Here is a 57,373-nt window from a genome sequence, read left to right as displayed (position 1 = left end):
CGGTCAGCACATCACCCTGCTTGCCGGAAGGGTAGTCGCCGGGCGCCAGGTGCACGGCATCGACCGTGCTGTCCGGGAAGGTGCTGGCATAGAAGCGGGCAGCCTCCTCGGCAGCGCCGTGGTACCAGAGGCAGAGGGTGTTCTTGCTTTTCATGGTCGGTCTCCACAGGTGACGGGTGTATGGAGTCTAGACGCCGAGCTGCGCTTCGATAGCCGCCTTGTCGATCACCGACCATACGTGCGCAAACCGGCCGTCGAGCACTTCATAAAACACGTTTTCATCGAATTTCACCTGCCGGCCATTGATCGGTAGCCCGAAGAATTCGCCCCTGGGCGTAACGTTGAAATTCAGCCGGCTGGCCACCGTGGGCGGGTCGGCGACCAGCAGTTGGATGCGAAATACCAGGTCGGGGATTTCACGGAAGTCACGCTCCAGCATCGCGCGGTAACCGTCGAGGCCGACCCGTGTGGCGTTGTAGGTCACGTCCGGGTGGACGAAGTCGCCCAGGCGATCCCAGTCCTGCTGGTTGAGGCAGTCAATGTAGCCTCGGTAAAGGTCGGCGAGTTCGTTGCGGGTCATGCGCAGGCTCCTCGGTCAAAAACGCTCGTCCAGAATCGCCGGCAGGGTGATGTCTTTGACGAAACTGGCGGAAGACAGACTCAGCGCCATGCGCACCACTTGCACCACATCGTGCACGGGAATCGAGTGGCCTTCACCGCGTTGCTCGGCCACCGCACGCGGTGTGCTCAAGGGGTCTTCGGTGTTGAGGTAGCCGAGGTTCAGGCAGGTGACGCCCAGGCGTTGCTGGCGATAGCCTTCACGCAAGGCATCGGCGATACCGCGCAAGGCGAACTTGGAAGCTCCGAAGGCAACCTCAGGCCGGCCACTTTGCGGCAGGCCGGAAGTGGAGCCGGTCAGGATGATGCGGGGATTTTTGCTCTTCAGCAGCACTGGCAACAGCCGCTTGATCAGCAGGATCGTCGAGGTGATGTTGCAATTGACGATGGCTTCCAGCTGGTCATCGTCGTCAGCCAGGAACGCATAAGCCGGGTCAAACGCCAGTGCCTCCCAGATGCCGAGGTTGTAGATCAGCGTGTCCAGGCCGTCATCGGCTATTGCGTCCGCGATGACCTGTGCCGCCTTGGCCGGCTCCGCGAGGTTGGCCTCGACCCAGCGCACCTGCACGCCGGCCCGTTGCTCCAGGTGTCCGGGATGGGAGCGGGACACGCCGATCAGCGTGTCCCCAGGCTCACCAAGCCCCTCGATCAGGGCCTTGCCCAACCCTTTGCTTGCGCCGACCACCATGGTTTTCATTGAGTGTCTCCTTGACTGGGAAATCCGCTGAGGCGAGCAAGCTTACGCCCGACGCGCCATCAACAACACCGTCGCCGCTGCCGACAACAGCCCTGCGCAGCAACGATTGAAGATCCGTTTGCCGCGTGGCTCGGCGAACCAGCGGCGCATATGCAGGCCCATATAGGCGTAGGCGCTGATAGCAATCCATTCGAGCATCAGGAACAACGCACCCAGCAGCGCAAATTGCGGCGTGATCGGCTGCCCCGGCACCACGAACTGCGGGAGGAACGCGGTGAAGATCAAAATTGCCTTCGGATTACCGGCCGCGACCAGAAACTCCTGGCGTGCCAACGCCCACAATCCCACCTTGGCCGCGGTCGATTGCGCCTCTGCCTCGGGATTCGCCCGCCACAGCTGAAACGCCAGGTAGAACAGATACGCCGCGCCCACAATCTTGATCGCGTAGAACAACAACTCCGAGGTTTGCAGCACCACCGCAAGACCGGCGGAGGCGAGGGCGATCATGCCGGCGAAGGCCAGCAAGCGGCCGATTCCCGCGAGGCAGGAGGTGCGGTAGCCGTAGCGGGTAGAGTTGCTCACGGACAGCAGGTTGTTCGGGCCAGGCGCCATGTTCAGGGCGAAGCAGGCAGGGAGGAAAAGGGCGAGGGTGGCGAGGTCCATGGCGGCTCCGGTTCTCGGGTCTGGTGAGAAGGAGGATAACGGCAGTCGGTGCGGTTGAGCCAGCGCAAGGGCAACCGTCGTAGGCACTCACACCTCGGTGTGCGTGGCGAGGTTGCAATATTGTCCTTTGAAATACAGCAATGGCTGCGTGGCAGCGGTCTCTTGCAGGCTTAACGCTTTCACTTCACCGATCACGATCAGGTGGTCACCTGCGGCGTATTCGGCGTGAATTTCGCAATCAAGCCAGTGCAGGCTGCCGCCAAGGAGCGGATTGCCCAGCGGCGATGCCTGCCATTCGACGCCGTGCCATTTGTCTGTGCCGCGGCGAGCGAACTGGTTGGAAATCGTGACTTGCTCACCGGACAGGATATTCACGGCGAACCGACCCGCCTGGCGAATTCTGGGGTAGCTGGCCGAACTCGACATCACGCTGAAAGACACCAGCGGTGGGCTCACCGACACGCTGTAGAACGACTGGCAAGTGAAGCCAATGGGCTCGCCATCCACGTGTGAGGTAATCACCGTGATACCGGATGCGTAGTGCCCGAGGGCTTCGCGAAAGCTCAATGGCTCGATAGCCATGTTGGCGAGTGACATGGTAGGTCCTGGATAAGGGCGGCAGCTTGATCGTGGTGAGAAAAGCCTGGGGGCGACTGGACGTTTGGCAGGATGCAGGCTTCAGGGAGTCTTGTTCAGATCTCCCCGAAACCTTCACCGGCCTGGTTCACCCAGCCTATGGCTGGAGCCGTGAACTCACGCGTTCAAGAGTTCTCGTCGAACGATTTCTGCGCCTGCACTGAGTGCGTTCAGTTTGCCTCTCGCTACGCGACGCGGTAGGGGCGCCATGCCGCAGTTGGTGCACGGATAGAGCTTGTCGGCATCGACAAACTGCAGGGCTTTGCGCAGGGTGTTGGCGACTTCCTCGGGTGTCTCAATGGTGTCGGTTGCCACGTCGATGGCGCCGACCATCACCTTTTTACCTCGGATGAGTTCAATCAACTCCATCGGGACATGAGAGTTGTGACATTCCAGCGAGATGATGTCGATGCTGGATTTTTGCAGCTTGGGGAAGGCCTCTTCATATTGACGCCATTCCGAGCCCAGGGTCTTTTTCCAATCGGTATTGGCCTTGATGCCGTAGCCATAGCAAATATGCACAGCGGTTTCGCACTTGAGGCCTTCGATTGCCCTTTCCAGGGTTGCCACTCCCCAATCGTTGACTTCGTCAAAGAAAACGTTAAAAGCGGGCTCGTCGAATTGGATAATGTCGACGCCAGCCGCTTCCAGTTCCCTGGCTTCCTGATTGAGGATTTTGGCGAACTCCCACGCGAGTTTTTCGCGGCTCTTGTAGTGATTGTCATAAAGCGTATCGATCATGGTCATCGGGCCTGGCAACGCCCACTTGATCGGTTGCTGGGTCTGCTGGCGCAGAAACTTCGCATCTTCAACAAACACCGGCTTTTGGCGGCTCACCGCGCCCACCACAGTCGGCACGCTCGCGTCATAACGATCACGAATCCTGACCGTCTCGCGTTTCTCGAAATCTACGCCGCTGAGGTGCTCGATGAAGGTCGTGACGAAATGTTGGCGCGTTTGTTCACCGTCACTGACGATGTCAATGCCGGCGTGTTGTTGCTCCTGCAGCGCCAAACGCAACGCATCCTGCTTGCCCTCGATCAATGCCTCATCCTGCAGCTTCCAGGGTGACCACAGCGTCTCTGGTTGTGCGAGCCAGGAGGGTTTCGGCAAGCTGCCAGCCGTGGAGGTGGGTAACAATTTTTTCATTCGGGATAACCTTGTATTGGCTGAGTCAAAGCGCGCAGTTGGCGGACCATTGTTCAAGAATGGCGTGGTACGGCTTGATGAAGTTCTCTTCAACAAACTGGCCCTGCTCAATCGCCAGGCGGCTACGTTCCTCACGGTCATAAACAATGCGCGTCAAGGAGTAGTCCTGGTGCTTCAAGCTCGGTTGATAGGACTTTCCGGCAGCAGAGTTCGCGTTGTAGATCTCGGGCCGGTAAATCTTCTGGAACGTGTCCATCGTGCTGATAGTGCTGATAAGTTCAAGGTTGGTGTAATCACCCAGCAGGTCGCCGGAAAAATAAAACGCCAACGGCGCAACACTATTTGACGGCATGAAATAACGGACTTTTAAACCCATCTTCCTGAAATAGTCATCGGTCAAGGAGTGTTCATCTTGCTGGTATTCAACTCCAAGTACCGGGTGCTGGTTTTCGGTTCGATGATAAGTCTTGGTGTTTGAAACGCTCAGGCATATCACCGGCGGTTTGTTGAAGTTGTCCTGGTAGGTGCTGGAGTTCACGAAGTGCTTGAAGAGTTTGCCGTGCAAGTCTCCGAAATTTTCTGGCGTGCCAAAGGTGGGCTGATGCTTGTTGTGATCCAGCAGCACCACGCTGAAATCGTAGTCGCGCACGTAGGAGGAGAAGTTGTTGCCTACGATGCCGTCGATGCGCTCGTTGGTGTTCAGGTCGACGATGGTGGTTTTCAATACTTCAATCAGCGGAATGGCACGGCCACTGTGTTCGACATCAATGCCCATTTCAACCGAGATGATTTCAAGTTCAACGGTGTAACGATCGCCTTTTGGATTGTCCCAGTGGGCCAGGGCATTGAAGCGATTGTCAATCATCCTTAGTGTGTTGCGCAGGTTCTCTTGACGACTCTGGCCCCGGGCCAAGTTGGCGAAATTAGTGGTGATGCGTGTATTTTCCGAGGGGTGATAGTGCTCGTCGAAGCGAAGGCGCTTAAGTGTAAATGTAAACTCGTTGTTCATTTTGATCTGACACCCTGATGCCTGAGATAAAACCCGACGACATGAAATGCACTGATGAGTGCTATTCCGCCGGCCTGTTGGTTTTGGCTCAGTAGTCTTTATATGATCTGTCTTAGAGGTGTAGTTTAGGCCGGGGGTTAGAGTTAGAGATAATGAATTGATTTCACTGAAGCGTTAGCCCTCCTCATGATGGGGTGGGTGGGCTCAGAGTTGATATCTTTAGTGCCTGACAGGGCCTCTTCGCAGCCTCGCTGGGGCTCGACAACTCCCACAGGGGATTGGGGGTGGCTGTGGGGTTGGGGTTGGCTTGATGATGGGGCGGCGCCTGGGATTTTTCTCATGGTGCGCAATAGCCTGCTGATAAAACACGGGCCCCCTGTGGGAGCTGGCTGCCTGCGAAAGCGGTGGGTCAGCCACCGAATGCATCCACTGACACACCGCCTTCGCGGGCAAGCCCGCTACCACAGGGGATTGGGGTTGTTTGTAGGGTTGGGGTTGGCTTAGCGCGAGAGCAGCGGCGCGGGGGCTTTTTCCTGTGGGCCTACATCATGCAGGGAAATCCGCGAGGTCTCCGGCAGTGCCAATCCGCCGGCCAGCGCGAGCAATGCCACGGCAATCAGGTAGAACGCCGGTGACAAGTTGCTGCCGGTGGTGCTGATCAGCCAGGTCGCCATCAACGGCGCGGTACCGCCGAAGATCGTGTACGCCATGTTGTAGGTGATCGCCGAAGCGGTGTAGCGCGTGCGGGTCGGGAAGGTCTCCGAGAGCAAGGCGGCGGTGACCACGCCGCACAGCACGGCGCCGACCGCGAGCAACATCACCCCGACCACCGAAGCTGCGAACGAGCCGGAACTGGCCATCAGGAACGACGGATACACCGCCACGATCAACAGCGCACAGGCGGTCATCACCGTGACCCGGCGCCCCACCCGGTCCGAGTACAGCCCGGCCAGCGGGCAAATCGCCGCGGCGAAAATCAGCGCAATCAGCGACACCAGCAACGCCATCGCCCGACTCAGTCCGCCGGCCACTTGCAGATACGTCGCGAAGTAGGTGGTGAACATATAAAACGACAGCGCCGTGAGTGACACAAAAGCGCCCAGGCAGCAGATCGCCGCACCATGGTTGCGCAAGGTTTCCTTGAGCGGGGAGTGGGCTACCGCATGCTCCTGCTTGACGGCCTGGAAGGCGGGCGTCTCATCCAGCTTCCAGCGCAGGTAAAGCCCGACCAGCCCCAGCGGCGCCGCGATCAGGAACGGCAGGCGCCAGCCCCAACTGCCCATCGCTTCGGCGGACAACGACGCCTCCAGGGCGTAGGCCACCACGGCAGCGGCAGCGAACGCGGAAAACGTCGACACCGGCACGAAGCTGCCGTACCAGGCGCGCTTGTCACTGGGCGCGTGTTCCATCAGATAGGCGCAGGCCCCGGCGTATTCGCCGCCAGCGGAGAAACCCTGGGCGCAGCGGATCAGCGACAGCAGAATCGGCGCTGCAACGCCGATGGCGGCGTAAGTCGGGAGCAGGCCGATCAAGGTGGTGGCACCGGCCATCAGCAGGATCGTCATGGCCAGCGTGCGTTTGCGCCCGATGCGGTCGCCGAGCATGCCAAAGAACACCCCGCCCAGGGGCCGGAAAGCGAACGCCACGGCGAATACCGCGAAGGTCTTGAGCAGCGCGGCGCTGGTGTCGCCGCTGGGGAAGAATTGTTGCGCGATGGTGGTGGCGAGGAAGCCGTAGACGGCGAAGTCGAACCACTCGACGAAGTTACCGATGCCGGCGGCGATGATGACCTTTCGCAGGGTGTGGGGGCTGACCTGTTCGGTGGAGGGGCTCGTCATGGGGGAAGGCCTCGGGATGGGATCGGGGATGCTTGATTATCGGGGGCGGGGCTTGGGCGGCGGGGCTCAAAAGAGTCGTCCGCGTAGTCAACAGCGACGTGTCGACGGAGGAGAAGGCAGGAATTGGGCCAGGTGCAGCGGGGGGACTATCGATGGGCGAGGCTGGATGATGTTGACGCGCAGGCGTGACGAAAAAAACGGCCTGTGTCGATCTGACAACACACGCCGTTCAGGACTGCATCAAGCCTTACGCGGCCTTGGCGACAGGCTGCGCAGACTTGCGATACGTCAGCAGCACAATCCCGGTTACCACGATGACGCCACCGGCGATCTGCCCGGCGCTGAGCATTTGATCGAGCACGATCCAGCCCATCAGCAGCGTCGCCAGTGGCTCGATGTTCATCACCGGCGCGTTTCGCGGCATATCCAGGCGCGGCACCGAAATGAACAACACGATGAAGCCCGTGCCGTAGAGCACGACCAGTGTGGCGAGTGCCAGCCAGCCGGTGCTGGTTGCCGGCAGGTTCAGGCCGTCGGCGAGGGCACCACTGACGCCGGCAAGGTTGACGCTACTGAACACGATGAAGATCGTCAGCAGGCTACGGACGGAACCGCGTACCTGCGACAACTTGTGGTCGGTGATCCACAGGGCGCAGGCAAATACAAAGGCGGCGCAGAATGCCAGGGTGACACCGAGCAGCCATTGCGGGCCGATCTCTGCGCTGGCTGAGAGGCGCCCGGGAACGTCCAGCACGAACACCAGGCCCACCAGGATCAAACCCATCAGCAGTGCGGTGCGAGCAGTGGGGCGCGGGCCGCCGAATGCCCAGGTGAGCAGCGCGAGCAAAATCGGAAAGACATTCGCCACCAGTAACGCCAGCGCAACCGGCACGCGGGCCACGGCCGAGTACAGGCACAGGCTTTGAGTGGCGATGAGCAGGCCCAGCAGCACTTGCCAGCGCCATGCACCGGACGGCAGGCGCAGGCTTTGGCGTTGCCATAGCACCAGCACGGCGAGTACCAACAAGGTGCCGCCCGAGCGCATCAGAATCGCCAGCAGCACGCCGGCCCCATCATCAAACGCCACGCGAGCGGCAATGTGGTTACCGGCAAAGGCGCAGCCCATACAGAGCAGAATCAACACGGCGATGTGCCGCGAGAACAGGGCAGGCGTGGTTTGAATGGGGGCAGGCGCAGTCATGATGGGGGCTCGAACAGTGGACGCCATCATCGGGGATGGCGATTTATTGTTAGGACGTCGTACAACTTGCTGAGGCTTTGTAACGTGTTTGTCGCGAAGGTGCAAGGATGTCGTTTTATTCAATCAGGGTGGATTTAGGCTATCGTGCGGGCCTCGAAATCGATGTGTCTGCAGGGAGGAAAAATGCGCGTTTACATCACCGGTGCCTCGTGCGCGGGCGTGACCACGCTGGGCCAGAACCTCGCAGCGCGGCTGGGCGTGCTCCATGTCGATGTCGATGATTTTTACTGGATGCCCACGGACCCGCCGTTCACCACCAAGCGTGCCGCGCCTGAGCGCGTGTCATTGATGCAGCAAAGACTCGGCGACGAAGACTGGGTGCTGACGGGCTCGTGTATGAACTGGGGCGACGAATTGATCACCCAGGTCGAGCTGATTGTCTTCGTGGACACTGCAACGCCAGTCCGCCTTCAACGCCTGGCCGCGCGTGAACAGCAACGCTTTGGCGACCGGATCGCACCCGGCGGCGACATGCACGCGATCCATGTGGCCTTTCGCGAATGGGCCTCGCAATACGACGATCCGCACTTTGGCGGCCGCAATCGAGCCTGGCACACGCGATGGTTGGCCAGTCAAACCGCTGCGGTGCTGCAGGTTGACGGGACCCACAGCGCCGACAGCCTGGTGGCGCAAGTCATTGAGGCGTTGTCGCTGCGCCTGGCCCCGGATTAACGCACGATTGAGTTTCCAGCGGCAGCCACCTCAGCCGTGCGGGCCTGGAGCCTTAGTGCATGCCCTTGCTCACCACTTCCCCCGTCGCCGAATCCTCCAGCCAGATCTTCAGCCGATTCAGTCCAATGTACTGCGAGCGCGCGATGATCTTCTGCCCGGGTTTTCCCTCGAATTCCAAGTCCGCAAACATGAAGTACCGCGGCAGCCGGTACTCCAGTTGAATTGTGTAGCTGCCCGGCACCAGCACGGCGCGTTGCGGTGAGTCATTTTTGTAGTAGTAGGTCGAGAACGGAATATTGCCGACCTTTTTATCGTTGACCCGGATGATGTTCAGGTCCGGCTGCAGGTCCAGGAAGCTGCGGTTGGGCCTTCCCGCGTAGGTGTCGGTTTCGACGATGGTGTAGCGAGCCTCATCGCGCGGTTCACTGGAGTCCACATTCGAGTAGGCCGGCATTTCGGCGCAGCCTTGAAGGCACAAGAGGGTCAAAAACGGCAGGGCAATTTTGCGCATGAAAAAACCTGAATCCATGTCAGAAAGTACAATCGATGATCGATGAAGGGACGCGGCAGGCTTACTCGTGTGCCGTCCATACGGCCAGTTCATAGCCGTCGAGGTCGGTGAAGTGGAACCTGCTGCCGCCGGGGAAGGCGAAGGTCTGGCGGGTGATGACCGCGCCGAAGGTGTGCAGCCGCTGTTGTGTCTCAGCGAGGTTATCCGCATACAGGATGATCAAGGGACCACCCGGTCGAACCGGTACGCCGGTGGTGAAGCCACCCGTGAGGCGGCCGTCGGTGAACTCGGTATAGGTGGGGCCGTAGTCGACGAATGTCCAGCCGAATGCGCCACCGTAAAAGGCTTTGCTGCGTGCAATGTCGCCGACGTTGAACTCGATATTGTCGATTTGTCGGTCTTTACCGCGAACGCTCATGGTCGCCTCCCTGGCAGATGTTTAGGGCGGCGAGTGTAACCTATCCGCTGATGCCTGGACCCTATCGATCACGCGGGCAACGCTAGGGTTCATGAGCGCTCGGGCCTCAAGCGTGAAATTTGCGCCCCAGCGCATCCAGCCGCACCGCAATCGGTGGCAACTGCTCGCTGCTGCGCGCCAGGGTTTCCACGTCATTGGCGGTGCTCTGCGCAATGCTCTGCACGGCCTGCAATCGCCCGACAATCTCCAGGTTCGCCGAGGTCTGCTCGCGGGTGGTGCTGACGATGTGGCCGTTGAGCTGGTCGATCTGCGCGATGTCGAGGCCGACCGCCTGCAGCATTTGCACGGCGACCTGGCTGTCTTGTACGCAGCGTTCCACACCCTGACGGCTGTCGTGCATGGCCTCGACGGCTTCGCGGCTGCCTTGCTGCAGGCTTTCGATGATGGTTTTGATCTCTTGGGTGGAGACGGCGGTGCGTTGCGCCAGGCTGCGGACTTCGTCGGCGACCACGGCAAAACCACGGCCTTGCTCGCCCGCGCGGGCTGCCTCGATGGCGGCGTTGAGGGCGAGGAGGTTGGTCTGGTTGGCGATGCTGTTGATCACCTCCAGCACCGTGCCGATCTGCTCGGCTTGCACCGCCAGGCCTTCCACGGTCTGGTTGGCACCGCTGAGGCGCGAGGCCAGTTGGGTGATTTCCTGCTGGGCGCGGCCGACGCTTTCCTGGCCGCGAATGATCTGTTGGCTGGCCTTGCCGGCGTGTTCCACCGCGTGCTCGACGTGCACCGCGATGTGGCCCATGGCGTCTTCCATGCGTTGCATCGAGCCGGTCATCTGGCTGATTTCGGCCAGTTGGTGCCGCGCGCCTGTTTCCAGGGTGCCGCTGGTACTGGCGAGGGCCTGGCCGAGTTGGCCGAGGCCGTGGGAGTCGCGGGCGACGCCGTCGATCAGATGGGTGATCTGCTGCAGGAAGTGGTCGAAACGCTGGGTGAGGGACACGTGCACCTTGCCTTCGCCCTGGGCGGTTGCCACGGTGAATTGGGAGGTGACGGCGAGCATTTTCTCGAGCATTTCCTGGCTTTCGACAGCTTCGGCCTGGCTGTGCACGGCCAGGTAGAGCAGGGCGATGGTTTCCATCACCACATAGAAAGCGTGGACGAACACCATGCCCCAGCCGCCGTGATGCTCCATCACGAACACCGGGAAACCCTGATGCTGCAACGCATGGAAGACCACGTGGTGCACGGCGATGGTCAGCGCCGCGATCAGGATCGGCAGCCAATCGCGGTAAAACGTCAGCACTGCCAACAGCGCGAAGATGCCGAAGTGGGATTCGATCACGCCCTGCGCCTGGTTGATGTGCAGCGCGGCCATCACCATCAGTCCGGCCCCGAGCGCGCAACGCATGACGCGGCGGCCGCCAACGGCGCGATACAGCGCAGTGAGCACCACGCTGGTGCCGCCGCCCACGATCACCGCCTGCAGCAGGGTGTCGTGCCAGAACGCCAGGCCCAGCGAGAACAGGAACATCAGCCAGATCAACGCCAGCATGATGCGGTCGGCCTTGCGGTAGTGCTCCAGGAAACGCGTGCGGACGGGCATTCACTCTTACTCCATGTGGACTGGCCAGGAACAAAGCATGCGGCGTGCCACGTGGGCCCGCAGTTCGAGCAAAGCAGGTATCAGGAATTTTGCAGGATCAGGGATGCCAAGAGTTTATCGGCATCCCTGCGGGGGACTTTAAGCGCGGCGAACAGCGTGACCCACAAGGCCTATTGGGGCACGCCGTGGGCGTCCAGCCTGGATCAGAAGCTGTACTTGGCCGTCATCATCATGTTGCGCGGGGTGCCGTAGGCGTCGCCGCCGTAGCTCACCGAGTTGGCGATGGACGAATAGTAGCGGCGGTCGAAGATGTTGTTGGCGTTGAGCTGCAGGTCCAGGTGCTCGTTGACCTTATAGCCGGCCATCAGGTCGGTGACCGCGTAGGCGCCCTGTTTGAGGCGGTAGTTGCCACCGTCATTGAGCGGGACGTCGTTGTACATGCGGCTCTGCCAGGAAATGTTACCGCCGATCCGGAGTTTTTCCAGCGGGCCCTGGAAGTTGTAGCGGGTGGTCAGTTTGAACAGCTGCTCCGGGGTGTCGGTGTCGAACTGCTTGTTCACCTTCTGCGGGTTGGCGTCATCCTTTATGGTGTGGGTCCGCGCGTAGGTGTAGCCCCCGCCGACCTGCCAGTTCTCGGTCAGGGCGCCTTGCAACTCGACGTCGATACCCTGGCTGCGAATCTCGCCCGAGGCTTCGTAGCACGTGGCCTGTGGGCAGGTTTGCGGGAAGATCTGGACGGCGCGGTTTTCCTGGTCGACGTTGAACAGCGCGAGGCTCGCATTCAGCGCACCGCCGAGGTATTCGCCCTTGATGCCGACTTCATAGTTCTTGCCGACGATCGGCTTGACCGGCGTGCCCGCGGTGTCCTTTTCGCTCTGCGGCGTGAAGATGTCGCTGTAGCTGACATAGACCGAGTGATGGTCGTCCAGTTCGTAGATCAAGCCGGCGTAGCGGGTCAGGTTGCGGGTCACATGGTAGTCGCCGTCGCCATCACGGTTGTTGTAGTCGTACCAGTCCAGGCGCGCGCCGAGGATCAGCTTCAGCGGGTCGGCCAGGCTCAGGCGGGTGGTCACGTAGACGCCGTCCTGGGTGGTGACTTCGTGGTCGTTGTTGGTGTGCACAAAGTCCGGCTTGCCGGCTGTAAGAGGCCAGTTGGTGTCGTACGGGCTGTAGTTGTGGGTGGTCAGGTCGTAGACCCGCTTGCTGGCCCCCACCACCAGTTCGTGGGTGCGCCCGAAGGCCTGGAAGGGCCCGCTGGCAAAGGCGTCGACGCCGGCCTGGTCCTCATCGAAGGCGGCCTGGTAGACCGTCCGGGCCGGTGTGTTGTTAACCCAGCGCGACTGGTAGGAACCGGAGAACAATGCGTTCTGCTGGGCGTAATTGGCGTTGACCTGCAGGTTCCAGTCATTGGCCAGGCGCTGGCGCAGTTCGGCGAAGACCGTGTTGATTTCCTGGTCCTTGTTTTCCCAGTCGGTGCCGGGGTTGTAGGAGCGCGGCAGGTTCAGGTGGTGGCCGTCCTGGCCGATCATCGAGGAACCCCAGAAGTAGTTGGTCTTGTCCTTCTGGTTGGAGAAACCCAGGGTCAGGGTAGTGTCTTCGCTGAGGTCGGCTTCGGTGACGGCATAGAACAGGCCGTGATCTTCCTCGACCTTGTCGATGAAGCTGTTGGCGTCGCGGTAGGAGGTGACGACCCGGCCACGCAGGGTGCCGCTGTCATTCAGTGGGCTGGAGGCGTCAAGTTCGCCACGGTAGTCGTCCCAACTGCCGGCGGCACCGGTGAGGGTGACTTTCTGCTCATCCAGCGGGCGCTTGCGGATCAGGTTGATGGCGGCCGAAGGGTTGCCTGCGCCGGTCACCAGGCCGGTGGCACCGCGCACGACCTCGACGCGATCGAACATCGCCAGGTTCGGCTGGGCACCCACGCTAACGCCGTTGTAGCCACTCGGGATGCCGTCGTACATCAGGTTGTCGATGTCGAAACCGCGTGAGGTGTAGGACTGCCGGCCAGGGCCGCTGGAGTAATTGAGGAACAACCCGGGCGTGGCGTTGACCACGTCGTTGATGCTGGTCATGGCCTGGTCGTCCATGCGCTGGCGGGTGATAACGGTGACGGCCTGTGGCGTTTCACGCATCGTCAATGGCAGCTTGGTCGCGGTTTTCATCGCGCCGGTGGTGTAGGACTGCGTGCCTTCAGTGGTTTCGCCGAGCTGGCTGTCACCGGAGATTTGCGTGGCACCCAGCTCGAGCGTGGCCGCTGGCGCTTCGGTGTCGGCAAAGACCGCTTGGGAGCTGGCCAGGCAGACCGCCAGGGCCATCAGGTTGAATGAAAAACCGTTACCGCCGTGTTGTTGCACAGACATGAAGCTGACTCTCCCCAAGCGCCCTCCATGGCGAATAATAAAGATGATGATAATTATTCGCATCAGTGTGCCAGAAGGTTCTGTCGCAAAAAAGCCATTGGGGAGAATTAGTTAACGAATTTTTCACATCTGCAGCGGATGGCATTTGGCTATGCGCTGCAGGAATCACCCCTGTACCGGGGTGTCAATCGCGTCGCGCAATCGCCACTCGGCTGGTTGCCTTGACTTCCCTCAGCGCCAGGCTCGATTGGATCGACGCAATCCCCAATTGCCGGCGCAAAACGCTTTCGACGAACTCGCTGTAGCTGTCGAGATCCTCGGCCAGCACCTGCAACAGGTAATCGGCGTCGCCGGTGATCTTGTGGCACGACAGCACTTGTGGCAGGTCTCTGACCACCGCCTCGAAGGCGTCCGGCGCATGGTCGGTATGGATCGCGAAGCGCACATGCACAAACGCCAGGATGTCGAGCCCGAGCATCTTGCGGTCGAGGTTGGCCTGGTAGTCCTTGATCACGCCTTCCTCTTCCAGGCGTTTGCGGCGCCGCCAGCAGGGCGTGAGGCTCAGCGACAGGCGCTCACTCAGTTGCGCGTTGGAAATGCTCGCGTCCTCCTGCAAGAGGGCGAGGATGGCGAGATCAGTGTCGTCGAGAGCGACCTGTTTGGTTTTATTTTTCATGATGGGCAGCCGAATAGGTAAAAATTCCCGATAAACCTAACAGCGGCGCAAGTAAAAGCAAAGAAAGCCCGGCTCTGCCAGAACAAAATAGAGCCTGTCTTTTACTGGCGGATACCGACAAATGCTGACTGTTTTTAGTGATGACCACCGTTTGCACCATGGCACCGAACTCAAGGACGGCGTGCTCAAGCCCTCATTCGAACAACCCAGTCGCGCCGACACCGTGCGTGACCGCGTCCGGCATGTCGGGCTGGGCGATATCATCGTGCCGCGCCATTTTGATCGGGCCTGTTACGTCAACGCGCACAGCGAACGCTATGTGGCGTTCCTTGAACATGCCTGGGCCGAATGGACCGCCATCGGCCGCAGCCACGACGCACTGCCGCTGGTATGGCCGGTGCGTGACCTGGCCAATCAACAGGTGCCGGAATTCATTGATGGCAAGCTCGGCTTCTTTGCCATGGACGCCGGCTCACCGATTACCCGTACCACCTGGAACGCGGTGAAAACCAGCGCTGACATCGCACTCACCGGCCTGGCCCTGATCGATGAAGGCCATCACAGCGCCTTCGCCTTGTGCCGTCCGCCGGGACACCACGCCGCCCGCGAGTACATGGGCGGTTATTGCTACCTCAACAACGCCGCGATTGCCGCGCAACAGGCCATCACCCAGGGCGCCCAGCGCGTGGCGGTGCTGGATGTGGACTTCCACCACGGCAACGGCACGCAGAACATTTTCTACTCGCGGCCGGACGTGCTGTTCATCTCGCTGCACGGTGACCCGGCCGTCTCCTACCCGTACTTTTCCGGCGCCAGCAGTGAGCGCGGAGCCGGCGCGGGGGAGGGCTTCAACCTGAACTACCCATTGCCGAAAAACACCACGTGGGCCGACTACCGGGTCGCGTTGCTCGACGCCTGCCGCCAACTGCGCGCCTTCGCCCCCGAGGTGCTGGTGATCTCCCTCGGCGTCGACACATTCAAGGACGACCCGATCAGCCACTTCCTGCTCGACAGCCAGGACTTCGTCGGCATGGGCGAGATCATCGCCAGCGTGGGCGTGCCGACGCTGTTCGTGATGGAGGGTGGCTACATGGTCGATGAGATCGGCATCAACGCCGTCAACGTGCTGCACGGGTTCGAAAGCGCGACCGCCTGATTCCAACAACCCTCGCTGCTCGACTTTTTTCTGCCAAAACTCAAAAACATAACAAGAGGTTTTGTGATGAAAACAACCACGCCCGGGCTGGATGAAAAGCCTGCGTTGCAACGCACCCTGAACAACCGCCATATCCAGCTGATGGCGATGGGCGGTGCGATCGGCACCGGCCTGTTCATGGGCTCCGGCAAGATCATCGCGCTGTCCGGCACCTCGATCATCCTGATCTACATGATCATCGGGCTGTTCGTGTATTTCGTGATGCGCGCCATGGGTGAGCTGCTGCTGTCGAACCTCAACTTCAAGAGCTTCGCCGACTTTGCCGGCGCGTACCTGGGCCCGCGTGCGGCGTTCTTCCTGGGCTGGTCGTACTGGCTGAGCTGGAGCGTGGCGGTGGTCGGGGATGCGGTGGTGGTCGGCGGATTTTTCCAGTACTGGTTCCCGGACGTGCCCGCCTGGATGCCGGCCGTGGGCATGCTGCTGACGCTGTTCGCGCTGAACGTGCTGACGGTCAAGCTGTTTGGCGAAGTGGAGTTCTGGTTCGCGATCATCAAGATCATCGCCGTGGTCACGCTGATCAGCGTCAGCGTGGTGATGATTGCCAGTGCGTTTGTCTCGCCCACCGGTGTGACAGCCTCCCTGGGCCACTTGCTGGATCGACAGGCAGCGTTCCCGAATGGGCTGTTCGGCTTTTTCGCCGGTTTCCAGATGGCAATCTTTTCCTTTGCCGGCACCGAGTTGATCGGCACCGCAGCCGCCGAAACCCGTGCGCCGGAGAAGACCTTGCCGAAGGCGATCAACTCGATTCCGTTGCGCATCATCCTGTTCTACGTGCTGGCTTTGGCGTGCATCATTGCGGTGACGTCCTGGCAGCAGGTATCGCCGAGCAAAAGCCCGTTTGTCGAACTGTTCCTGGTGGCCGGTTTTCCCGCGGCCGCAGGCATCGTGAATTTCGTGGTGCTGACCTCGGCGGCGTCGTCGGCCAACAGCGGGGTGTTTTCCGCCAGTCGCATGCTCTTCGGCCTGGCCGACCTGGGCGATGCACCGGGCATCTTTCGGCGACTGTCGACGCACAGCGTGCCGTTTATCAGCCTGGCGTTCAGCACCGTGTTGATGCTGCTCGGCCTGGTGCTGCTGTTTGTGGTGCCGGAGGTGATGACGGCTTTCACGATTGTGTCGACGGTGTCGGCTATCCTGGTGATTTTTACCTGGTCGACTATCCTCGCGTCCTACATCGCTTACCGCAAAAAGCGCCCGGACCTGCATGCCAAATCCACTTACAAGATGCCCGGTGGTGTGCCGATGGCATGGTTTTCCCTGGGGTTCCTGGGGTTCGTGCTTTGCCTGTTGGCGCTGCGCCCGGACACGCGCCTGGCGCTGTGCGTGATGCCCGCGTGGTTTATCTGGCTGGGGATTGCCTATCAACTGTCGCGTTTTCGTCAGCGCTTCAAGGCACAGGTGAACCGGACTGCGGCGCTATGAGCTTGCCGCGTGCGGTGTTGATCAAGTAAGCGCGGCGCTTGAAGTGCTTGAGCGACTCGGCGTTGATCATGTGCTCGGTTTCCGGGTGCAGCGGACCGTTCAGGGGCACCATATCGCAGGTCTTGGCCAGGCTTTCCAAGGTTTCGTGATCGGTCAGCTTGAGCTCTTTTTCCACGGCGTCCGGCAGGCGGTGACGGTGCCCACATGCATGCCTTCCACGTCGTAGGAACGACCACGCACTCGGTGATGTTCCAGCCACCCTTGAGCACCCACTGGGGTTGATGGCAGGTAGTTGAGCACCAGCGCCAGTACGCTCATCACCAGATGCTCGGCGACGCTGTTGCTCAAGGTATTTGCGCAGGCCCACTTCGCCGCAAGTACTGCCAGGCAACGTGCCGGGCCGAAAGTCTATGGCCTATGGCGTCGGCACGGTCTGGCCGTTGGGGGCGCGTTACAGGTGCGGTAGGTCATCACCCTTCGCGATGTCGTAAAGGCGATAGCGAAAGGTTGCGCCTCACAGGTGGTCCGCATCGATCACCGCCCTGGCAAATGCCTCAGGGGCTTCCTGCGGCAGATTGTGGCCGATCCCACCCTTGACCAGGCGGAACTCATACTTGCCGGTAAAGCGCTTGGCGTAGTCTTCGGGCGCCGGGTGCGGGGCGCCGTTGGCGTCGCCTTCGAGGGTGATGGTCGGCACGCCTATGGCGGGGGCCTGGGCGAGTTGCTGCTCCAGCCCGGCGTATTGGGTTTCGCCCTGCACCAGGCCCAGGCGCCAGCGGTAGTTGAACACGGTGATGGCGACGTGATCGGGGTTGTCCAGGCCTTTGGCGCTGCGTGCGAACGTGGCGTCGTCAAACGCCCATTTCGGCGAGGCCAGTTGCCAGATCAGCTTGGCGAAATCGTGAGTGTTTTTCTGGTAACCGGCGGCGCCGCGCTCGGTGGCGAAGTAGAACTGGTACCACCACTGCAACTCGGCCTTGGGCGGCAGCGGGGTCTGGCCGGCGGCCTGGTTGCCGATCAGGTAGCCGCTCACCGACACCAGCGCCTTGACCCGCTCTGGCCACAAGGCCGAGACGATATCCGCCGAGCGCGCGCCCCAGTCATAGCCACCGAGCACGGCTTGCTGGATGTGCAGGGCGTCCATGAAGTCGATCACATCACGGGCCAAGGCCGCCGGTTCGCCGTTGCGCAGGGTCGTGTCCGCGAGGAAGCGTGTGCCGCCATAACCTCGCGCATAAGGGATCAACACCCGATAGCCCTTGGCGGCGAGCAGCGGGGCAACCTGTGCGTAGCTGTCGATATCGTAGGGCCAGCCGTGCAGCAGGATCACCGCCGGGCCAGTGGCCGGGCCGACTTCAGCGTAGGCCACCTCCAGTTGCCCGGCCTTGATGTGCTTGAGCGCACCCAAGCCTGCCTGAGGGCTCGCAACCGGGGCGCGCGCGAGCGGCTCGGGCATTTCGGCCTGCGCCAGGCCACTGGCACCGAAGGACACCAGGGCCAGGGCCAGGAACAGCGGGTGACGTGTGGGGCGACGGTTCAACTGAGCGTGCATGGCGAGCCTCCTACGGCTTGATGTGTGCCTGATGCTCAGTTGAACGTTGCGCTGTATCTGGGTTGTTTCAGGAAACCCGTCGAATCAAACGCTGTGTATCACTGCCGGTCGCGTACACAGTGCGATACATACCTAGAAGGCCACCTTCACGCCCAAGGTGCCTTGGCGCCCGTTGAACAGGTTGCTGTCGAGGTTGCGGTCACAGCCGACTTCGCCATACAGGTTCACGCCATTGGCCACCTCCAGCGTAGCGCCGGCACTCAGGTCGAGGGTGGTGGACTTCTGCTCGGTGTCGATATCCGTGGCGTCGTTGAAGGTGACGGTGTCAGTCCCGGCGCGTGAGTGCCAGACATTCGCGCGCACATAGGGCTGCAGTGGCAGGCCGCTGACCGTGTACTGGCCGCGCAGCCGCACGCCCAGGCGCGTGGTAATGCGGGTGTCGGCATCGTACGAGACATCGGCGATGCCGTCGTTTTGCTTGTCCAGCCAGGTCTTGCCGACGATCACCTGGGCCTGGGGCTCGACCACCCAATTGTTGACCAGCGCGAACGGCCAGCCGAGTTCGGCGGATGCGCTTACGTTGTGGCCCTGGGTATCCATTTTCACCCCGCGATCCGACGCGTTGTTGCCATCGAAGCGGGTGCCCATCATGACCAGGTCGAGGTAAGCCTGGTTGGCGCCGATCAGCGTCCAATAGAGCCCCAGGCTGTCACCGCGCAAGGTGGTCTTGCCGGCGTCGCGGTCTTCCCAGCCGCCATTGAAGCCTTTGACGTTGCCCCTGAGGGTGCTGTGGCCGACAAAAAAACCGGCGCGCTGGGTCTGGCCGCTGTCGCCGCTGCTGGCGTAGACGTCGCTGCCGACCTGGAAAGCCGTGACCGAACTGTCCAGCGTTGGGCTGACGGTCCCGGCGGAATGCTGGCGACTGCTGCTGCCGTATACCCGTCCCCAACCCGCCGGGAACGTACCGACCGGTTGTGGCTGGTCCTGGTCCCCCATGCGCTGGTGATAGGTGCCCAGCATGCCCCGCACGATCTGGTCGGCAGCCGGAAACAGCGCAGCATAGATCGGCACTTCCTGGCGGTAGATCGGGATCGGGGTCAGCCCGGGGTTGGATGGCAGTGGCGGCTCGCCGGGGCCCGGCACGGGCACGAGGACGGGATCGGCCGGCGTCACGGGGACGGTGGAGCGCAAGTAGTAGTTTTCCGCCGTGCCGGCCGATACGCCGCCCTTGAACAGGCGATAGTCGAACGCCCCGGCGGACACCGGCCCTGCGAGGCTGAACGCGGTGCCGCTGCCGCTGGCGCCGTTGATGGCCTGGACGACCTGGATGCCGTCCTGCAGCGTAGCGCCGCCGGCCCCGCCCAGGTTGCTGACGCTGATCGCGGTAGTGCCGCCGAGGGTGCCCTGGCTGACCACCAGTTTATCGCTGGGGGAACCGTCGGCGCCGAGCACGCTTTGCAGCGCGAGCCCACCGCCGTTGCCGTTGTAGTTGCCATTCACGGTCAGCGTGTCGCTGGCGATGGCGCTGCCGCTGGTCATGTCGATCAGGCCACGGTTGTTCACGGTCACCAGCTGGCCAGCGGTGAACGCACTGATAACCCCGGTATTGACCAGCAGCGTGCTGCTGCCGTTGACCGACATCGTGCCGGTGCCGGTGTCGGCATCGCCCAGCACGAAAGTGCCGCCCAGTGTGAAGCGGGCATTGTTGTCCAGTATCACCTGTTCCCAGTTGGCATAGCGTCCGGGCGTGCTGGCCTGGGTATTGTCGAACGTCAGCGTGTCGGTGCCCGTGCCGCCATCGATCAAAGCGGTGGATGACAGCTGGGTTTCAGTCAGGTTTTGCAGGAGGGCGGTGTCGTTATCGTTGCCCATCAGGATGGGCCCGCGGATTTGCCCGCCGCCGATCCAACTGAACAGGTCATTGCCGGCACTGGCCAGGATCTGCCCGTTGATGGTGCCGCCGGTCACCGTGATGATATCCGCGCCGCCACTGGTGCTGATGTTGCCGCCGATCAGGCTGGTGCCCGAGACCAGGATGGTGTCTTCGCCAAAGCCGGTCACCAGGTTGCCGATGATCGTGCCGCCGCGCATATCGAAAATGTTGTTATCGAGCTTCATGTCCACCCGGCCGATGGTGCCGCCGCTCATCAGTGCCTGGTCGCCGTCCTCGAACGCACCGGTGATCGTGCCACCGCTCATGAAGAACTGATCGCGCCCGTCGCCCTGGGCCAATGAGGCAATGGTGCCGCCGCTCATGGAGAAACTGTCGATGCCTGCACCCTGGATGATCGCGCCGGCCTGCCCGCCGGTGACCTGCGCCACATCATTCCCCGAGCCTTGGGTCACCGAGCCGGTGATGCTGCCCAGGTTGAGGCGGAAGATATTGCTGCCGTCGCCTTGGTTCAAGTTGCCGTCGATCCCGGCGCTCGGGCCTTCCACATCCACCAGGTCATTGCCGGCGCCATAGGTCACCGCCCCGGTGATACGGCCGGTGGCAGAGAGATTCAGGGTGTTGTTGCCGCCAGTGTCGGTAAAGCCCGGCGCGGTGCCGCTGTCACAGGCAGAGGTGTCGTCGCCGGCGGTGTTATTGATGACGCAGGCCCCGTAAGAGCTCAGTGGCGTCGCTGCCAGGGCGACCAGGTAGAGCCAGGCAAAGGTCCGTGTGCGCATGATCCGTCCTCGATTGAGGGGATAATTGCCCCGGCACCTGCAACGGCAGGCGCGGGCCAGACCATGACAACGAAATGCACGATACAGATCAGGAAATACCGGTCACCTGTTCGAAAACACCGGCCAATGCAACAGGTTGGCATGGCTTTCTCGACTGCGCTTCAAGCGGCACAGTCCTGTTGCAGCATAGCCGTGTATGGACAGGGCGCCAGTGTTAGAAATAACAGGTATAGACGAGTCAGAAGGATGGCGGCAGCACGATCTCGTAGGGTTCGCGCATTCGCTCCAACAACACCTGGGCGAGAATCGGCGCCAGGCCGATCTGTGGGTCGCCGGCCAATTGGCTGGCATACGCGTGGGCGGCGTGGAGTTTACGCGCCACGCTCCACGTATCCAGGCGTACCTTGCGCGCGCGCTGCCAGGGGATCACCGCACCTTCGCGGGCGGGCCAGTGCCAGGCCCAGATCGGCACTTCATACAGGTGCGCGCCTACCAGGCTGCAAGCCTTGGCGCTGGCACGGCCGACGGCGTCATGGTCGTCATTGCCGTCGTTGCGCCAGGTGGAAAACACCACGTCACCGGGGTGCAGGTAACGGGCGATGAACTGGCTCAATTGCGGTTCGCGGGCGGCGAGGGCGTTATCGCAAAAGCCACCGCGAATCCACTTGAGGCTGTGCAGCGGCATGCCCAGGCGGCGCAGTGCTTCGGCGCTTTCCTGGGGCCTGACCACGCTCAGGCGGCTGGCCGGCCACACATGCGAGCCGGGGTGGCTGGCGCTGCCATCGGTGATGGAGATCAGTTGCAGCGGGTGTTCCAGGGTGCTGAGCAGTTGCAGCAAGCCGCCGCAGGCCAGCACTTCATCGCCGGGATGGGGGGCGATGATGACCACGCGTGCGCCAGGAGGCACCAGTGAATGAGGGGCGATCGGCGGGATTTGCGCCAGCTGCGGTGCGCTGTTCCAGATTTGGGCGGGGCCACGGCGGCCGTCGCCTAATGAGGCAAGCTTCATGGGTGACAGATCCTTGTCAATTGATGCTGGGTCGTGCTCCGTTGACGGGACGACGCTCTTTTTACCCACCACAGGGTCCGTCGTGGTGGTTGCATGGCAATCCAACCCTGGATTGCCAGCAAGGCGTCCTCAGCATAGCCAAGGTTTGGTCGCTTTTACATTCAGTAATGGCGTTTTTTTCAAGAGGCCAGCATCAGGCTCTTCAAATAATCGCCAAAGCCGCCCTGGGCCCGCGCTTCCAGGCGTGCACTGGTGATCACCTGCGGCGAGTGGCTCCAGGCGATCGAGGCGCCGCAGCGCTCCAGGTTGCGCACCAGTTGCACATCTTCATGACAGGCCAGCGGTTCGAAACCGCCGGCCCGCACATAGGCCCCAGCGCTGATGCCCAGGTTGGCGCCGTGGATATGCCGGTGGCCGTCGCGGGCCTGGTAGGCCTGGTTGTAGCGGATCTGCGCGGCCGGGTCGAACCCTTCGCTCCAGGCGTCCACCGTGACCGTGCCGCACACGGCGTCGGCACCCAAGGCCAACTGTGCGACTAGCCAATCGGGGGCCACGCGGCTGTCGGCGTCGGTGCACGAGATCCAGCGCGCACCCTGGTTGAGCAGATGCCGCGCGCCCACCCCGCGTACGTGGCCGACGTTGCGTGCCTGCACTTCCAGACGCTGCACCTGGAAGGCTTCGGCAATCGCGGCGCTGCTATCGGTGCAACTGTCGAGCACCACCAGCACCTGCACCGCTTCGCCCGCCAGGCCTGGATGGCTGGCCGCGATCAGCGCGGCGTCCAGGCACTCGCCGAGCAGCGCTTCTTCATTGTGTACCGGGATCAGGATACCAATCATCGCAGGCCCTCCAGCGTGGCGACCGAGGTCGCGTCGCGGCTCCACAGGTCGAGGAGAAAGTCGTGTTCGTGATGCCGGGCAGCCAGCGGCATCGCCAGCCGTTCGTGCAGCAACGCATGCACCTGCTCGGCGGTCTGCGGGCAGCCGTCGATGGGCGGGCGCCAATGGCAGGCGAGCACTTGCCCGTTGGGGGCGAGGCTGGTGAGGGCGCGGTCGATCAGGGCGCCGAGGTCATCGGCGTCGAGGTAGTAGCACAGCTCGCTAAGCACGATGAGGTCGAACTGGCCCTGCGGCCATTGCTCGGGCAGGCGGCTCTGTTGCACCTGGGCATGGGCAAAGCCCAGCAGGCGACCACGGGCCAGGGCCACGGCGGCCGAAGCGGTGTCGCAACACAACAGGCGATCGCAGCGCGGTGCCAGTTCGGCGCTGAGTTCACCGTTGGCGCAACCGGGCTCGAAGATCGAGGCATACCGTGGGCGCGTCAGCATCGCCAGGGTCAGCGCGCGCTTGCGGCGCTCATACCAGCGTTGGCGAAAGGCCCAGGGGTCATCGTTGCCAGCGAACAGTTGATCGAAATACGGCGTGGCCACGCTCATACAAACACCACTTCAAAAGGTTGCAACAGCCGCTCGACCACGTACGGCGCCAGTACCGGCGGCAAGCCGATCTGCGGATCGCCTTCCAACTGGCTGGCGAATGCATGGATGGCGTGGCGCTTGCGGGCCACGGCTTCGCAGGTCAGCGGAATCTTGTGGGCGCGGTGCCACGGCACTTGGCTGTCTTCGGGTGACGCCCAGTGCCAGGTCCAGACCGGCAGCTCATACAGCGTGGCGCCCACGGCCTGGGCCGCCTGGGCGCTCGCGCGGCCAACGGCTTCATGGTCGCAATGGCCGTCTTCGCGCCAGGTGGTGAACACCACGTCGGTCGGCTTGAGGTAGCGTTGGATAAACGCAGTCAGCTCGTCTTCGCGTGCTGCCACCTGGCTGTCGCTGAAACCGGCGCGTAGCCATTTCAGGCTGTGCAGTGGCAACCCCAGGCGGTGCAGGGCCTGCGCCGATTCCTGCGGGCGCACCACGCTCAATCGCTCTACCGGCCAGCGCCGGGATCCGGGGTGACTGGCACTGCCATCGGTAACGGAAATCAGCTGCATGGGCCGGCCCAGCGCCGCCAGGCCTTGCAGCAGGCCGCCACAGCCGAGCACTTCATCATCCGGGTGCGGAGCGATGATCACGGCGCGATGGCCCTCGGGCACCAGCTCTTCGACACTGATGTGCGGCAGCTCCGCCATCAGGCTAGAGGCCTGCCAATGTTGCAGCGGCGTGCCCTGGCCGACGATCGGGTTGGGTCTCATAACTGCCACCTCCCTGTGGGTTCGCCGGCAACCAATTCGCCCAGGCCGGCCAGGTCGCGCTCGGCATGGCTCTGGCGCACATACACCGGCAGATCCGTCATCAACTGGGCAAAGTGCGGGTCCTTGCAGTACGGCCCCGCACCCACGGCCCGGCCGACATGGCGCATGACCTGCTCGACAGCCTCTTCGATACACGCGCGGGTCTGCTGGGCCAGTTGCTGGGCGTCAGCCTTGGGGGCGCGGTCGATCTGTTCGGCGCTGGCGCGCAGTACGCAGGCGGCGCCGTTCAAGGCGCTGTCGACGGCGCCGAGGTGGGCGAGGGCATGCGGTTCCGGGCGTTTGCTGCAATGTTCGCGCAGGGCCTCCGCCAGGCGTTGCGCGGCGCCGTACCAGCACGCGGCGATGCCGACGCCGCCCTGCCAGAAACCCGGCCGGGCGAGGTAATCGCCGGGACCACCCACGGCAATCCCGAGGGCCCCGTCAAACAGCACCTCGACACTGCCGGTGGCCGCCATGCCCACGGCATTCCAGCCTTCGTTGGTGACGGTGATGCCCGGTTGATCCATCTGCACCGCCACCAACTGCTGACGGCCCTGTTCATCCCAGGCCGTCAACAAGCCATGGCTGACCACTGCCGCGCCTGAGCACCAGGCTTTGCGCCCGTCCAGGCGCAAGCGATGCCCGTCCTGGCGCACCTGGACCCTGGCGGTCGGCGGTTCGGCCGCCCACATTCCCCATGTGCTGCCCAGAGGCGGCAGTGGGCTGTCGAGTTCGGCAATGATCGCCAATGCATCGGTATGACCTTCGAACAACTTGCACAAGCGCAGGTCGTGGCCTGCCACTTGTGCCAGGCGACTGAATCGCGCCAGGGTCTCGCCGCTGCCAGGCAGCGGCAGTTGGTCGAGGCCTTCTTCCTGAAGTGCCTTCAGCGCTTTGCCCAGGTCTTGCGTGTCCGCGTAGCCCTGGAAGCTCTGGAGGAATCCATGCAGTGCCATGTCACACCTCTTCGTCACGCTGCAGTTCGAACAGTAACAGCGAGCGGCCGGTCACCGCGTACTCGTGATCAAAGTCAAACCGTTCCTGGCCGCGTACCGCCGGCTGGTTGGTGTCGAGCATGCAGGTCCAGAACTCACCTTCAGGCACCGACGGCAGGCGGAAATTGACCATGTCGTGGTGCGCGTTCACCACCAGCAACAAGGTGGCGTCGGCACCGGCACGTCGAATCCCGGTTTCCTGCGCGCGACCATCCATCAGCATGCCGAGGCAGCGGCCATGGCTGTCTTCCCACTGTTCGGTGGTCATCTCGTTGCCGTCCGGCGACAGCCAGGTCACATCCTTGACGCCGATGTCTTCGTTATAGTCGCCCACCAGGAAGCGGCCACGACGCAGGATCGGATAGGCCAGGCGCAGCTTGATCAGGCGTTTGACAAACTTGAGCAGCGCCTTGCCGTCATCGTCCAGCTCCCAGTTGACCCAGCCGATCTCGCTGTCCTGGCAGTAGGCGTTGTTATTGCCGTGCTGGGTGCGGGCGAACTCATCACCGGCGACGATCATCGGCGTGCCCTGGGCCAGCAGCAACGTGGCGAAGAAGTTGCGCATCTGGCGCAGGCGCAGCGCGTTGATTTCCGGGTCTTCGGTCGGGCCTTCGACGCCGTGGTTCCACGACAGGTTGTTGTTGCTGCCGTCCTGGTTGTTCTCGTCGTTGGCTTCGTTGTGCTTGTCGTTGTACGACACCAGGTCATGCAGGGTGAAGCCGTCATGCGCGGTGATGAAGTTCACCGAGCTGTAGGGGCGGCGACCCCGATGGTTGAACATCTCGCCCGAAGCGGTCATGCGCCCGGCGAAGTCCGCCAACTGGCCGTCGTCGCCTTTCCAGAAGGCACGTACGGTGTCGCGGAAACGGTCGTTCCATTCGACCCAGCCCGGCGGGAAGTTGCCCACCTGATAACCGCCGGGGCCGCAGTCCCAGGGTTCGGCGATCATTTTCAACTGGCGCAGTACCGGGTCCTGGCGGCACGCCACGAGGAAGCTGTGGCGCTCGTCAAACCCGTCGCGGTAGCGGCCGAGGATGGTCGCCAGGTCGAAACGGAAACCGTCGACGTGCATCTCGGTGGCCCAGTAGCGCAGGGAGTCTGTGACCATCTGCAGCACGCACGGGTGGCTCAGGTCGAGGGTGTTGCCGGTGCCGGAGTCGTTGATATAGAAGCGCTTGTCATCGGGCATCAGCCGGTAGTAAGAGGCGTTGTCGATGCCGCGCATGGACAGGGTCGGGCCGCGCTCGTTGCCTTCGGCGGTGTGGTTGTAGACCACGTCGAGGATCACTTCCAGCTTCTGCTCGTGCAGGTGCGCAACCATCTCCTTGAACTCGGCGATCTTGCCGCTGGCCAGGTAGCGCGGGTCGGGGGCGAAAAACGCGATGCTGTTGTAGCCCCAATAGTTGGTCATGCCTTTTTCCAGCAGGTGCTGGTCGTTGACAAAGGCGTGTACCGGCAGCAGTTCGACCGACGAGATGCCCAACTGGCGGATGTGCTTGAGCACGTCATCTTCCATCAGGCCGGCGCAGGTGCCGCGCACCGATTCGCCGACCGAAGGGTGGCGCATGCTGATGCCGCGCAAGTGGGTTTCGTAGATGATCGTACGGTCCCACGGCACGCGTACCGGCTGGTCATTGCCCCAGGTGTGCGCGGGGTCGATGACCTTGCACTTGGGCACGAATGGAGCGCTGTCGCGTTCGTCGAAGCTGAGGTCGTCGTCCGGGTGGCCGATGGTGTAGCCGAACAGTGCCTCGGACCATTTGAGTTCGCCCACCAGCTGTTTGGCATAGGGGTCGATCAGCAATTTGTGGTGGTTGAAGCGATGACCGTTGGCCGGGTCATAAGCACCGTACACGCGGTAGCCGTAAATCAGCCCGGGGTGGGCGTCGGGCAAGTAACCGTGGAAGATTTCGTCGGTGTATTCGGGCAGTTCGATGCGTTCCAGCTCAACTTCGCCGGCGTCGTCAAACAGGCACAGCTCCACCTTGGTGGCGTTGGCCGAGAACAGCGCAAAGTTGACGCCCAGTCCATCCCAGGTGGCGCCGAGGGGGAAGGGCAAACCTTCACGAATCCGCGACGGCTCGTTGCCCGGCGTCGAAGGGGTTTTATGGGGTTTGCTCATGGTGTTGCTCCTGCAAGGGTCTTTTTTCGGGCCGAACGCGGCCGTGCTGACGAATATTCAGCTGACAATCGGGGTGGAAAAATCACCGCTTACCGGCAGGGCCGGCAAGCGGTGCGGGGGTCAAGGCTTGGGCTTTTTCGGCGCCGCTGGCTTCTTCGCCGCCGGGGCTGCCGGCTTGCTCGCGGCCGGTGGCGCAGGCTTGGCCTTGGCCGGCGGTTTGGGCGCGGTCTTGGGTTTGGCCGAGGCCTTGGGCTTGCTCGGCGTCAGGGCTTCGGCTTCGGCAAGTTTGCGCGCCATCTCCCAATGACGTGCGTCCTCCCCATGGGGTTTGCCTTCAGATTCCCAGATCTGATGCGCCAGCTCGCGTATGCGTTTGTCTTCAGTACTCATCACAATGCTCCTCACAGAAAATTTTCAGCTTTCTTGATCATCAGGATTGATAAAGACATTGACCGGGAAATCCCCCAGGGCAGCGCTGATCAACAGCTCCTTGTCTGGTGTGACTGCGCCTGTATGAAAAAGTCCCTTCCAGTTTTGAGTTGGCGCGGCGAACGGTAATTTCACCCGTGTATCGCCCCAAACCTGCGCATTGATCTGGGGATGCACACCGTTTTCAAGCAGGTCAAACGGCCAGCGCGGCACCACCACCAACAGGTGGCGGCCCTGGTGTTCGCGGTGGAACGCGACCACCCGCCCGGCGTGTTGGCCGAGCACTTCCAGCGGCGTATAACTGCCTGCGCGGAACAGTCCGGGATCGGCCTTGCGCAAGGCCAGCGCCTGGGCAATCACGGCCTGCTTGATGCGCCCGTCTCGCCAGTTGAACAGCAGTTCGCCGGGGTCCGGTGGGGTATCCAGCGCGCGTTGCCGTGCGTTGAAATCCACCGGGCGACGGTTGTCCGGGTCCACCAGGCTGAAGTCCCAGAACTCGTCGCCCTGGTACAAGTCCGGCACACCCGGCACGGTGATGCGAAGCAAGGATTGCGCCAGGCCATTCACCGCACCGGCGGGGGCGATCACCTGGGCCGCGTTGCCGATTGCCGTGCGCAACGGACGGCCTTCCTCGCTCAGCAGCAGGCGTGACAGGAAAGCTTCGACGCCCTGTTCATAGGCTTCGTTGGGCGCGCTCCAGGCGCTCTGCAGCTTGGCTTCGCGCAAGGCTTTCTGTTGCCATTGCCACAAGCGCTGATGGTAATCCTCGAAGTCATCGGCCTGGTCCAGCGGCCAGCTGCCGAGCAGCACTTGGTAAAGAATCAACTCATCGCCGGCCGACGGCGCACTGGCGTCAGTGCGCAGCGGCGCGGCGAGCCTGCGCCACTGCTCGACCTGCTCGACGTACCACGCTGCGCACTCGCTGAGCACCGCCAGGCGCGCGCGGGTGTCTTCGCCACGTTTGTGGTCGTGTGTCGCCGTGGCCAACAGGTTATCGGGGAAGGTCTGCAGGCGTTGCTGGTTGACCGCATGAAACTCGGCCAGCGGCGCGCTGAATTGCTCGGTGCTGAAACCCACGTCATTGCGCGACAGCAGCACGCCCGAGCGATAGAACGCGGTGTCTTCCACGGCCTTGGCGGCCGCGGGCGACGTCAATTGCTGGAAGCGCACGCAGGCATGCTTGAGCATCTTGCGCTCGCGACCCACCGGGCGATGGCGCCAAGGCTGGCCGCCAAGCCATTTTTCCAGGTGTTCGAGCACCGGCCAGTCGCCTTCGCCGAGGGTGCTGCGGGCACCGTCCATGGCGCGCTGGAAGACTTTGTCGTCAGCCGCGCTGCGGCCCAGCGCGCTGATGTAGGTGCGGTACACCGGGAAGTGCACGATCAGCTCCTGCAAGGCACGGCGAATTGCACCGAGGGTCAGGTCGCGGGTCATCACATCGTCGCGCGCGACTTGCAGCAGCGCCCGCGCCACGCTTTCGAAATCACCCCCGAGGGAGCCATTGAGGATCTGCTGGCGCGCCAGTCGCGCCTCTTCGATAAACGCCGAGGGTCGTTCGCTGTGCTGCGTCCACAACGCGGCCAGCGGCGCAAAGCCCTCCGGGTGGTGTTGCAGCAGCGACAGCTGGTTCATGAATTCGTAGCCGGTGGTGCCGTCCACGCGCCAGTCTTCACGCAGGGTTTCGCCTTCGCCGAGAATCTTTTCGACAAAGATCGGCAGGTGCCGCTCCGGCGACAGCGAATCCACGCGCCGGCGCAGTTTGCGGCAATAGCCGCGAGGATCGGCGAGGCCGTCGATGTGGTCGATGCGCAAACCGTCCACCAGGCCTTCACTGATCAGCTCGAAGATCTTGCCGTGGGTGGCTTCGAACACGGCGCTGCGTTCGACGCGCAGGCCGCCGAGTTCGTTGACGTCGAAGAAGCGCCGCCAGTTGATGTCGTCCGCCGCGGTGCGCCAGCTGGCCAGGCGATAGGTCTGTTGCTCGAGCAGCTGGTGCAGGCGCTTGAAGCCTTCAGGCTGGCGCCCGTCGAACTCGGCCAGCCGGCTTTCGATGGCGGGCATCACTTCGGTGGCGCGCTCGGCCAGCGCCTGCTTGAGCCAGGCGGCTTCGGCGTAGGCGTCGTCCTGGTAGGCGAGGGCGCTGAAGCGGTCGGCCAGCGGTTTGAGCAATGGATCGTTGCCGAGGATCAACGCGTAGTCGCGTGGGCAGATCGGAAAGCGGTGTTGGTAATGCTCGACGTAGAACGCGCCATGGGCTGCATCGAAATGCAGGGTCAGGGTGCCGGTCTGCAAGGCTTCGCCGTAGTCGCTGCCGAGGAACGGCATCAACAATTGGCCCTTGAGCAGCGGGTCGGGGGAGTGCCATTGGATGTCGAAGAATTCGCTGTAGGGGCTCAGGCGCCCCCATTCCAGCAGGTCCAGCCACCAGGGGTTGTCGGCGCCGCCCACGGCCATGTGGTTGGAGACGATATCGAGGATCAGCCCCATACCGTGCTCACGCAAGGCCGCGACCAGACGGCGCAGCGCCGCTTCACCGCCAAGCTCGGGGTTGACGCTGGTCGGGTCGACCACGTCGTAGCCGTGCATGGAACCGGCACGCGCGCTGAGCAGCGGCGAGGCGTACAGGTGGCTGATGCCCAGTTGGGCGAAATACGGCACCAGAGGCACCGCATCATCGAGGGTGAAACCTTTATGGAATTGCAGGCGCTGGGTAGCGCGCAGGGGCAGTGCTTTCATCGGTCACGCTCATAGGCTTGGTTGCGCGCGACGGCCAGCAGTTCGAGGCGGCGGGCGGCGCCGGCATTGTCGAGCAGGCTGGAAGCCTCGCCCGCCAGGCGGCGGCGCCAATTGGGATGGGTATCGGTGGTGCCGGGCAGGTTGGCTTGTTCTTCAATGCCCAGCGCGTCCTCGAGCGGCAGCAGCACCAGCGGCGCACGGGTGTGGCCGAGGTAGCGCACGCTGGCGTCGATCATGTGGTCGGTTTCATTGCGAATTTCTTCGACGAAATTCTGCGGGTCCTGGCTCAAGGCCTGGCGCAGTGCCTGGCGTTCGCGCAGGCGGTGTTCGCTCCATTGCTCCACGGTGGGCGCATCGATCAGGCCGAGCTGGATATTCCAGTCGATATCGCGGCTGTGCCACCAGCCGTTGAGGGTCGGCAGGTCATGGGTGCTGGTGGTGGCCAGGGCGTTGTCCGGCCAGTCGAGGATCGGGTTGAACTGGCCATCGTGGCCTTGTTCGAACAGCAGCACGCGCATGCCGAGGATCGAGCGGCCGCTGAGTTTTTCGCGCAGGCCGTCGGGCACGGTGCCGAGGTCTTCGCCGAGGACGATAGCCTTGTGGCGGTGAGACTCCAGGGCCAGCAGCCGCAACAGGTCATCCACCGGGTAATACAGGTAGGCGCCTTCGCGCGGCGAGGCGTCCATGGGAATCACCCACAGGCGCTGCAGGCCCATCACATGGTCGATGCGCAAGCCGCCGGCGTGGGCGAAGTTGGCGCGCAGCATTTCGATGAATGCACGAAAACCGTTGCGCTTGAGGCCTTCGGGCGAAAACGCGGAAATCCCCCAGCCTTGGCCGGAGCGGTTGAGAATATCCGGCGGCGCGCCCACGGTCAGGTCGGCCAGCAGTTCATCCTGTCGGCTCCAGGCCTGGCTGCCGCCGCCATCAGCGCCAACCGCCAGGTCGGCGATCAGGCCGATGCCCATGCCGCTGCCTCGGGCGGCTTGCTGGGCACGTTCCAGGCAGCGCGCGATCAGCCATTGGGCAAAGGCGTAGTAGCCGATTTCCTCGCGGTTGGCTTCAGCGAACTGTACCAGTGCCGGGCTTTGCGGATTGCGCCATTCCTGCGGCCAGTGACGCCAGTCGAGGTCCTCGCCGGCGGCGGCACGCTGCGCCTGCACGGCTTCAAAGCGGCAGTGGTTCTCCAGCGCTTCGCCACCGGCCTGGCGGAAGCTGAGGAAGTCGGCCTGTTGCGGGTGCTGGCCGTGGCGGAAATCTTCATACAGCGCGCGCAGCAGGCGTTGCTTGGCATTGGCGGCGGCGGGCCAGTCGATCAGCGTGTGTTGCTCCAGCGTGTGCAGTTCATCTTCCAGGCCGAGCGCCTCGATGGCGCCGCGCACTTCGCGTTCGCCGAGGATGCAGGCCGGGGAGGCATACAAGCTGTTGAGGAACAGGCGACTGGAGGGCGAGTACGGGCTGTAGCGGCCGGTGTCGGCGCTGAACATCGCGTGCATCGGGCTGATCGCCAGGGCGTCCGCGCCACGTTCTGCGGCGGAGCGCGCCAGGTGCTCCAGGGCCAGGGTGTCGCCGAAACCACCATCCCCCAGGCGGCGCAGTGCGTACAACTGGGCACTCAGGCCCCAGGCGCGCGCGGGCTGGGTGTCCACCGCTTCGGCCACGCTGTAGCAGTGCGTGGGCGCGACGGCCAGGGTAAAGCTCTGGTCGTTGATATGCACCTGGTGATACCCCAGGGCGATCACGCCGGGCAGAACCGCGTTGCCGTCGAGGCGCAGCTCCAGGCTTTCGCCGCCTTCGAGGTTGACCCGGCACAGGGTATCGGGCTCGAAGTAACGTGCCAGGTCGAGGCCTTCGCCGGTGTCGATGGTCATCAAGGGGGGCAGGTGTTTGTCGTGTTGCACCTGCTCCAGTTCATGCAGGCTGGCGTCGATCTCGGCATCGGTGTCGGCCGGGTGGCCCAGGCCTTTGAGAACGGCGCGCAGGGCGTCGGGTTTCACTCGTTGCGGGCGGCCGTTTGCGTCGATCCAATCGACGGCCAGGCCCGCGCGGCTGGCGAGGATTTCCAGGTTCGCTTCGCTCAAGGGTGCTCTCCAACAGGGGATAGGGTCACGCGTGCGCTGTACGGCGGCAGTTGTGCGCCGTGCTCGGCAGGCGTTTGGAACAGAACGTGGGCGGCCGCCGGGTGATCCACCGCGGTGGTGCTCAGGTTCAGGTCGATCTGTAACAGGCTGCTGTTGCCCAGGCGCCAGCGCGCACTGACGGCGCCGTCGGCCAATACCTGCGCACCCAAGGCCACGGTGCCGGGTAGGTGCGGCACGATATGCGTGTGGCGCAGGTTCAACAGGTGCCGGTAGAGCTCGGCGTGGGGGTGATCGGCCAGCGCCGGGGAGGATTGCTTGAAAGTGGCCAGGGCGTTCGGGTCCGGGATGCGGTCACGACGCTCCGGGTCCTGGAAGGCGGCAAAGTCGGCGAATTCGCCGCGTCGGCCCTCACGCACCGCTTCGGCCAGTTCGCCGTGGTGATCGGTGAAAAACAGGAACGGCTCGCTGGCATTCACTTCGTCGCCCATGAACATCAGCGGGATCATCGGTGACAGCAGCAGCAGGGCGGTCGCCGCGTTGAGCGCCTGGGGCGGGCACAGCTGGTGCAGGCGCTCGCCCATCGCGCGGTTGCCGATCTGGTCGTGGTTCTGCAGGAAGGCTACAAAGGCGGTGGGCGGCAGATCGCCGCTGGGTTCACCGCGCTCATGGCCGTGGCGGGTGGTGTGGCCCTGGTAGACAAAACCCTCGCCCAGGCAACGCGCCAGTTGGGCGGTAGGTTCCTTGGCAAAGTCGCTGTAGTACGCATCGGTTTCGCCGGTCAGCAGTACGTGCAACACGTTATGAAAGTCATCATTCCATTGCGCGTCGAAATCCTGCTTGAGCAGGCTGGCCTGGTTGAGTTCGTTCTCCAGCACCAGCCACACATGCCGCCCGGTGTCGACCTGCTGGCGCACCCGCTGCGCGAGCTCCTGCAGGAAACCTGGGTTGTCGATGGCGTGCACGGCGTCCAGGCGCAGGCCGTCGAAGCGGTATTCCAGCAACCACATCAGCGCGTTGTCGAGGAAGAAATCGCGCACTTCACGGCGGTCGAAATCGATACCGGCGCCCCACGGCGTGTGCACGTCTTCCTGAAAGAACCCGGCCGCGTACTGGCCCAGGTAATTGCCATCGGGACCGAAGTGGTTGTAGACGACATCCAGGATCACCGCGAGGCCATGCTCGTGGGCGCAATCGACCAAGTGCTTGAGCTGTTCGGGGGTGCCGTAGGAGGACTGGGGCGCATACGGCAGCACGCCGTCATAGCCCCAGTTGCGTTCGCCGGGAAATTGCGCCAATGGCATCAACTCAATGGCGGTGACGCCCAGCTCGGCCAGGCGTGGCAGGTGTTTTTCGACCTCGGCATAGCCCCCCATCGCACCCACGTGCAGCTCGTAGATCACCGCTTCGTGCCAGGGGCGGCCTTGCCAGTGGCTGTGACGCCACGGGTAGGCGAGCGGGTCGACGACCACGCTCCAACCATGCACGTCCGCAGCCTGGGCCCTGGACGCGGGGTCGGGTACATCCATTTCTCCATCGATGTTGAAGCGGTAGCGGGTGCCGGCGGGGCACTTCACTTCTGTCTCGAACCATCCCTCTGCCTGCGGCAGCATGGCGATGGATTTGCCGTCTTCCAATTCAACGCTGACATAAAACGCGTCTGGCGCCCACAAGGCAAAACGCGTGTGTTGCGCGTCCAGCATGATTGCGCCGTGGGGCCAGGTTTCCAAAGTCCGTAACGGCATCTATGAAGACCTCCCTTGATTATTTAGTCGATTTCCCCAAGGCCTTGGCCACCAGTTGTTCATACAGTTCGGCGTAGGGTTCTACCGCCTGGCACCAGTTGAAGGGCTGGGTCATGGCGCGGCTGCGCATGGCGTTGAGCAGGCCCTTGTTGGCGAACACGCGGAACGCGCGGCTCAGCGCCTCTTCGTAGCTTTCTACCGTGGATTCATTGAACAGGAACCCGGTGACGCCATTCTCGATGGTGTCCGCCAGCCCGCCGGTGTTGCGTGCCACCGGCAGCGAGCCGAAGCGCTGGGCGTACATCTGGCTCAGGCCGCAGGGTTCGTAGCGTGAAGGCATCAGCAGGAAGTCGCTGCCGGCGAACATGCGGCGGGCGTCGGTTTCGTTGAAGCCGATACGCACGCCGACCTGCCCAGGGAAGCGCAGCGCCAATTCACGCATGGCTTGCTCTTCTTCGGGCTCGCCGCGACCGATGATCGCGATCTGGCCGCCGTTTTCGACGATAAAGCTCGACACGGCCTCGGTCAGGTCCAGGCCTTTCTGGTAGACCAGGCGCGAGACCACGGCGAACAGCGGGCCGGTGGAGTCATGCAGGCCGAACAATTCGCGCACATGGCCGGCGTTGATCGCCTTGCCTTCCCAGTCGCCAATGTTGAAGTTGTGGGTCAGGTGCGTGTCGGTGGAGGTTTCCCAGCTTTCATCAATGCCGTTTGGAATGCCACTGAGCAGGCCTTGCTGGGTCTTGGCGGCAAGGAAACCGTCGAGTCCGCAGCCGAATTCCGGGGTGGTGATTTCCTGGGCGTACGTCGCGCTCACGGTGGTGATATGGCTTGAGTAAGCCATGCCGGCCTTGAGGAACGACATCTTGCCGTAGAACTCCATGCCTTCCTGTTGCAGCGCGTGGGGTGGAATGCCCAGCTCCGGCGTCGAGGCCAGGCTGACCACACCCTGGTAGGCCAGGTTATGGATGGTGAACAGGGTCGGGGTGCGTGACCCACGCCAGTGCATATAGGCCGGGGCCAGGCCAGCGGGCCAGTCATGGGCGTGCACCAGGTCCGGGCACCAGTGGATCTGCGCCAGGTTGGCGGCCATGTCGGCGGCTGCCAGGCCCAGGCGGGCGAAGCGAATGTGGTTGTCGGGCCAGTCTCGGCCGTTATTGGCGCCGTAGGGCGTGCCTTCGCGCTCATAGAGCTCAGGGCAGATCAGTACATAGATAACCAGGCCGTCCTTGAGGTCCATGCGCCCGATCTTGCACGGTGGCAGCGCGGCATGGCCGCCCAGTTCACCAATGATATGGATCGGGTTGTCACTCTCCATTACCTGCGGGTAGCCGGGGATCAGCACGCGCACATCGTGCAGGTGCGCCATGGCACGGGGCAGGGCGGCAGACACGTCGCCCAGGCCGCCGGTCTTGACCAGGTCGGCGAATTCGGAGGTGACGAACAGGACTTTCTTGCGATTGGGATTATGACTCGGGACCGGCCGCACCGTGTTGAGGTCGACTAAAGCTGTCGACCCGCCAACTGGCTGACTAACACGCTCTCCTTGAATACTTGCAGCGGCACTGATCATAGTTCTCTCCACGTGTTGGTCGGCTAGTGGCCCGCTGCCACTAGCTCCGTTGACCGCATCCTGCGGCCAGGCGCACAAGCGCAATGACAAACTGGCAAGGCGTATGCCAGTTGCACGGTTAGCTCAAAAAGAATGGATAGACGGCATCTGGTGTGAACCGCTTGTGCGCGCCTTACCCTAAACCTGACCTATGGCAGAGTTGGAAAGTTTCGATTTTTTCGCGGGGTTTTTGTTTTGAAACGGACCCATCGGTCATCAGTCTAGGACAGATCCTAGAGCCTGTAGGGTTTGTGGGGGATTTTTGTAGGACAAAATACTTGTAACGATATGCAAAGCTGGGAAAACGGGGGTGGGGTTGGTGGGCGGGGTAGGCGGAGGTAGGGTTGCAGGGGGTGTGACGGTGAAGTGCTCCGATGTGGTGCGTGGGGTGCATCAGGTTGGGCGGGGGGGCAGGTTTTGGGGCTGCTGCGCAGCCCAACGCAGGGCAAGCCTGCTCACCACAGGGGAGCGGCTTGCTAAGGGGGAGGGGTTCCCTCATGAAGTGTGCTTGCTAAGGGGGGGACGGCTCCCTGATCAAGTGTGCTTGATAGGGGAGAATTGCTGCTCCCCCTTTCAGTTGAGCAGTCGGAGGGGGGCCTGATTGGCCCAGGCCTGGATGTCCTCGATCATCTGCTGGTAGAACTGCCGGTAGTTCTGCTCGCTGACATACCCCACGTGCGGTGTGGCCAGCACATTGTCCAGTTGGCGAAACGGATGGTCGGCGGGCAGCGGTTCTTCGCTGAACACATCCAGCGCGGCGCCGGCCAGTTGGCCGTTTTGCAGGGCCCGCACCAGTGCCTGCTCATCCACAATCGGACCGCGCGCGGTGTTCACCAGGCGTGCGCTGGGTTTCATCCAACCCAGCGCCTCGGCATCCACCAGGCCGCGGGTGCGGTCGCTGAGCACCAGGTGAATGGTGAGAATGTCGGCCTGTTCAAACAACTCGCGCTTGCTGACCCACGTCACGCCCGAGGCGGCTGCGCGTTCCGGCGTGAGGTTTTCACTCCAGGCAATCACGCGCATGCCGAACACCTGGGCGAACTGCGCGACTTTCTGGCCGATGCTGCCCAGCCCCAGGATCCCCAGGGTCTTGCCATACAGGTCGCCGCCCAGTCCCACCTGCCAGCCGCCCGCTCTCAGCGAGTTGGCTTCGGCCACCAGGTTGCGCGTGGAGGCCATGATCAGTGCCCAGGTCAGTTCCGGCGCGGCCTGCTTGTAGCTGTCGGTGCCACACACCTGGATGCCCAACGCCTTGGCCGCCGGGATGTCGATGGCCGCGTTGCGCATGCCGCCGGTCACCAGCAGTTTGAGTTGGGGCAAGCCCTGCAGCAGGGCCTTGTCGAAAGTGGTGCGCTCGCGCATCACGCAAATCACCTCGAACCCCTGCAGCCGCTCGATCAGGGTGGCGGTGTCCGCCGGGTAGTCATGCAGGAAATGCACCTGGCCTACCGACTCCAGCACCGACCAGTCCACCACGCCCCTGGCTACTTTCTGCCAATCATCAATGACTGCGATCTGTACCGACATTCACGCGTGCCTCGAAAAAGGTTGGATTAAAGGGCGTTCAAGCCCTGCAACAATGCTTTATTGAACTGTGCCGGTTCTTCCATTTGCGGTGCATGGCCCAGGCCCGGGAATTCCACCAGGGTGGAACGCGGGATCAGCTTGGCCACCTGCTTGCCGAGTACCGCGTAATTGCCGAGCTTGGCCTTCACCTCCGGCGGCGCCAGATCCTTGCCGATCGCGGTGTTGTCCGCGGTGCCGATCCACAGCAGGGTCGGCATCTGCAGGTCCTTGAACTCGTAGTAAACCGGCTGGGTGAAGATCATGTCGTAAATCAATGCCGAGTTCCATGCCACCTGGGTATGGCCCGGGCCTTTGTTGAGGCCGGCGAGCATATCCACCCAGCGGTCGTATTCGGGCTTCCAGCGCCCTACATAGTAGGTGTTGAGTTCGTACTTGCGAATGCCTTCGGCGCTGAGTTTAAGCTCGCGCTGGTACCACTGGTCGACGCTGCTGTAGGGCACGCCGAGGGCTTTCCAGTCTTCCAGGCCAATCGGGTTCACCAGCCCAAGCTGCTCGGTCTGGGCCGGATAGAGCAGGGCGTAGCGAGTGGCGAGCATGCCACCGGTGGAGTGGCCGATAATGGTCGCCTGGTGAATGCCGAGCTTTTCCAGGAGTTGATGGGTGTTTTGCGCCAGTTGCTGGAAGCTGTACTGATAGTGATCAGGCTTGCTGGAGGTGCAGAAGCCGATCTGGTCGGGCGCGATCACCCGGTAACCGGCCTCGCTCAAGGCCTTGATCGAGCCTTCCCAGGTAGCGCCGCAGAAGTTCTTGCCGTGCATCAGCACCACGCTGCGCCCGTTGGCCTTGCCGGTGGCGGGGATGTCCATGTAGCCCATCTGCAGGGACTTGCCCTGGGACTGGAAGTTGAAGTGCTCAAGGGGATAGGGGTACGCAAAGCCTTGCAGTTCAGGCCCGTAGGCGGGGCCTTCAGTGGCTGCGAACACCGGGGTGACACTGGCGGTGAGCAGGCCGGCAAGGCAAAAGGTGCGGATCAGAGGCATGGGCGGGGCTCCAGACAAGATGTCTCGGATGCTGTTGGGAGGCGATTAAGTGGGGATTAACACCCACTGCAAGGTCAGGGCTGCCAGCACCCCGTAACGCACGCCCTTGGCCAGGGTCACCAGCAGCAGGAAACGCCACAACGGCTCGCGCATCACCCCGGCGACCAGCGTCAGCGGGTCACCGATGATCGGTACCCAACTGAGCAGCAGTGTCCAGTGCCCCCAACGCTGGTAATGGTGCCGGGCTTTGGACAGTTGCGGGTCGCTGACCGGAAACCAGCGCCAGTGCTTGAAGCGCTCCACCCCGCGCCCGAGCAGCCAGTTCACCACCGACCCCAGCACATTGCCCAGTGTCGCGATCACCAGCAGCCACCACAGGCTGTAATGCCCGCTGAGCAGCAGGCCTACCAGCACGGCTTCGGATTGCAGGGGCAGCAGGGTCGCGGCGCCAAACGCGGCGAGAAACAGCCCCAGGTAACCGGCAAGCATCGGTCAGTGTGCCGGGTACTCGGCCACCACCACATCCTGGCCGTCGCGGGTCAGGCCGATGACCTGATACGCCTCGCTGCGACCTTCGACTTCCATGCCCGGCGAACCCATGGGCATGCCCGGTGCGGCGATTCCCAGCAGGTCGTTGCGCTTGCGCAGCGCCAGGACCTGCTCGGCGGGCACATGGCCTTCGACAAACTTGCCGTCGATCACGGCGGTGTGGCACGAGCCCAGGCGCGGCGCCACGCCAAGACGTTGCTTGACGTCACTCATATTGGCTTCGACATGGTCATTGACCTTGAAGCCGTTGCTTTCCAGGTGGCTGATCCACTTCTTGCAGCAACCGCAGTTGGCGTCGCGGTGTACGTCGATGGGGATCAGGTCGGCGGCCTGGGCCAGGGTGGTGGTGAACAGGGCCGACAGCAGGGCCAGGCGCAGAGTGGTTTTCATCAGGAGGCTCGCAAGCAGGAAGTGGCGATTGGGATGGCGGCGATCATGACGACGTCATCGCAGGCAAGCCAGCGCCCACCGGCGAGCAACCTTCGCGGTAATGTTTCAAAATTATACGAAGGGCGGGTTTTCCAGCCGATGCTTGAGTTGGTCCAGGGCAATCGCGGACAACTCGATCATGCGCTCATGCAGGGTGGCCAGCTGCAATTCGGTCTCATAGGTGAGCACGCGCTTGAACAGCGTGCCGCCGCGAAACGGCTGCAGGAAGTAGTGAATGGAGCCATCGACGGCGAGGGAGGTAAACACGGTCTTGAACTCGCCGGGGCGGCGGGCGATCTGTACGCGGTAACTCATGGGCACGCGCACGCCCAAGAGGTCGATCATTTCGGTAAAGCGCGTGCCGACGGGGAGTGAACCGGTGGTGCCGGTGTCAGCACTCAGGGATGTGGGGTGCCATTCGTGCCAGCGATCCGGCTGGGTCACATAGTCGTAGACGGCATCGATGGGGGCCTCGATAAAGCGTTCCTGACTGATCCGCTCCAAGCGGACTGACTGCTCTGCAGCGCGCATGGCACACCTCCTGTGTGGCTGTGAACTGTCAGAATAGTCCGACTCCCGCGCATTGCACGGGAGTATCCAGGCCATTTATCAGCTCACCTTGAAACGCCCCATCAAGGCAATCACGCGCCCATTGGCGTCCAGCAGCGTCTGCGTATTGGTTTGCGTGGCATGGCCGCTCTCCACCAGTTCCTCGACCATATGTCGGATCTGCACCATGCTGCGGTTGATCTCCTCGGTCACCGCGCTTTGCTGCTCGGCGGCCGTGGCGATCTGCGTGCTGAGGTTGTTGATATGGCTGACCGAGCCTGCCATCTCGTCCAGGCCGGTGTTGACCCGCGCGGTGGCATCCGCCGCCGATTGGCAACTGGCCTGGGTGTTTTCCATGGCCGCCACCGACGAACTCACCCCGGTAGTCAAACGCGCGAGCATTTCGTTGATCTGCGAGGTGCTGGCCTGGGTGCGCGCGGCCAGTGCTCGGACTTCGTCGGCGACCACGGCAAACCCCCGGCCTTGTTCGCCGGCCCGTGCCGCTTCGATTGCGGCGTTGAGCGCCAGCAGGTTGGTCTGGCCCGCAATCGCGCCGATTACGCCCAGGGTTTCGGTGATGCGCGCGGCGTCCTGGCGCATGTTCTCCACGGTGTGGGTGGCGCTGGCCACTTCGCCGATCAGGGCGCTGACACTGCTGGAGGCTTCGCCGACCACCACGCGGGAACGGTCGGCGTGTTCGTTGGCGCGTTGAGTGAACGAGGCGGTTTCTGCGGCGTTCTGCGCAACTGTGTCGGCGGTGGAACTCATCTCGGTGATGGCGGTGACGGTCTGGTCGGTCTCCGAGGCGTGGCGCACCAGGATCTGGTTGGTGTGCGCCGAGGTTTTCTGCAGTTGTTCAAGGCCCGACGACATGGCGCCGGTGGCCTGCGTGACCTCGCCGATCATGTTTTGCAGGTACACGATAAAGCGGTTGACCGAGTGGCCGATGGCGCCCAGTTCGTCTTCAGCGCGGATGGTGATGCGTCGCGTCAGGTCGGCGTCACCGGCGGACAATGCGTCAATATTGGCTTTCAGCGTGTTCATGCGTTGCACCAGTTGGCGGATCGCATAGGCCGCCAGCAGCACCAACAGCAGCACCATGGGGATTTGCACCAGGGCCAGGCTGCCGAGCACGTCGTCGCGCTGGGCGGTGATCAACGAGGTGGGCAGGGCGGTCGCCAGGAACCACGGCGTGCCTTCGATGGGGCGCATATAGAACGTGCTGGCCACGCCCTGGTTGTCGAACTCGCTGCGCTGCAAGGCCTGGTCACGGTGGGCCAGGGCTTTGCTGACCTGGGCGGCAAATGCCGAGGTGCCGGTGAGTTCGCTGATGTTCTTCAACACCACCGGGCCACTGAGGCGCGTGCTGTTGCTGATGATCTTGCCGTCGCCTTCGACGATCAGCATCTGCCCGCCGATGTCTTTTTCCTTGCTGGCCACCAGTGCGTTGAAAAAGCCCAGGGTCACGTCAATGGTGGCGACGCCATACGCCGCACCGTCCCGCTGGATCGCCATGGCGCAGTTGGTGCGCGGCTCCTGGCTGGCGTCGTCCTTGTAGGCGGCAGCCCAGGCACATTGGCCACGCGGCGCGGCGAGGCCGCCCTTGTACCAGCTCTGGTCGTAGTAATTGGGGGCAGGGTCGCTGTTCCAGAACGTGTTCACTACGAGCTTGCCCGACGCATCGCGGTGCCAGAACGTGCTGTGCTTGTTGCGCCCCGGCGTGCGCTGGTTGGGCAGCGGCCAGATGCCGCCGCCGAAGACTTTCAGCTCGCCGTACTGGTCCACCAGGCCGGGCAGGACCTTGTCGATGGCATCGCTGTCGAGCAGCACAATGGTCTGGGTGATGCTGCGTTGCTGGGCCTGGACCTTGTTCAGTTCGCCCTGGATCTGCTCGGCCACTTCACTGATGCGGTTGAGCACCACCTGTTCTTCGGTGTACTGCAGCTTCGGCGCAACCAACTGGCCGATACCCACGACCGTCAAGACCAATAACACCAGGACGAACAGCACCAGAAACAGGGTGTAGCGAGTTTGGATGGAGCGCAGTGGGGGCATGGGATTCGTCCTTACGAAGCGTTTATTGTCGACGCGGCTTTTTGGAGCTTCGTAGGGCTATCGGCTTGGCAGGGACGACCTTTAGGTACGATCGTACAAGAAAAAAGGGGGCGCCCTTTTCGGGCGCTCCACTGTCAGGCGTCAGATATCCAGCATCGCCATTACCGCCTCGGGATAACGCAGGCCGGCGGTGGCATCGGCCGGGAAGATCGCCTCCAGCGCGGTCAGCTCGCGGGTGCTGAGGGTCAGCGAGACGGCGGCGACGTTTTCTTCCAGGTACTTGCGCTGCTTGGTGCCGGGGATCGGCAGGATGAACTCGCCCTGTGCCAACACCCACGCCAGTGCCAGTTGCCCGGCCGTTACGCCTTTTTCGGCAGCGAGTGCCTGGACCTGTTGGACCAGCAGCAGGTTTTTCGCAAAGTTGTCGCCCTGGAAGCGCGGGCTGAAACGGCGGTAATCATCGGCAGCGAAATCATCCGGGCTTTTCAGCGCGCCGGTGAGAAACCCGCGGCCCAGTGGACTGTACGGCACAAAGGCGATGCCCAGGCGTTGGCAGGCAGCCAGGCAGCCGTTGAGTTCCTGATCGCGGCTCCACAGTGAATACTCGCTTTGCAGGGCACTGATGGGGTGCACACGATGAGCGCGCTCCAGTGTGGCGGCGGACGCTTCGCTCAGCCCCAGGTAACGCACCTTGCCCTGTGTGACCAGATCGGCCATGGCGCCGACGGTTTCTTCGATGGCGACGTAGGGGTCGATACGGTGCTGGTAGTACAAATCCAGGGTGTCGATGCCCAGCCGTTGCAGGGTGCCGTCGATAGCATTGCGAATGTATTCGGGCCGGCCATTAACCCCGCGCAATGCCGGATTCGCCGGGTCACGCACGATGCCGAACTTGCTCGCCAGGAACACCTGGTCGCGCTTGCCGGCGATGGCTTTGCCGATCAGTGCCTCATTGGTGTGCGGGCCGTAGATGTCGGCGGTATCGAGGAAGTTGATCCCCAGTTCCAGCGCGCGATGCAACGTGGCGACGGCCTCCTGCGTATCACTGCCGGTGGTGTAGAAATCCGTCATGCCCATGCAGCCGAGGCCGATGGCGGAGACGTGCGGGCCGTTTTTACCGAGTTGACGAGTGTGCATGGGTGCAGCTCCAGGGTGGGGAAGGGCTGCATTGTCATCCTCGACAAAACCTTGATAAACCGGCTAAAAGCACTATCACTATTCGTAATTTCTAAATAATCACCCAGGAGCCGGCCCGTGGACCGTTTTAATGCGATGCGTGTCTTCACCCGGATCGTCGAATTGGGCGGGTTTGCCAAGGCGGCCGACAGCCTGCAATTGCCGCGCGCCTCGGTGACCATCCTGATCAAGCAGCTCGAAGCGCACCTCGGCGTCCAATTGCTGCAACGCACCACGCGCCAGGTCAGCCCGACCCTGGACGGTGCGGCGTACTACCAGCGATGCGTGCAATTGCTTGCCGACCTTGAGGAAACCGAGGCGGTATTTTCCACGCGCCGGCAGAACCCGCGCGGCACCTTGAGCGTTGATATGCCCTCGGGTATCGGCCGGTTGATCGTGATCCCGGCGCTGCCGACGTTCACGGCGCGCTGCCCGCAGATCGAGTTGGAAATCGGCCTCAACGACCGCACGGTGGACCTGATCCGCGAAGGCGTGGATTGCGTGTTGCGCGGTGGCCTGGCCCTGGATGAATCACTGGTCGCCAGGCCACTGGCAATGATGGACCAAATGACCCTGGCCAGCCCCGGTTACCTCGAACGCTTTGGTACACCCGCGACATGGGACGACCTGGCGGGGCACCAGATGGTCGAGTATGTCTCCAGTGCCAGTGGCAAGCGCTTCGGCCTGGAGTTCCAGGTGGGCAGTGAACTGCGCGAGGTCAACCTGCCCAAGGTTGTGGCGGTGAACAGTTCCGATGGCTATTTCGCCGCGTGCGAGGCCGGTTATGGCTTGATCCAGGCGCCGTGCTATCACGCCAGGCGCTCACTGGCCGAAGGTCGGCTGGTGGAGGTGTTGCCGAGGTTTACGCCGCCGCCGATGGCATTGACCGCGCTGTACCCGCCGCATCGGCAATTGTCGCTGCGGGTGCGGGTATTCATTGATTGGCTGGTGGAACTCTGCGCCGGGTCGGGCACTGGGTTGCAGCGTTAAGCCTGGGCCTTGCGGTAAGCGCCGGGCTGCTGCCCGGTGACCTTGTGAAACGCGCGGGTAAACGCCGCCACTGATTGATACCCCACCGCCAGCGCTACATCGGCCACGGTCTGGTCCTGCTTGAACAGTTGGCAGGCATGGCGCACGCGCATCATCAGCAACACTTGCCCCGGCGATTGCCCGCACAGCTCATTGAACCGCTTGAAAAACGCCGAGCGCGACAGCCCGGTGCAGGCGGCCATGCTTTCCAGGCTCCAGGGTTGCTCGGGGTGGGCGATCAATTGCTCGAGCAAATGCGCAAATGTCGGCTGCCGGGCCAGCGCGGCAAGGCCGCCAAGTTCGGTGTTATCCAGCACCTGCTGGCGCAGCACATACAGAAACAGCAGATGGCAGAGGCGTTCCAGCAAGGCCGAAGAGGGCGGAGTGCGTGCGCATTCTTGCAGGATCAGGTCGAACAGGTTGCGCGCCGCCGTGAGTGACGGATCGCCGGCTCGCAGCACGATCCAGGCGGGCAGGGTGTCGACAATCATCGCCGACAGGCCGGACTGGAAATGGAAGAACCCGCAGACCAAGCCCACGCCGTCGGTGGCGCTGCTGTCCAGCGGCTCCATTGGGCGACGCGGGCATTCCTGCGCACCTGCCGCCGTGGCTTCACCCGACAGTCGATACTCAAGGTCACGCAGCAGGAACACCGCGTCGCCGTTGTCCAGCGCCACCGGTTCGGGCTCGCCATCGATGTGCAACCAGCACTGACCCTGCACGATCAGGTGGAAACTGGCCCGGGCCAGGCCGTGGGTACTGGCGTGCCAGTCGCCGCAATAACGCCCGACGTGGAACAGGCTGGTGTTGAGTTCGAGGCTGTCTAATAACCAATCGACAAGTGCACTGGACGAATTCATCTAATGGAAAGACTCAAGAGCAAGTAATCGCTACTTTAGCCTATTGAGGGGTTTTTTTATAACCAACAGACTGGTTACACCACCCACCAGGAGACCACTCCATGTCCCGTGTACCGCTGCTCACCCCCGAAACCGCTCCGGAGGCGGCCAAACCCTTCCTCGAAAACGCGCTGAAAGGCTCGGGTTTTATCCCTAATCTGCTGGCGGTGCTGGCCAATGCTCCGGCGGCGCTGGAAACCTACATCACCGTGTCGGGCCTGAACGCCAAGGCCGAACTGAGCCTGGCTGATCGCGAAGTGGTGCAATTGATTGCCGCGACGACCCATGGCTGCGACTTCTGCGTTGCCGGTCACACCGCCGTGGCGCGCAACAAAGCCAAGCTGCCGGAGGCGGTGATCGAGGCGCTGCGCCAGCGTGGCGAATTACCCAATGCGCGGTATGAGACACTCGCCGCCTTCACCCGTGAAGTGATCGCCACCCGCGGCGATGTCAGCGATGCCGGTTATGACGCGTTCCGTGCGGCGGGCTACTCCGAAGGCCAGGCCCTGGAAGTTATTTTGGGCGTCAGCCTGGCAACCCTGTGCAACTTCGCTAACGTGTTTGCCCGTACCCCGCTGAACCCGGAGCTGGCGCAATACCGTTGGGAAAAACCGGCCAGCTGAAGTGGCGATGGTCCCTCTGCGTTAACAAGGAGAAACATGAATGCTTGACCCTATCTTGAGCCGTTGGCTCGATGTTCAAGCGCAGGCCCTGGATGTGGGCAGTTGCGATCCACAGGAAGTGCTGCCACGGCTGGCAGAAGCCAATGTATTGCGTATCGGTGTGCCCACGGCACTCGGCGGGCTGGGCGGGGATGTGGCCGGCGCCGTCGAGGCCATCGCCAATGTCGCCAGCCATTCGCTGGCGGCGGCTTTCGTGTGCTGGGGCCAGCGTTCGTTTATCGAGTATTTGCTGCAGAGCCCGAATGCGCGGCTGCGCGAGCAACTGCTGCCGGACCTGCTCAGCGGCAAGCTGGCGGGGGCGACCGGATTGTCGAATGCGATGAAGTTTTTGTCGGGCATCGAGACGTTGCAGATCAGCGCCGAACCCAACGACCACGGCTGGACCCTCAACGGTCGTCTGCACTGGGTGACCAACCTGCGCAAGAACGGCTTTGTGGCCGCTGCGGCGATTGAACATGCCGGCGGTGGCGCACCGTTTATCCTGGCGATTCCCGATTCAGTGGCCGGCTTGCAGCGCTCGCGCGACCTGGAGTTGCTCGGCCTGCAATCGAGCAACACCGCGGCGTTGGGCCTGGAAGGCGTGGAGCTGAGCCGCGACTGGTTGCTGCATGACGATGCGCGCAAGTTTCTGCCAGCGGTACGCCCGGCGTTCCTTGGCCTGCAGTGCGGCATGTCGATTGGCCTGGCGCGGCGCTCACTGGCCGAAGTCGCCAACCATCTGGGGGCCAGCCGTACGGTGTTGCGTGAAGAACTCGAGACATTGCGCGTGACCCTCGATCATTTAGTCAGCGAGTTGAAGAGCGACCTGTTGGCCGGGCGCTTTGCCGCCGAGCCTGTGCCGTTGTTCAAGCTGCGTATCGCCTTGGCCGAAACCGCCGCCAGCGCTGTGCAGCTGGAGTTGCAGGCCAGCGGTGGCAAGGCCTATCTCACCGCGCATGGCAGTGGGTTTGCGCGACGCTGGCGTGAGTCGGCTTTCGTGCCCATCGTCACGCCGAGCCTGGTGCAATTGCGCACCGAGTTGCAGCGTCAGGCCAACCTATGAGCCCGGCGGTATTGACGGCCCAGGGGATTTGCCTGGGGTACGCGAGTGGCCCGGTATTGCAGGGATTCGACCTGCAGTTGCAGCCTGGCGAAGTGGTGTCGATCCTGGGTCCCAGTGGTGTCGGCAAGTCCAGCTTGTTGCGTGTGCTGGCCGGTTTGCAAGCGCCTCAAGGCGGCAGCGTACGTGTGCTCGGTGAGCCTTTGAATGGCCCGCATCCACGCGTCGCGGTGGCGTTCCAGGACCCCAGCCTGTTGCCCTGGCTGAGCCTGGAAAAGAACGTCGCCTTTGGCCTGGATTTCGCTCGCCAACCGCACCTCAGCCCTGAAGAGCGCCGCCACCGTGTCGACCACGCCATCGCGGCGGTGGGCCTGGAGCACGCGCGCCAGCAGTTTCCGGCGCAGTTGTCCGGTGGCATGGCGCAGCGCACGGCGTTGGCGCGCTGCCTGGCACGCCAGCCGCAGGTATTGCTGCTGGATGAGCCATTCGGCGCCCTCGACGAGGTCACCCGCGCGGACATGCAGCACCTGTTGCTCAAGGTCAATCGCGAGCAAGGCGCGGCGGCGGTGCTGATCACCCATGACATTGATGAAGCGCTGTTGCTGTCCGACCGCATCCTGCTACTGGGCAACCGCCCGGCGCGGACGCTGGGCGAATGGCTGATCGACCTGCCGCAGCCGCGTGAAGAACAGGTGGAAGCCATCGGCACGCTGCGCATCGAGATTCTCAAAACCCTACGGCAGGCGAGCCGCCCCCAACCCAACCCCCTTGACCTGCCGGAGCCCTGCCATGTGCCTGGATGACCTGACTCACTCGCGCCGTGATTTTCTCAAACTGTCCGCCGTACTCAGCGCCGCCGGCGCGTTGCCACTGTTGAGCAGCCTGCAGGCGCGCGCCGCCAGCGAGCCGGATGCGCCGGTACGCATCGGCTACTTGCCAATCACCGACGCCACGCCGTTGCTGGTGGCCCACAACAATGGCCTGTTCGAAGCCGAAGGCATCAAGGCCGAACGCCCGGTGCTGCTGCGCAGTTGGGCGCAGGTGATCGAGGCGTTTATCTCGGGCCAGGTCAACGTGATCCACCTGCTGTCCCCCATGACCGTGTGGGCGCGCTATGGCAGCAAGGTGCCGGCCAAGGTGGTGGCGTGGAACCACGTCGGCGGTTCGGGCCTGACCGTGTCACCGGGCATTACTGAGGTGAAGCAACTGGGTGGCAAGTCGGTAGCGATTCCGTTCTGGTATTCGATCCATAACGTGGTGGTGCAGCAGCTGTTTCGCGACAACGGCCTGACCCCGGTCGCCCGTGCGGCCGGCAGTGCGATTGCCGCGAACGAGGTCAACCTGATCGTGCTGCCGCCGTCGGACATGCCGCCGGCCCTGGCCAGCAAGCGCATCGATGGCTACATCGTCGCCGAGCCGTTCAACGCCTTGGCGGAGAACCTCAAGGTCGGCCGCGTGCAGCGCTTTACCGGTGACGTGTGGCGCAACCATGCGTGCTGCGTGGTGTTCATGCATGAACACGACCTGACCAACCGCCCGGAATGGTCGCAGAAGGTGGTGAACGCTATCGTCAAGGCCCAGGTCTGGACCCGCGACAACCGCGAGGAGGCGGTGAAACTGCTGTCCAAGGACGGCCCGAACCGCTACACGCCGCATGCCGAACCGGTGCTCAGCAAGGTGCTCGCCCCGGCGGCCGGCGACCGCGCGGCCTACCTGGCCGATGGCGCTATCCAGCACGCCAATTGGGATGAGCACCGCATCGACTTCCAGCCCTATCCGTTCCCCAGCTACACCGAGGAACTGGTGCGGCGCTTGAAAGACACGCTGATCGAGGGCGACAAGAAATTCCTCGCAGACCTCGACCCGGCCTTCGTGGCCAAGGACCTGGTGGACGACCGCTTCGTGCGCAATGCCATCGAAGCGGTGGGCGGCATGAAGACCTTTGGCTTGCCGGACGGCTTTGAGCGGACCGAGGAGATTGGCGTTTGAACAACCGCAGAGTCCCGGGCTGGTTGCTCGGGTTGAGTGGCCTGGCTGGTTTGCTGGTGCTCTGGTGGCTGGGGGTGAAGGTACTGGGCGACGCGGACGGTCTGTCCGCGCGCTTTTCGCTGGCGGCGACGTTCACCAGCCTGTGGGAATTGCTCGGTCGGGGTGAGCTGTATCTGCACATCGCCGTCAGCCTCAAGCGCATTTTTGTCGGGTTGTTCCTGGCCTTGCTGGTAGGGGTGCCACTCGGGCTGCTGGTGGGCAGTTCACGCAACCTGGAGGCGGCGACCACGCCCGCGTTCCAGTTCCTGCGGATGATCTCGCCGTTGTCCTGGATGCCCATCGTGGTGATGCTGATGGGGGTAGGGGACCCGCCGATCTACTTCCTGCTGGCCTTCGCCGCTGTGTGGCCGATCATGCTCAATACCGCAGCCGGTGTGCGTCAGTTGGATCCGCGCTGGTTGCAATTGAGCCAGAGCCTGAGCGCCACGCGCTGGGAAACCTTGCGCCGCGTGGTCATCCCCGGCGTGGTCGGGCATGTGCTGACCGGCGTGCGCCTGGCCATCGGGATCCTGTGGATCGTGCTGGTGCCATGCGAAATGCTCGGGGTCAGTGCGGGGCTGGGGTATTACATCCTGGATACCCGCGATCGGTTGGCTTATTCGGAACTGATGGCGATGGTGCTGTTGATCGGGGTGCTGGGGTTTGCGCTGGACGCGCTTGCACGCGGGTTGCATCAGCGATGGGTGCATGCGGGCTGACAGGCCCTGAAACGAAAGCCCGGCAATTCGCCGGGCTTTCGTGGGTCGGTTCATCGACCCGGCTCACGCCGCCACTGAATTCCGGGGTGGCGCTTTTTCCTGTTTGAAGATGTGCAGGTCACCAGGCAGATCGTCCGGTTTCAAACGCTGGGCTGGATCAGGCACGTGATTGGTTTTCCTGAGCCCGAGGCTTGGCCCCGGATCGGTCCTTTTAAACACCCCGACACCGATGCTGCCCGTCAACTCCGCCACGCCCGGGATACCTTGGCTGGTTTTCATGTGGGCGTTGCCCATCAAGGCAATCCATTTTTCGCCCGCCGAGTTTTGCCGGATGGTCTGCGCGGCGTAGTAGTTGAATTCCTTCAGCCTTGGCACAAAGTCCTCGGCCCTCATCGCTTGCTTGTACAGCTCGCGTTCATCCTTGTGCCGGGTCAAGTAGCAATGGTCCAGCGGCACGACTTCTATGCCTGCATCGGAAAACTTTTTAACCAGTTGATTGAACGAGGGAAACCGTGGGGTTATGCCATCCCCAAGGTAGCCGATGCCGTCGTCGACGAGCTTCATCTGTGCGTCATAAAAAGTGGCCTCCATATACAGCTTCTTCACGCCTTTTTGCTTGAAGGTGTCCACGTTGTCGAACAGGGTCTGGAAGCTCGCCAGGTCTTTGTGAACGTCACCAAAGACCACCCCATCTGCCGCATCCAGCGCTTTTTCGATCAGTTGTGAAGGTGTGACACTTTTGGGGATCTCGGGAATGGTCGGGCGCGCCGGCAGTTCGCCAGCGGCCATGCGTTGGTAGAAGGCGTCCATTTCCCGACCAAACTTTTCGCGGGTTGCGGCTTTTCTGCTGGGGGTGAAATGGGCGTCATTGCGCGCACCGTTGATGCTCGTTACATACTCTGCGTCAGGCAAGTGGTCGGTTTTGGGCGCGGTGGGGACGTGACGGCCCTGCCGGTCGATGGGGTTATACCGATGAGCGCCGGCGTTACCTTGCCGTCCTATGGCGACCTCCATCCTCGGCGAGGGCGGCATCATTCCATCCAGGGGGTTGAAGTCGTCCAACGGGGTGCCGTAAGGCCTCATCTGGACCGGATCGTAGGCATAACGCTGGCCATTCGACAAGATGGTGTCGGCCTCGTAGGTCTGGCCCCCGTACTTGAACGTACCGTATGTCAGCGGCCCATGTTCGCGGCTCACCGCATTGGCCAGGTTCAAGGAGCCTGTCGCGCCCTTGAGCTTGTCCACACCCTTGCCGATCAGCTTGGCGCCCCCTTGCACCAGATCGCCGAGCCCTCCCAGCGGGTTGAGTTCACCGATGACGGTGGTCCCGAGGATTTTCGCGACGCTCAAGGCCTTGCTCGCCATGCTGGCAGCCTTGGCGCCGACCCTGATCACCTTGCCTGCGCCAGCAGTGACCAGCCCGAAAATGTCCATGCCCAGGTCGATTGCGCCGTCCAGGTAGTTACCGTTTTGGAAGTTGACGATCGCCGACCGGAGGGGAATCAGATCGAGAAAGAAATCCGCCAGTTTCCACTCGTTTTCTATTTGCTGGTCGAACGTCGTGGTGCCCTTGGCCTCCTTGACCACGTCGTTGTTATCAATATGCAGGTGTTCGACAAAAGCATCGGCAATCGCCTGGGTTCGCGTGCTTGCAAAGCTGTTGGGAACGGGGCGCGGCTCGCTTGCTTGACCGCCTGGCGCCAGGGCTGCGGCAACGGTATCGGAGGGTTTGAACGGCTCGATCGGGAACACCCGGTTGGCGTCGCGCTCCCGCTCTCTGGTCAGGACACTGTCAGGCACAGCGGTGATCGAGCCCTGTTTAAGATCGATCTCATAGACCTTTTCGCCGTCTACCCCGGTGGTTTTAACCAGTAATGCCTGGTTTTTTTCTGCAAGGGTTCGGCCGGTAAAGCCCATGCCCAACTGGTAGGTATGATTTTGAAAGAACTCGAGCTTGCCGTATTCGAATTGTTCCCTGTCAGGCAGAGGGAGTTGGGCAATCATCTGTTTGACGGCCGTCGTGAGACCTTGTTTGCGCAGGTCGATGGCCTCGGCAAATTGACTGTCGAACTCGGCTTTTACCCCCAGATTGAGGGACTTGCCTCGAGTCCCCTCAACGATCCGATCGTCGCTGGATTCCCACTCGTATTGATGCAGCCCGCTCATGGCGATATCCAGCAGTGAATGTCGGCCGGCCGGCGCACGATTGGGGTCGAAAAGCGGTGGGCTGTACTGTTGTGGGGTGTGCTTGACCGTCAGGAGTTTCTCTTCAAAAGGTACATTCTCGCCAAACCTTTCTTTCAGCTTGGCCAGCGCAATCTCCTTGCGGCTGGGAATCGGGGCCTCGATCTGGCTGCTGGCATCGACGCGAGCGCGGGCCTGCTGATTGAAGGCACTCCTGGCCTTCTCGATGTCGGTGATGTTGTAACGGCCAGCCTCGGTTTCAGAAAGCACGCCGTTGACGACCCCCCAGACCCTCAGCGCAGCGGTCTGTGCCTGCTGGGTCATGGCGAGGTCTTGCAGGCCGGCATTTTCGGCACCCAGCATGACTTGGGCAAAGGTCATGCTGGGGACTCTACCGGGTGTCTGGTGTTCTATCGTCGCCGCCGCGATCGACAGGCTGACCCAGGCAGGGCTGCCATAGGTGACATTGGCGGGGACATCTTTGATCAGCAATTCAGGCGCTGTCCTGGCCAGTAGCAGGTAAGCACCGACCTTGGCCATTCCCGAGGTGGTGTAGCCTTCGGTCTCCAAATGCTTGCTGAGGTTGTCCACTATCGCGCAAGCAGGTTTGCCCCAATGACTTCGCTGGACCAGATCGAAGCCGGCAACCTTGGTTTTATTGGGCTCATCAATCGATTCCGGGTCCAGAAATAGATTCATCGCCGCCAACGTGTAGTCGTTTAGGCTGGCGTCGGTGGCAATACCGTTCAATTGGGTTTGCAAGGCTTGACCCAACCCTGGCGCGCGCGCGGTGCCAAGGAGTGCTTCCAGCGCCTTTGCCGGGTCCCTCATGGCCTCGGCGGACAGTGGCTGGTTGCTGTTCAAGTACTCCAGAACACTCGGGCTTGCTCCCATTCCCGGTGGATTCGGATGCTGGGTCGCATAGAGCCGGGCGGTATCCAGGAGCGAGCGCTGCGCCTGGCTACTCAACGGCACTGGCCAGGACAGCGCGCCGCCAAAGTTGCCCAGCGGGTGTTGCATGGAGCGGTCAAGCACGGCGTCGGCCAGCGCGGTCAGGGCAAAATGGCTGTTGGGCATTTTCAGCCCGTAGTCGCTGATGAAGCCTTCAAGCGTCGATGCGGTGTCTATTTGCGAGGCGTAGGTTGAGGCCGGATGAATATCCATGGGAGCGGTTGTCAGGGCGGCGACGATTGCCTGGGGCGTGGTGTTCACTCCCAAGCGTGTGGCTATTTCGTTGAGTTTTTGCCCCAGGGTCCTGAGGTTCTGTTTGTCCGCCAGGGACCGTTCCAGCCCGGTATGGGTGGCGTCGGTAGGTGAGCGCCGTTGGCGCCCTGTGGGTGTCTGGTCGGCGCCCTCTGAGGGCTGAGGTGTCGGTGCAGGGCTGACGAGTAACCCGGGTGTCGCAGCGGGAGTGGGAAGCGGGAGAGTTTGAGCGCTGGGCTGGTGGGGAGGTGCATAGGCAGATATTGACATGGGTGGGTACCTTTCTGACTTGCCAAGTAAAAGCGCCTGTCATTAGGAGGTTCCCTGTTCCTCAGGCGCCTCTTTGGGTGTGGAAAACACCCGCCGAGGTTCCTCCTGAGGGGACTGCTGTGTGTAAGACCGAGTGTCGGTGAATCAGAGAATTTTCTGATACCGCCCAGGCGTCAGCGGTGGTAGTACCCCGGCCCGCCTTCTGAATAGCGATGGTCGTGCCAGCCGCCTCCGTGCGGGAAAAAGAAGCAGCCGCTCATGCTCAACATGACCAGCAAGGGGATCAGCAGTGCGATACGACGAAGCATGTCCAAGTCCTCCGGGGGCTTACAGGATCAATCAGGCGTCAGACAAGCCAAAGCTTTTCATCGCCTGTAACATAGGACCCTGCCGACCCGCGTCCATCCCCGTTGCCGGGTATGTACTTGGCATGTTCGGCGATACAAAGTGGATACATTTTTCAGGTTCAGGAACCCGTCATGACCCAAAAGCAACGTTTGAAATACTCGATTCTGATCGCCCTGGCGGTACTGGCGACGATGTTTGGCCTGTCCTATCTGCAGAACATCGGGGCGATCAGTGAGAAGACGTTCCAGACCATCGCCATTGCGGTCGCAGTGGTCGTGGTGGTAATCAACGGCATCATGCGCCGCAAGGTCAAGCTCTAGGCCTGCGACGCACCGTCAGGCGCGACCTTCGAGAACCTTCGCAGCCTCTTCATGGAGGCTGTAGCTTTTATCTGCATTGAGGGTGATCACGCCCTCGCTGCACAGGCGCTTGAGCACCTCGCGCACACTCAGAAACGAGAGCGGGATGCCCAGTTCGAGCAAATGGCTGTGCACGCCGCGCACGCCCAGCGTGCGCTGGTTGTCGGCGGCGGTGAGCAGGGCGTCGATGACCTTCAGCCGAATCAGGCTGGTGCGCAAACCGAAACACTTGAGCAAATGGCGAATACGCTGGTTGCCTTGCTGTTCGGGCGCTTTGCCGAACGTCTGTGCGCCGCTGCCGTAGTGGGCGTCGGCTGCCGGTGAATGTCCGTCCGTGGGCACTTGCGGGTTGTACATGCAAAACTCCTTATCAGAGCCTGATCAGGAAAATGATGGCGCTCTTAGTTAATAAGACGTACGAGCGAGCAAAATCATGAAGTCTCGGATGTAGAAATTTTGTCGGTATCGGTTTTGTCACAGTCGCGCCGCCTTAAATAAACCTCGGCGCGCGCTAAATTGTCCGCGGCTTTTTGCGTCCTTACGGTGGGGTAGCTACCCCTGGTGAGGGTGTTCAATTTGACTGTGGAGTCTGCGTGATTATTTCCAACGGGTTGTCCAGGGTGTGCGTGGCGGGGCTGTTGCTGGGTTTGAGCCTGGCCGCATCGGCGCGGGAACAGTCGACACAAGCGTCGGCGGATATTCGGCGGACCAGTTTCGGCGTGCCACATATTCGTGCCAGCGACGAGCGCGGCCTGGGCTTGGGCATTGGTTACGCGTATGCCCAGGACAACCTGTGCCTGCTGGCCAATGAGGTGGTGACGGTGAATGGCCAGCGCGCCAAATTCTTCGGTCCCGAGCAGTCGACCCTGGAGGAACGCAACAACCTGGCCAGTGACGTGTTTTTCACCTGGTTGAACACGCCGCAGGCCGTCACCGCATTCTGGAACGCGCAAAGCCCGCAGATCCGCCAGCGCATGGAAGGCTACGTCGCCGGCTACAACCGATACCTGAAAGAGCAGGGCGCTCCCGCGCAATGCCAGGCGGCATGGGTGCGGCCGCTGGAGGTTGGCGACTTGGTGAAGCTGACGCGCAGGTTGTTGGTTGAAGGCGGTGTCGGCCAGTTTGCCGAAGCCCTGGTGGGCGCGGCGCCGCCTCAGGCGACCGCCAGCGTGCGGCCGACCGCCAAGGCCTTTGCACTGGCAGACGCCCAGCAACAGCGCTTTAGCCTGGACCGCGGCAGTAACGCGGTCGCGGTCGGCCGAGAGCGTTCGTTCAATGGCCGTGGCATGTTGCTGGCCAACCCGCATTTCCCGTGGGTGGGTGGCATGCGTTTCTACGAGATGCACCTGACCATCCCCGGCCAGCTCGATGTGATGGGCGCCGCATTGCCCGGCCTGCCGGTGATCAATATCGGTTTCAACCAGCATGTGGCGTGGACCCATACGGTGGATACCTCCAAGCACTTCACGCTGTATCGCCTGACGCTGGATCCCAAGGACGCCACGCGCTACCTGCTCGATGGCAAATCCATTGCGCTGGAAAAAACCACGGTGACCGTGCAGGTCAAACAGCCGGACGGCAGCATTCAACCCGTGGTGCATCCGGTCTACAGCTCGCAGTTCGGCCCGGTGGTGCAATGGCCGGGCAAGCTCGATTGGGACAACCACTACGCCTTCAGCCTGCGCGATGCCAACCTGGGCAACGACCGCGTGCTGCAGCAGTGGTACGCGATGAACCAGGCAAGCGACCTCAAGGCCCTGCAAACCTCCGTCCACACGCTGCAAGGCATTCCATGGGTCAACACCGTGGCCGCCGATGACCAGGGCCAGAGCCTGTACATGAACCTGTCGGTGGTGCCCAACGTCAGTGCAGCGAAACTGGCGCAATGCAGCGACCCGCGTGCCGGCCTGCAGATGATCATCCTCGACGGCGCCCACAGCGCCTGCGCCTGGGATGTGGACCCGCGCGCGGCCCAGGCCGGCATCTTCGCCGCCGACCAATTGCCACAACTTGCGCGCACCGACTACGTGCAGCACTCCAACGACTCGGCCTGGATGGCCAACCCCAAGGCGCCGCTGACCGGCTTCTCACCGGTGATCAGCCAGGACCACATCGGCCTTGGCCCGCGTGCGCGTTTTGCCCTGCAGCGACTGCAGTCCCTGGAGAAGCAACCGATCCGCGTTGCCGACCTGCAAAACATGGTCATGGACAATGAGGTCTACCTCGCCGGCCAGGTCATGCCTGACCTGCTCGAGTTCTGCGCCAAGCAACTCGGCGCCGACGCCACCACGTTGCAACCGCTGTGCAGCCGCCTGAACACCTGGGACCGGCACGCCAACCTCGACAGCGGCCTGGGCCTGGTGCACTTCATCGATCTGGTCGAACACCTGCAGCAAATCCCCGACGCCTGGCGCGTGCCCTTCGACCCGACCCAGCCGCTGACCACACCACGCGGCCTGGCCATCGACCGCGCGCCCGTTGCCCAAGCCCTGCGCGAAGCCATGCTGGCTTCCAGCGCAGCGGTGGCCAAACTCGGCCTGGGCGCCGACAGCCGATGGGGCGATATCCAGGTGTCCGGCCAGACCCCGGTGCATGGTGGCCCGCAGGAGTTGGGGATCTACAACGCCATGCAAACCGTGCCTCGCGCCGACGGCAAGCGCGAAGTGGTCAGCGGCAGCAGCTACCTGCAAATCGTCACCTTCGACGACCAGGGCCCCCATGCACAAGGCGTGCTGGCATTCTCCCTGTCGAGCAACCCCGCGTCCGCGCATTCCAAGGACCAGACGCAGCTATTCTCACAGAAAAAACTGCGCACGCTGCCCTTCACCGACGCCCAGATCAAGGCCGACCCGGCGTATCAGGAACGGCGCGTACAGGAGTAGGGCAGGCACGCAACCCCTTGATCCCCATGCGAAATATTTTTGAAATCAAGGGGTTGCAGGCAAAAGCAAATGAGTACATAATGGCGCCCATCGAACGCAACGAAGCATTAAAAACTTCAATGTATTCAATGAGTTAGAGTAGAGGCAGGGTTTTATAGCCCACTCAAGTTTTTATGCGGTGAATGTCAGTGGTTAGGGCGTTGATCGTTTGAGGCCGAGTAGCAAAATGGTTATGCAGCGGATTGCAAATCCGCCTACGCCGGTTCGATTCCGACCTCGGCCTCCACTCTTAGAAACCCCGTAGATTAACGTCTACGGGGTTTTTTATTGCCTGCGGTTTGGTCATTGCTTCCGCAGCTTTAGGGATCGCTGCCGCATCCCTAGCTTTTTTTGGGAGATTTAAGACGCCTCTATCGGTGTGTCTCTTCCTGATTGGACGTGGAGTTGTACTCTAAGACTAAGGAGTCTGAGCGTCCACTAAC

At 62.4% G+C, this 57,373-nt stretch carries 51 protein-coding genes and 1 tRNA gene (1 of these 52 cut by a window edge); 12 read left to right on the top strand and 40 right to left on the bottom strand.

Going from position 1 to position 57,373, the window contains the following annotated elements:
• The 9 genes from NTD80_RS23835 to NTD80_RS23795 form a co-directional block, all read right to left on the bottom strand.
• Positions 1–154, bottom strand: the beginning of a protein-coding gene (locus NTD80_RS23835) for a VOC family protein (RefSeq protein ID WP_065908073.1). The gene continues 326 nt to the left of window position 1, outside the view; the window shows 154 of its 480 coding nt (coding positions 1–154); its start codon is at positions 152–154; the stop codon falls past the left edge of the window.
• A gap of 33 nt (positions 155–187) precedes the next feature.
• Positions 188–580, bottom strand: a complete 393-nt coding sequence (locus tag NTD80_RS23830) for an ester cyclase (protein ID WP_106803689.1) — start codon at positions 578–580, stop codon at positions 188–190.
• 15 nt (positions 581–595) lie between these two features.
• On the bottom strand, positions 596–1,315 hold the full coding sequence (locus NTD80_RS23825; RefSeq protein WP_262135227.1) for an SDR family NAD(P)-dependent oxidoreductase: 720 nt from the start codon (positions 1,313–1,315) through the stop codon (positions 596–598).
• Between the two features lie 42 nt (positions 1,316–1,357).
• Positions 1,358–1,978 (bottom strand): LysE family translocator, encoded by a 621-nt coding sequence (locus tag NTD80_RS23820; protein ID WP_065908079.1) that lies wholly within the window; start codon positions 1,976–1,978, stop codon positions 1,358–1,360.
• Between the two features lie 87 nt (positions 1,979–2,065).
• The gene (locus NTD80_RS23815; protein ID WP_213553050.1) at positions 2,066–2,575 is read right to left on the bottom strand and encodes a flavin reductase family protein; all 510 of its coding nucleotides are present in this window, start codon (positions 2,573–2,575) and stop codon (positions 2,066–2,068) included.
• A 156-nt stretch (positions 2,576–2,731) separates the two neighbouring features.
• A complete protein-coding gene (locus tag NTD80_RS23810; protein WP_065908082.1) occupies positions 2,732–3,763 on the bottom strand; it encodes a methionine synthase in 1,032 nt (343 codons plus the stop codon).
• Between the two features lie 25 nt (positions 3,764–3,788).
• Complete coding sequence (locus NTD80_RS23805) at positions 3,789–4,772, bottom strand: DUF1852 domain-containing protein (protein WP_262135226.1); 984 nt, start codon at positions 4,770–4,772, stop codon at positions 3,789–3,791.
• Between the two features lie 500 nt (positions 4,773–5,272).
• On the bottom strand, positions 5,273–6,610 hold the full coding sequence (locus tag NTD80_RS23800; RefSeq protein ID WP_262135225.1) for an MFS transporter: 1,338 nt from the start codon (positions 6,608–6,610) through the stop codon (positions 5,273–5,275).
• Between the two features lie 247 nt (positions 6,611–6,857).
• Entirely contained in the window at positions 6,858–7,811 is a 954-nt protein-coding gene (locus NTD80_RS23795) for an EamA family transporter (RefSeq protein ID WP_262135224.1), read from the bottom strand.
• A gap of 183 nt (positions 7,812–7,994) precedes the next feature.
• On the opposite strand from NTD80_RS23795, the gene NTD80_RS23790 reads away from it, so the two are divergent.
• Positions 7,995–8,543 (top strand): adenylate kinase, encoded by a 549-nt coding sequence (locus NTD80_RS23790; RefSeq protein WP_262135223.1) that lies wholly within the window; start codon positions 7,995–7,997, stop codon positions 8,541–8,543.
• Positions 8,544–8,595: 52 nt separating this feature from the next.
• On the opposite strand, the gene NTD80_RS23785 is transcribed toward NTD80_RS23790, so the two are convergent.
• The 5 genes from NTD80_RS23785 to NTD80_RS23765 form a co-directional block, all read right to left on the bottom strand.
• Positions 8,596–9,054, bottom strand: coding sequence for a hypothetical protein (locus NTD80_RS23785; RefSeq protein ID WP_262135222.1), 459 nt, complete (start codon positions 9,052–9,054; stop codon positions 8,596–8,598).
• Between the two features lie 61 nt (positions 9,055–9,115).
• Positions 9,116–9,472, bottom strand: coding sequence for a VOC family protein (locus NTD80_RS23780; RefSeq protein WP_262135221.1), 357 nt, complete (start codon positions 9,470–9,472; stop codon positions 9,116–9,118).
• Positions 9,473–9,578: 106 nt separating this feature from the next.
• The gene (locus tag NTD80_RS31260; protein ID WP_106803697.1) at positions 9,579–11,072 is read right to left on the bottom strand and encodes a methyl-accepting chemotaxis protein; all 1,494 of its coding nucleotides are present in this window, start codon (positions 11,070–11,072) and stop codon (positions 9,579–9,581) included.
• 203 nt (positions 11,073–11,275) lie between these two features.
• Positions 11,276–13,432, bottom strand: a complete 2,157-nt coding sequence (locus NTD80_RS23770) for a TonB-dependent siderophore receptor (protein ID WP_262135220.1) — start codon at positions 13,430–13,432, stop codon at positions 11,276–11,278.
• 184 nt (positions 13,433–13,616) lie between these two features.
• Positions 13,617–14,108, bottom strand: a complete 492-nt coding sequence (locus NTD80_RS23765) for an Lrp/AsnC family transcriptional regulator (RefSeq protein ID WP_262135219.1) — start codon at positions 14,106–14,108, stop codon at positions 13,617–13,619.
• A 121-nt stretch (positions 14,109–14,229) separates the two neighbouring features.
• Here NTD80_RS23765 and NTD80_RS23760 point away from each other — a divergent pair, with 121 nt between their 5' ends.
• Together NTD80_RS23760 and NTD80_RS23755 are read left to right on the top strand one after the other, a co-directional pair.
• Positions 14,230–15,264, top strand: a complete 1,035-nt coding sequence (locus NTD80_RS23760) for a histone deacetylase family protein (RefSeq protein ID WP_120448749.1) — start codon at positions 14,230–14,232, stop codon at positions 15,262–15,264.
• Positions 15,265–15,330: 66 nt separating this feature from the next.
• The gene (locus tag NTD80_RS23755) at positions 15,331–16,746 is read left to right on the top strand and encodes an amino acid permease (RefSeq protein WP_262135218.1); all 1,416 of its coding nucleotides are present in this window, start codon (positions 15,331–15,333) and stop codon (positions 16,744–16,746) included.
• On the opposite strand, the gene NTD80_RS23750 is transcribed toward NTD80_RS23755, so the two are convergent.
• The 22 genes from NTD80_RS23750 to NTD80_RS23645 form a co-directional block, all read right to left on the bottom strand.
• Complete coding sequence (locus NTD80_RS23750) at positions 16,712–16,921, bottom strand: NAD(P)-dependent oxidoreductase (protein WP_262135217.1); 210 nt, start codon at positions 16,919–16,921, stop codon at positions 16,712–16,714. The genes NTD80_RS23755 and NTD80_RS23750 overlap by 35 nt on opposite strands.
• A complete protein-coding gene (locus NTD80_RS23745; RefSeq protein ID WP_262135216.1) occupies positions 16,900–17,094 on the bottom strand; it encodes a hypothetical protein in 195 nt (64 codons plus the stop codon). Before NTD80_RS23745 ends, NTD80_RS23750 begins: the two co-directional genes overlap by 22 nt.
• A 166-nt stretch (positions 17,095–17,260) precedes the next feature.
• Positions 17,261–18,298 (bottom strand): alpha/beta fold hydrolase, encoded by a 1,038-nt coding sequence (locus tag NTD80_RS23740; protein WP_262135215.1) that lies wholly within the window; start codon positions 18,296–18,298, stop codon positions 17,261–17,263.
• 132 nt (positions 18,299–18,430) lie between these two features.
• Complete coding sequence (locus tag NTD80_RS23735) at positions 18,431–20,968, bottom strand: autotransporter outer membrane beta-barrel domain-containing protein (RefSeq protein ID WP_262135214.1); 2,538 nt, start codon at positions 20,966–20,968, stop codon at positions 18,431–18,433.
• A gap of 238 nt (positions 20,969–21,206) precedes the next feature.
• On the bottom strand, positions 21,207–21,977 hold the full coding sequence (locus tag NTD80_RS23730) for a PIG-L deacetylase family protein (protein ID WP_065908112.1): 771 nt from the start codon (positions 21,975–21,977) through the stop codon (positions 21,207–21,209).
• Between the two features lie 179 nt (positions 21,978–22,156).
• Positions 22,157–22,816 (bottom strand): glycosyltransferase, encoded by a 660-nt coding sequence (locus NTD80_RS23725; RefSeq protein WP_065908113.1) that lies wholly within the window; start codon positions 22,814–22,816, stop codon positions 22,157–22,159.
• A complete protein-coding gene (locus tag NTD80_RS23720; RefSeq protein WP_262135213.1) occupies positions 22,813–23,412 on the bottom strand; it encodes a nodulation S family protein in 600 nt (199 codons plus the stop codon). Before NTD80_RS23720 ends, NTD80_RS23725 begins: the two co-directional genes overlap by 4 nt.
• Positions 23,409–24,167: a PIG-L deacetylase family protein gene (locus NTD80_RS23715; RefSeq protein WP_065908115.1), complete on the bottom strand. Its 759-nt coding sequence runs from the start codon at positions 24,165–24,167 to the stop codon at positions 23,409–23,411. The genes NTD80_RS23720 and NTD80_RS23715 overlap by 4 nt, the downstream gene beginning before the upstream one ends.
• Entirely contained in the window at positions 24,164–25,162 is a 999-nt protein-coding gene (locus tag NTD80_RS23710) for an acyl-CoA dehydrogenase family protein (protein ID WP_262135212.1), read from the bottom strand. Before NTD80_RS23710 ends, NTD80_RS23715 begins: the two co-directional genes overlap by 4 nt.
• Position 25,163: 1 nt before the next feature.
• The gene (glgX, locus tag NTD80_RS23705; protein ID WP_065908119.1) at positions 25,164–27,323 is read right to left on the bottom strand and encodes a glycogen debranching protein GlgX; all 2,160 of its coding nucleotides are present in this window, start codon (positions 27,321–27,323) and stop codon (positions 25,164–25,166) included.
• Between the two features lie 120 nt (positions 27,324–27,443).
• On the bottom strand, positions 27,444–27,713 hold the full coding sequence (locus tag NTD80_RS23700) for a DUF2934 domain-containing protein (RefSeq protein WP_065908120.1): 270 nt from the start codon (positions 27,711–27,713) through the stop codon (positions 27,444–27,446).
• Between the two features lie 24 nt (positions 27,714–27,737).
• Positions 27,738–30,488 carry a malto-oligosyltrehalose synthase gene (locus NTD80_RS23695; RefSeq protein ID WP_262135211.1) on the bottom strand — a complete coding sequence of 917 codons (2,751 nt, stop codon included), beginning with the start codon at positions 30,486–30,488 and terminating at the stop codon, positions 27,738–27,740.
• Positions 30,485–32,569, bottom strand: a complete 2,085-nt coding sequence (malQ, locus tag NTD80_RS23690; protein WP_262135210.1) for a 4-alpha-glucanotransferase — start codon at positions 32,567–32,569, stop codon at positions 30,485–30,487. The genes NTD80_RS23695 and malQ overlap by 4 nt, the downstream gene beginning before the upstream one ends.
• Positions 32,566–34,311 carry a malto-oligosyltrehalose trehalohydrolase gene (gene treZ / locus NTD80_RS23685; protein WP_262135209.1) on the bottom strand — a complete coding sequence of 582 codons (1,746 nt, stop codon included), beginning with the start codon at positions 34,309–34,311 and terminating at the stop codon, positions 32,566–32,568. Before treZ ends, malQ begins: the two co-directional genes overlap by 4 nt.
• Positions 34,312–34,330: 19 nt before the next feature.
• Positions 34,331–35,884, bottom strand: coding sequence for a glycogen synthase GlgA (gene glgA, locus NTD80_RS23680; protein ID WP_065908128.1), 1,554 nt, complete (start codon positions 35,882–35,884; stop codon positions 34,331–34,333).
• 612 nt (positions 35,885–36,496) lie between these two features.
• The gene (locus NTD80_RS23675) at positions 36,497–37,450 is read right to left on the bottom strand and encodes a D-2-hydroxyacid dehydrogenase family protein (RefSeq protein ID WP_262135208.1); all 954 of its coding nucleotides are present in this window, start codon (positions 37,448–37,450) and stop codon (positions 36,497–36,499) included.
• Between the two features lie 26 nt (positions 37,451–37,476).
• Entirely contained in the window at positions 37,477–38,490 is a 1,014-nt protein-coding gene (locus tag NTD80_RS23670; protein ID WP_262135207.1) for an alpha/beta fold hydrolase, read from the bottom strand.
• Between the two features lie 45 nt (positions 38,491–38,535).
• A complete protein-coding gene (locus NTD80_RS23665) occupies positions 38,536–38,979 on the bottom strand; it encodes a YqaA family protein (protein WP_262135206.1) in 444 nt (147 codons plus the stop codon).
• Between the two features lie 3 nt (positions 38,980–38,982).
• On the bottom strand, positions 38,983–39,429 hold the full coding sequence (locus NTD80_RS23660; protein WP_065908136.1) for a DUF411 domain-containing protein: 447 nt from the start codon (positions 39,427–39,429) through the stop codon (positions 38,983–38,985).
• A 111-nt stretch (positions 39,430–39,540) separates the two neighbouring features.
• A complete protein-coding gene (locus tag NTD80_RS23655) occupies positions 39,541–39,999 on the bottom strand; it encodes an SRPBCC family protein (RefSeq protein ID WP_262135205.1) in 459 nt (152 codons plus the stop codon).
• A 78-nt stretch (positions 40,000–40,077) separates the two neighbouring features.
• Positions 40,078–42,072, bottom strand: a complete 1,995-nt coding sequence (locus NTD80_RS23650) for a methyl-accepting chemotaxis protein (protein WP_262135204.1) — start codon at positions 42,070–42,072, stop codon at positions 40,078–40,080.
• A gap of 141 nt (positions 42,073–42,213) precedes the next feature.
• A complete protein-coding gene (locus tag NTD80_RS23645; RefSeq protein WP_262135203.1) occupies positions 42,214–43,209 on the bottom strand; it encodes an aldo/keto reductase in 996 nt (331 codons plus the stop codon).
• Positions 43,210–43,326: 117 nt separating this feature from the next.
• Between NTD80_RS23645 and NTD80_RS23640 the strand changes: the two genes are divergently transcribed.
• Positions 43,327–44,238 carry a LysR family transcriptional regulator gene (locus NTD80_RS23640; RefSeq protein WP_262135202.1) on the top strand — a complete coding sequence of 304 codons (912 nt, stop codon included), beginning with the start codon at positions 43,327–43,329 and terminating at the stop codon, positions 44,236–44,238.
• Here the strand turns inward: NTD80_RS23640 and NTD80_RS23635 are convergent.
• Entirely contained in the window at positions 44,235–45,137 is a 903-nt protein-coding gene (locus NTD80_RS23635; protein WP_262135201.1) for an AraC family transcriptional regulator, read from the bottom strand. The genes NTD80_RS23640 and NTD80_RS23635 overlap by 4 nt on opposite strands.
• Before the next feature lie 101 nt (positions 45,138–45,238).
• Between NTD80_RS23635 and NTD80_RS23630 the strand changes: the two genes are divergently transcribed.
• The 5 genes from NTD80_RS23630 to NTD80_RS23610 are packed head-to-tail and all read left to right on the top strand — an operon-like array spanning position 45,239 to position 49,645.
• A complete protein-coding gene (locus NTD80_RS23630) occupies positions 45,239–45,799 on the top strand; it encodes a carboxymuconolactone decarboxylase family protein (RefSeq protein ID WP_262135200.1) in 561 nt (186 codons plus the stop codon).
• Between the two features lie 40 nt (positions 45,800–45,839).
• A complete protein-coding gene (locus NTD80_RS23625) occupies positions 45,840–46,901 on the top strand; it encodes an acyl-CoA dehydrogenase family protein (RefSeq protein WP_262135199.1) in 1,062 nt (353 codons plus the stop codon).
• Positions 46,898–47,701 carry an ABC transporter ATP-binding protein gene (locus NTD80_RS23620; RefSeq protein WP_262135198.1) on the top strand — a complete coding sequence of 268 codons (804 nt, stop codon included), beginning with the start codon at positions 46,898–46,900 and terminating at the stop codon, positions 47,699–47,701. The genes NTD80_RS23625 and NTD80_RS23620 overlap by 4 nt, the downstream gene beginning before the upstream one ends.
• A complete protein-coding gene (locus NTD80_RS23615) occupies positions 47,688–48,887 on the top strand; it encodes an ABC transporter substrate-binding protein (RefSeq protein WP_213553755.1) in 1,200 nt (399 codons plus the stop codon). Before NTD80_RS23620 ends, NTD80_RS23615 begins: the two co-directional genes overlap by 14 nt.
• Entirely contained in the window at positions 48,884–49,645 is a 762-nt protein-coding gene (locus NTD80_RS23610; RefSeq protein ID WP_262135197.1) for an ABC transporter permease, read from the top strand. Before NTD80_RS23615 ends, NTD80_RS23610 begins: the two co-directional genes overlap by 4 nt.
• Positions 49,646–49,708: 63 nt before the next feature.
• Here the strand turns inward: NTD80_RS23610 and NTD80_RS23605 are convergent, their stop codons facing one another.
• Together NTD80_RS23605 and NTD80_RS23600 are read right to left on the bottom strand one after the other, a co-directional pair.
• Entirely contained in the window at positions 49,709–53,041 is a 3,333-nt protein-coding gene (locus tag NTD80_RS23605; protein ID WP_262135196.1) for a membrane-targeted effector domain-containing toxin, read from the bottom strand.
• 434 nt (positions 53,042–53,475) lie between these two features.
• A complete protein-coding gene (locus NTD80_RS23600) occupies positions 53,476–53,610 on the bottom strand; it encodes a hypothetical protein (RefSeq protein WP_256595088.1) in 135 nt (44 codons plus the stop codon).
• Positions 53,611–53,781: 171 nt separating this feature from the next.
• On the opposite strand from NTD80_RS23600, the gene NTD80_RS23595 reads away from it, so the two are divergent.
• The gene (locus NTD80_RS23595) at positions 53,782–53,970 is read left to right on the top strand and encodes a hypothetical protein (protein ID WP_016978057.1); all 189 of its coding nucleotides are present in this window, start codon (positions 53,782–53,784) and stop codon (positions 53,968–53,970) included.
• A 15-nt stretch (positions 53,971–53,985) separates the two neighbouring features.
• Here NTD80_RS23595 and NTD80_RS23590 read toward each other — a convergent pair whose 3' ends face one another.
• Positions 53,986–54,366 (bottom strand): fe2+ zn2+ uptake regulation protein, encoded by a 381-nt coding sequence (locus tag NTD80_RS23590; protein ID WP_065908163.1) that lies wholly within the window; start codon positions 54,364–54,366, stop codon positions 53,986–53,988.
• A gap of 236 nt (positions 54,367–54,602) precedes the next feature.
• Here NTD80_RS23590 and NTD80_RS23585 point away from each other — a divergent pair, with 236 nt between their 5' ends.
• Positions 54,603–56,891, top strand: a complete 2,289-nt coding sequence (locus NTD80_RS23585; RefSeq protein WP_262135195.1) for an acylase — start codon at positions 54,603–54,605, stop codon at positions 56,889–56,891.
• A 212-nt stretch (positions 56,892–57,103) separates the two neighbouring features.
• A tRNA-Cys gene (locus NTD80_RS23580) sits at positions 57,104–57,177 on the top strand.
• Positions 57,178–57,373: the final 196 nt, after the last annotated feature.

This window comes from Pseudomonas sp. 13B_2.1_Bac1 (genome assembly GCF_025466155.1).
GTDB lineage: Bacteria > Pseudomonadota > Gammaproteobacteria > Pseudomonadales > Pseudomonadaceae > Aquipseudomonas > Aquipseudomonas aylmerensis.
Note: the sequence above shows the minus strand (reverse complement) of the source record. Positions and strands in the feature narration are given on the sequence as shown.

Bases quoted from the DNA above. Each gene is read 5' to 3' on its own strand.
- NTD80_RS23830 (WP_106803689.1), bottom strand. From the start codon at position 580: ATGACCCGCAACGAACTCGCCGACCTTTACCGAGGCTACATTGACTGC.
- NTD80_RS23825 (WP_262135227.1), bottom strand. From the start codon at position 1,315: ATGAAAACCATGGTGGTCGGCGCAAGCAAAGGGTTGGGCAAGGCCCTG.
- NTD80_RS23820 (WP_065908079.1), bottom strand. From the start codon at position 1,978: ATGGACCTCGCCACCCTCGCCCTTTTCCTCCCTGCCTGCTTCGCCCTG.
- NTD80_RS23815 (WP_213553050.1), bottom strand. From the start codon at position 2,575: ATGTCACTCGCCAACATGGCTATCGAGCCATTGAGCTTTCGCGAAGCC.
- NTD80_RS23810 (WP_065908082.1), bottom strand. From the start codon at position 3,763: ATGAAAAAATTGTTACCCACCTCCACGGCTGGCAGCTTGCCGAAACCC.
- NTD80_RS23805 (WP_262135226.1), bottom strand. From the start codon at position 4,772: ATGAACAACGAGTTTACATTTACACTTAAGCGCCTTCGCTTCGACGAG.
- NTD80_RS23800 (WP_262135225.1), bottom strand. From the start codon at position 6,610: ATGACGAGCCCCTCCACCGAACAGGTCAGCCCCCACACCCTGCGAAAG.
- NTD80_RS23795 (WP_262135224.1), bottom strand. From the start codon at position 7,811: ATGACTGCGCCTGCCCCCATTCAAACCACGCCTGCCCTGTTCTCGCGG.
- NTD80_RS23790 (WP_262135223.1), top strand. From the start codon at position 7,995: ATGCGCGTTTACATCACCGGTGCCTCGTGCGCGGGCGTGACCACGCTG.
- NTD80_RS23785 (WP_262135222.1), bottom strand. From the start codon at position 9,054: ATGCGCAAAATTGCCCTGCCGTTTTTGACCCTCTTGTGCCTTCAAGGC.
- NTD80_RS23780 (WP_262135221.1), bottom strand. From the start codon at position 9,472: ATGAGCGTTCGCGGTAAAGACCGACAAATCGACAATATCGAGTTCAAC.
- NTD80_RS31260 (WP_106803697.1), bottom strand. From the start codon at position 11,072: ATGCCCGTCCGCACGCGTTTCCTGGAGCACTACCGCAAGGCCGACCGC.
- NTD80_RS23770 (WP_262135220.1), bottom strand. From the start codon at position 13,432: ATGTCTGTGCAACAACACGGCGGTAACGGTTTTTCATTCAACCTGATG.
- NTD80_RS23765 (WP_262135219.1), bottom strand. From the start codon at position 14,108: ATGAAAAATAAAACCAAACAGGTCGCTCTCGACGACACTGATCTCGCC.
- NTD80_RS23760 (WP_120448749.1), top strand. From the start codon at position 14,230: ATGCTGACTGTTTTTAGTGATGACCACCGTTTGCACCATGGCACCGAA.
- NTD80_RS23755 (WP_262135218.1), top strand. From the start codon at position 15,331: ATGAAAACAACCACGCCCGGGCTGGATGAAAAGCCTGCGTTGCAACGC.
- NTD80_RS23740 (WP_262135215.1), bottom strand. From the start codon at position 18,298: ATGCACGCTCAGTTGAACCGTCGCCCCACACGTCACCCGCTGTTCCTG.
- NTD80_RS23735 (WP_262135214.1), bottom strand. From the start codon at position 20,968: ATGCGCACACGGACCTTTGCCTGGCTCTACCTGGTCGCCCTGGCAGCG.
- NTD80_RS23730 (WP_065908112.1), bottom strand. From the start codon at position 21,977: ATGAAGCTTGCCTCATTAGGCGACGGCCGCCGTGGCCCCGCCCAAATC.
- NTD80_RS23725 (WP_065908113.1), bottom strand. From the start codon at position 22,816: ATGATTGGTATCCTGATCCCGGTACACAATGAAGAAGCGCTGCTCGGC.
- NTD80_RS23720 (WP_262135213.1), bottom strand. From the start codon at position 23,412: ATGAGCGTGGCCACGCCGTATTTCGATCAACTGTTCGCTGGCAACGAT.
- NTD80_RS23715 (WP_065908115.1), bottom strand. From the start codon at position 24,167: ATGAGACCCAACCCGATCGTCGGCCAGGGCACGCCGCTGCAACATTGG.
- NTD80_RS23710 (WP_262135212.1), bottom strand. From the start codon at position 25,162: ATGGCACTGCATGGATTCCTCCAGAGCTTCCAGGGCTACGCGGACACG.
- glgX (WP_065908119.1), bottom strand. From the start codon at position 27,323: ATGAGCAAACCCCATAAAACCCCTTCGACGCCGGGCAACGAGCCGTCG.
- NTD80_RS23700 (WP_065908120.1), bottom strand. From the start codon at position 27,713: ATGAGTACTGAAGACAAACGCATACGCGAGCTGGCGCATCAGATCTGG.
- NTD80_RS23695 (WP_262135211.1), bottom strand. From the start codon at position 30,488: ATGAAAGCACTGCCCCTGCGCGCTACCCAGCGCCTGCAATTCCATAAA.
- treZ (WP_262135209.1), bottom strand. From the start codon at position 34,311: ATGCCGTTACGGACTTTGGAAACCTGGCCCCACGGCGCAATCATGCTG.
- glgA (WP_065908128.1), bottom strand. From the start codon at position 35,884: ATGATCAGTGCCGCTGCAAGTATTCAAGGAGAGCGTGTTAGTCAGCCA.
- NTD80_RS23675 (WP_262135208.1), bottom strand. From the start codon at position 37,450: ATGTCGGTACAGATCGCAGTCATTGATGATTGGCAGAAAGTAGCCAGG.
- NTD80_RS23670 (WP_262135207.1), bottom strand. From the start codon at position 38,490: ATGCCTCTGATCCGCACCTTTTGCCTTGCCGGCCTGCTCACCGCCAGT.
- NTD80_RS23665 (WP_262135206.1), bottom strand. From the start codon at position 38,979: ATGCTTGCCGGTTACCTGGGGCTGTTTCTCGCCGCGTTTGGCGCCGCG.
- NTD80_RS23660 (WP_065908136.1), bottom strand. From the start codon at position 39,429: ATGAAAACCACTCTGCGCCTGGCCCTGCTGTCGGCCCTGTTCACCACC.
- NTD80_RS23655 (WP_262135205.1), bottom strand. From the start codon at position 39,999: ATGCGCGCTGCAGAGCAGTCAGTCCGCTTGGAGCGGATCAGTCAGGAA.
- NTD80_RS23650 (WP_262135204.1), bottom strand. From the start codon at position 42,072: ATGCCCCCACTGCGCTCCATCCAAACTCGCTACACCCTGTTTCTGGTG.
- NTD80_RS23645 (WP_262135203.1), bottom strand. From the start codon at position 43,209: ATGCACACTCGTCAACTCGGTAAAAACGGCCCGCACGTCTCCGCCATC.
- NTD80_RS23635 (WP_262135201.1), bottom strand. From the start codon at position 45,137: ATGAATTCGTCCAGTGCACTTGTCGATTGGTTATTAGACAGCCTCGAA.
- NTD80_RS23630 (WP_262135200.1), top strand. From the start codon at position 45,239: ATGTCCCGTGTACCGCTGCTCACCCCCGAAACCGCTCCGGAGGCGGCC.
- NTD80_RS23625 (WP_262135199.1), top strand. From the start codon at position 45,840: ATGCTTGACCCTATCTTGAGCCGTTGGCTCGATGTTCAAGCGCAGGCC.
- NTD80_RS23620 (WP_262135198.1), top strand. From the start codon at position 46,898: ATGAGCCCGGCGGTATTGACGGCCCAGGGGATTTGCCTGGGGTACGCG.
- NTD80_RS23615 (WP_213553755.1), top strand. From the start codon at position 47,688: ATGTGCCTGGATGACCTGACTCACTCGCGCCGTGATTTTCTCAAACTG.
- NTD80_RS23600 (WP_256595088.1), bottom strand. From the start codon at position 53,610: ATGCTTCGTCGTATCGCACTGCTGATCCCCTTGCTGGTCATGTTGAGC.
- NTD80_RS23595 (WP_016978057.1), top strand. From the start codon at position 53,782: ATGACCCAAAAGCAACGTTTGAAATACTCGATTCTGATCGCCCTGGCG.
- NTD80_RS23590 (WP_065908163.1), bottom strand. From the start codon at position 54,366: ATGTACAACCCGCAAGTGCCCACGGACGGACATTCACCGGCAGCCGAC.